This is a genomic window from Myxococcota bacterium (assembly GCA_035498015.1).
GTDB lineage: Bacteria > Myxococcota_A > UBA9160 > SZUA-336 > SZUA-336 > VGRW01.
Map to the genome: position 1 here is coordinate 1 of DATKAO010000141.1, position 56,957 is coordinate 56,957.

Genomic DNA, 56,957 nt, shown 5'->3' on the forward strand with positions numbered 1-56,957 from the left:
GCCGGCTCGACGACATCGGCGGCCCCAACAGTCACAGCAACATTCCCTGGGGCTGGGCTCAGGCGGGGAACACGCCGCTCAAGTGGTACAAGCAGAACACTCACGGCGGCGGCGTGCGCGATCCGCTGATCGTGCACCATCCCGCGCGGCTGCGGCAGCCGGGTGGCTTCCGCCGGCAGTTCTGCCACGTGATCGACCTGGCGCCGACCATCCTCGAGGTCGCGGGCGCGCGCGCGCCCGAGGTGTTCGCGGGCGTGCCGCAGATGCCCGTTCACGGCAAGAGTCTCGTGCCGGCGCTGCACGACGAGCATGCGCCCGCCGCGCGAGACACGCAGTATTTCGAGATGCTCGGTCACCGCGGCCTGTGGCACGCGGGCTGGAAGGCGGTCACCAAGCACCGTCCCGGCGCCCCGTTCGACGAAGACCGCTGGGAGCTCTACCACCTGGAGAGCGACTTCTCCGAGTCGGTCGACCATTCCGCCGATCAGCCCGACCGGGTGAAGCAGCTCGTCGACCTGTGGTGGCACGAGGCGGAGCGCAACGGGGTGCTGCCGCTCGACGACCGCGGCGCGGCGCTGCTGTTCCGGGCGGCTCCGCGCCCCGGGCTGCCCACGTCGCGCTCGCGCTTCGTGTACTACCCGCCGGTCTCTCACATCGTGTCCGACGCGTGCCCCTCCGCGGCGCGCAGCTTCGCGATCACGGTCGAGCTCGAGCATCCGGCGGGCGGCGGCGACGGCGCGCTGATCGCGCGCGGCAACGGCAACAGCGGCTTCGCGCTGTACGTGAAGGACGGCCGGGTCGAGTTCGACTACAACGCCTTCCACGAGCACACGCGCGTCGTTGCGGCGCGCGCGCTCCCGCCCGGCCGCCGCCGGATCGAGCTGCGCGTGAAGCGCGCCGAGGACAAGAGCGCCGAGGTCGACCTGTCCTGCGACGGCGAGACACTGGCGTCGGGGCGCATTCCGCGGCTGCTGGTGATCCTGTCCAGCACCGGCATGGACTTCGGCCGCAGCCCGGCGCCCGTGAACGGCGCGTACGCCGCGCCGTTCGCGTACCCGGGGCGGCTCGAGCGCGTGGTCTTCGACCTGGCGGAGAAGGACACGGCCGGGGACCGCACGGCCGAGGCCGAAGCCAAGGCGCGCGCCGCGATGAGTCGGCAGTGACTGAGGCCGCGAACTGAGCCACAGGCGAACGAACGCTAAGTCCGACGGAAGTCGGGCCTTCTCTTCTCGTTGAATGCGGCGACCGCCTCGCGGTTGTCGGCGCTGCCGAAGCACGCGGACTCGAGCGCGAGTGAGTGGGGGAGCACGCTCGCGGAGATCGAGCGCATCCACTGGTTGATCGCGCCCTTCGAGGCCGCGATCGCCTGAGCGGGGCCTTGCGCCAGCCGGGTGGCGATGGCGAGCGCGCGCGGCATGAGCTCGGCGTCGTCGACCACGAAGCTCACCAGGCCGATGCGCTCGGCCTCCTCGGCGTTCACGCGCTCGCCGGTCATCAGGTAGTACTTCGCGCGGTTCACGCCGACCAGGAGCGGCCAGATCAGCTGCCCGCCGTCGCCCGCGCCGATGCCCATCACCACGTGTGTGTCCGCGAAGACCGCCGAGCGCGCCGCCACGACCACGTCGCACAAGAGCGCGACGGTGGCGCCCAGTCCCATCGCGTAGCCGTTCACCGCCGAGATCACCGGCTTGCTGCACTCGAGCAAGTGGTCGACCACGCGGCGGCCCTCCTCGAACGCCGGCGTGCCGCGGCTGCCCAGCGGCACGCTGCCGGGCGAGAAGTCACCGCCCGCGCAGAACGCGCGGCCCGCGCCGGTGATCACCAGCGCACGCACGTCGCGGTCGGAGTCGGCGTCGCGCGGCAGGGTGGTGAGCTCGTGGTGGAGGTCGCCGTTCACCGCGTTCAGCTTCTCGGGCCGGTTCAGGGTGGCGAGCGCGACGCCGTCCGGCCGCTTCTCGATCCGGATCGTCGAGTAGTTCTTCTGGTCGAGCATGATGGTCCTCCTACGCCGGCTCGCCGGCGCTCGCGAAGATGATCCCGATCAGCCACAGGAAGCTCGCGATCTGCACGAAGAAGAACGCGAAGCGCACCGACACGGCCGTGTCGGTCTGGGCGAAGGCCACGTGCACGAGTGACTGGCAGATGCGGGCGACGAGCACGCAGGTGGCCAGTGTGTCGACCAGCGGCCCGCTGGTCTTGGTGACGTAGAGCCCGAACACGATCGCCCCGAACACCGGCAGGTTCTCGACGCAGTTCGCATGGGCCCGCATCGCGCGCGCGTACCACTCGGACCCTTCGATCCGGTCGGCGCGGAAGCTGCCGATCGGCGCGCGGCCGGAGAGGATCCGGCTCCAGCGGTACACGCCGACGGTCGCCAACAAGAGCACGAGCGTCCAGGCGGCGAAGCCCAGCAACATGACCAGCGGCACGGGCAACGGGTGCGTCATGACCCCATTCTAGACGGGAGCTAGTGCAGGGCGTTGCGCAGTCGCTCGAGCGCCTCGGCCAGGTCCGCGTCCGAGGCCGTGCACGAGAAACGCAGCCAGCCTTCGCCGGCCTCGCCGAAGTCGACGCCGGGAGTCACCGCCACGTGCGCGCGCTCGAGCAGGTCGCTCGCCAGGCGCCGGGAGTCGAGGTCGAAGCGGCGCGCGTCGGCGAACACGTAGAACGCGCCGCGCGGAGTCACCGGCACCTCGAAGCCCAGCTCCTGCAGGCCGCGCATCAGCACGCCCCGGCGCGCGGCGTAGGTGCGGCGCAGCTCGGCGACCGTGGCCGCGCCCTCGGACAGCGCCGCGATGCCCGCGCGCTGCACGAAGCTCGCCACCGAGGTGAACAGGTTCTGCGCCAGGCTGCGCAGCGTGCGCGCCGCGCTCGCGGGCGCGATCAGGTGGCCGAGCCGGAAGCCCGTCATGGCGTAGCGCTTCGAGAAGCCGTCGAGCACGAACGCGTCGTCGCCGAGCTCGAGCGGCGAGGTGACTCGCGCGCCGTCGTACACCAGGCCGTCGTAGATCTCGTCCGAGACCAGCGGCAGACCCAGGCCGTGCAGCGCCTCGAGGTCGGCGCGCGCCTGGACCGCCCCGGTCGGGTTGGCGGGCGAGGCGACCAGGATCGCGCGCGTGCGCGGAGTGAGTCGCGCGCGCACGCGCTCGGGGTCGAGCCGGTAGCCGTCGCGCGCCTCGGTGGGCACGAGCACGGGCACCCCGCCCACGGCGCGGATCAGGTTCGGATAGCAGGCGTAGTGCGGCGTGCCGAGCACGACCTCGTCGCCCGGGTCGAGCAGATACGTGAAGGCCAGAAGGATCGCCGGCGAGGTGCCGGCGGTGACCAGCACGCGCTCGGGGTCGAGCGTGACACCGCTGCGTGTCGCTCGCTCGGCGGCGATCGCCTCGCGCAGCTCGACGAGCCCCCGGCTGTCGGTGTAGCGCGCGGGCTCGTCGCGCAGCGAGCGCGCGGCCGCAGCCTGCGCGGCGGCCGGCGGGGCCGCCTCGGGCTCGCCGATCTCGAGGTGGATCACGCGCGCGCCCGCGCGCTCCAGCGCGAACGCGCGTTCCATGACCTCCATGGCGAGAAACGGGACCACGCTCTCGGCGCGCTTCGAGGCGGGCGGCGGCATGCGCTGGATTTACTCGCGCGCCGCGCGGGCGTCAAACGCCAGGAAGCCGTCGCGCGCCAAGAGCTCCGCGAACGGCACGCCGCCCACCTCGTTCAGGTGCAGCCGGTCGGCGAAGTGCGCGTGGTCGGTGACCGCGTGCCCGTAGTCCCAGATCCGCTCGCCGCCCGCCGCGGCCTGGATGCGCTGGATCCAGCCGTCCCAGTTGCGCGCGTGCGCGACGAACTCCGGGAGATACGGCACCACCACCAGCCGCAGCGCGATCCCGCGCTCGCGCGCCAGCGTGGTCATGCGGCCCAGCGCCGCCAGGTTCTCGTCGCGCGTGGCGAATTCGAAGTCGCTGGCCTGGCGCGCGTCCTCGATCACTGCGGGCGAGATGCGGTAGCGGTTGATCCAGTCCTGGTCGGAGCGGTTGCGGTAGAACAGCACGCGCATGGGGATCTCGCCGTTGTAGGCGTACAGGTGGAACGCGCTCACGGCGCGCGCGTTCAGCGGCGACCACTCGCGCGCGAGCGCCGCGAGCGCCGGCCCCTGGCGCCAGTAACACATCAGCCCGTTCAGCAGCGTGTGCGCGTCCTGGACGTTGGTCACTTCCAGGAGCACCGCGCGCGGCGTCTCGTTGCGCTGCAGGTAGTCGCGCAGCACCGCCTCGGCGACCAGCGTCGACATGCCGTTGTAGGCCAGGTTCAGCACGTGCATGCCGGTGAGTCGCTCGAGCTCGGGCGCGTACAGGCCGTTCACGCCGCGCGAGTCACCGAGCACCAGCAGGTTCGCGGGCTGGCCGCCGCGTGCCGCCACCGAGAAGCGGAACTGACTGCGCAGGAGCTGTGAGTCGAAGAGCGCCGAGAGCGCGCGGTCGCCCGCCAGCACGCAGGCCGCCAGGACGGCGAGGCGGAACAGGGCGGTGCGCAGGGCGTCTCGCATGGGGCCTCAGAACTGGAAGTAGATGAAGTTCGCGCCCGAGAACGTGGCCAGCACCGCGATCCCCCAGACCACCAGCGCCGCGCTGGCCAGCCGTGCCACGGGCCGCGCGCGCAGCCGCGCGACCCATGCGGTCTGGAACGAAGCCAGCTCGACCGCGAACAAGACGCCGCACAGGAGCAGCGCCTTCGCGACCAGGAACTTGTCGGGCACCTGCGCGAACGAGAGCTGGGTGCGCGTCGCGATGCCCTCGATCACCTGCCAGGCGATGCCGAACGTCTGCGCGCGGAAGAAGATCCAGGCGAAGCACACGCCGTGGAACACGAGCAGCCCCGAGGCCAGGCGCACGGCGAAGTCCGGCACGCGCGCCGCCGCGAACGCGCGCGCGAGCGCCGGCCGCAGCGCGCGCTCGACCACGAGATACAAGCCGTGCAGCCCGCCCCAGGCCACGAAGGTCCAGTTCGCGCCGTGCCACAGCCCGCCGATCAGCATCGTGAGCATCAGGTTCACGTAGGTGCGCGCGCTGCCGCGCCGGTTGCCGCCCAGCGAGATGTACAGATAGTCGCGCAGCCAGCTCGAGAGCGAGATGTGCCAGCGGCGCCAGAACTCCGAGAAGCTGGTCGAGAAGTAGGGCCGGTCGAAGTTCACGCCGAGGTCGTAGCCCAGGATCTTCGCCAGACCGAGGGCGATGTCGGTATAGCCCGAGAAGTCGCAGTAGATCTGCACCGCGTAGAAGTAGACGCCGAGCAGGAGCGACATGCCGTCGTGCAGCGGCGGCGCCGCGAACTGTGCGTCGACCAGCGGCGCCAGTGAGTCGGCGATCGCCATCTTCTTGAAGAAGCCCCACAGCGCCTGTTCGAAGCCCGCGGTCGCGATCTCGGCGTCGAACGGCCGGTCGCCGTGCAGCTGCGGCAACAAGTGGCGGGCGCGCACGATCGGGCCCGCCACCAGGTGCACGAACAGCGCGACCGCGGTGGCGAAGCGCAGCAGGCTCGGCTCGGGCTCGATCTCGCCGCGGTACACGTCGAGCACGTAGCTCATGCTCTGGAACGTGTAGAACGAGATTCCGACCGGCAGCAGGATCTGCAGCGTGACTTCGGGCACCTCGAAGCCCAGCCAATGCGCCAGTCCGCGCGCCGAGGCCACCCCGAAGTGGAAGTACTTGAAGAAGGCGAGCAGGGCCAGGTTGGTGGTGAGCGAGACCGCCAGCAGCCGGCGCCGGCGCCGCGGGTCGGGCATGCGGTACACCGCGCGCCCCACGAAGAAGTCGAGCGCGGTCTGGAACCAGAGCAGGGGCAGGAGCCTCCAGTCCCACCAGGCGTAGAAGAAGTAGCTCGCCAAAAGCGTGAGCCACAGGCGCACGACGCCCCGTGTCGCGAGATAGGCGACGAAGAAGGCGGGGAAGAAGACGAGGAAGGCGAGGCTATTGAACAGCAATCACGGCCCCGCCTCGCGACCTCAGTTGTCCTGCTTCTTCAGCTTGATCTTGAGCTCGTGTGTGAGGGAGTCCGTGCCCATCACGCCCGTCAAGGTGATCGACGTGCCCTTGCCGTTGACCGAGCCCGAGAGCGCGAACGCCGGTGAGGTGTTCGCCAGGTTCAAGTGGAAGTTTCCCACGAATCCCGACAGAGCGTTCACCGTGGTGGTGGTCGACGACGAGGTCGGGAGCGGATCGTCATAGCTGAAGGTCACCGCCAGCGCGTCGTCCTCTGCGCCCTGGGCGATCACCACCGACAGCTTGGTGCTGAATTTCTTCTTGGGCTTGAGCGAGCCCGCGACGGACTGGTCCCAGTACGACGACTTCAGGCTGCCGCGCCAGGTTCCGGCCAGGAACGGCACACCCGTGGAGTCGGCGATCGTCAGTGATGGCACGGCCAACACGGAGGCCAGGGTCACGACACCAATCAACAGAGCCGCGATTTTGCGCACAGAGGTCTTCCTCCCACATTCCCCACAAGATCGCGAGGATAGCCCCGGACTTTCGCGTCGCCAGCATCCGCCAGCGCCACGTGGGATATCCTGCGCGCGGATGCAGCTCGATCCCAAGGTCGCGTACTGGACCGGTGCGTTCGTGAACATGGTCGCGGCGCTGGCGATCGCTGCATTCGGCGCCAGCCGGATTCGCCGCGCCGAGATCCCGAGCCACGCGCGCTCGATGAAGATCGCAGTCACCCTGGTGGTGCTCTTCGTGGTGTCCTACGCGGTGAAGCTGCGCGTCTTGGGACGCGAGGCGCTCGAGCTGTGGGAGCCGCGCTTCGTGCACGTGCTGCGCTTCCACGAGACGTGCATCGCGGTGATGGTGCTGGCCGGCGGCACGGCGCTGTATCTCGCCACGACCCGGCGCCTGGCCGACACGCCCGCGCCCGAGCGCATGGCCGAGCGCGCCCGGATCGCGCGCATCCACCGTGCCTGCGGCTGGACGGCCCTGGTGGCGTGCGGTCTGGGCGCGCTGAGCGCGGGCTACGTGCTCTACGGCATGTACGCGCGCCTGTCCTAGGCCGCGCTGCGCAGTATCTCGACCATCTCGCGGCGCGTCGGACCTTGGGCCAGCGGCGGCTTGCTGTGGCGCTCGTTCCAGGCCTTCAGCACGGCCTGGAAGACTTCGGGCCGTTTCATCAGGTCCTGCGGTGCGTCGAGCAGGGTCAGGACGCGCATGAACGCGCGCAGCACCATCATGTTCTCGCGCAGCGCGTGACCGAGGCCCTCGCGCATGAGCGAGCGCATGAAGGCCTTCGGGTCCTGCGAGCCGTCGGGGCGCTCCAACTGGAAGGGATTGCCGCCCGCGCGCTGGATCGCGTCGACCTCGATCGCGTCGCGGTCCTGCTGGAGCTGGATCTCGTACCAGGGCACGATCTCGCGCTCCACGAGTGAGTCGAGCAGGAGCGAGAGAGCGCGCGGGTCATCGGGCTCCTTGCGCAGCGCCTCGGCCAGCAGGAAGGCAGACACCCAGCCGAGCGAGCAGCCGCGGCCGGCGATCGGGTTGGTGTGGATCAGCGCGTCGCCGAGCGCGACCACGCCGGTCGCCAGCGGCTGGCCGTCGCGCACGAGATAGCGCCGCGTGTTGCGCAGGCCGGCCATGCCGTGCACGTCGGAAATCGGGTCCGCGACCGCGGGGTCGATCCAGCCGCGCAGGATCGGCAGCGCGGCGGCGGAGCGGTCGAAGCCGTGCGGGCGCAAGAGACTGCGCAGCACGTCGTCGTCGGGCGAGGCCGCGAGCGTGACCGAGAAGATGCGCGCGTCGCCCGGGAAGATGCCGACCTTCATGTAGCCCAGGTCCTGGCCCATGCCGTTGGTGAGTGGCGGTGGCGAGGCGCCTTCGCGCAGCTTGTAGAAGCGCGAGCTGTAGAAGATGCCGCAGGGCTCGGAGTCCTCGCGCGGCCGCTCGGCGCCGATCGCCTCGAGCCAGTCGGCGAGCTTCGAGCGCCGGCCGGTGGCGTCGACCACCAGGTCGGCGCCCAACAGCTCCTGCTCGCCGTCGCCGCGGTTCACGTGCACGCCGATCACGTGCGGCGGCCCTCCGCGCGAGTCACTGGCTTTCGCCAGGCCGATCACGTCGTCGCCGTCGCGGAAGTCGACGCGGCCGGAGTCGATCACGTGGCGGCGCAGCACGTACTCGAAGGTGATGCGCCGGCAGGCCAGCAGCACGATGTTCTCGTCGCCGGGCTCGGCCACCGCGTCGGGAATGGTGCGCCGCGCCATCTGCATGAGCGGCAGCTCCTCGGCGCCGCAGGCCACCAGCTTGTCGAGCAGGTCGGGCGCGTGGTCGCGGATGAGACAGTAGAGCCGCGCCAGCAGCGCGTGCGAGTGGCGCACCTGCGGCGAGCCGCGCCGGTCCCAGCGCTCGAAGGCCTCGACGTGCGACGCGGGCATGGGCGTGGCGTCGCGCTCGAGCACGGTGACGCGATGCCCCTCGTTCGAGAGCGCGAGGGCCGCACCCAGGCCCGTGACCGAGCCGCCGACCACGACGATGTGTTTCGGAGTCACGGCGCTCGCTCAGCTCTGCGTCTTCGCGCTCTGCTCGGCGGCGTGCTTCTGGATTTCCTTCATCACCGCGCCGCCCGCCTCGGCCATGATGCGCGAGCGGTTCTCGATCGCGTAGTTCAGGCTCTTCTCGCGCAGGTCGTTGGTCTGCTGGAAGCGGGGCATCACGTGGCGCGCGATCAGCTCGTAGCTCTTGTGAGTCGCCTTCTGGTTCGCCCACTCGTGCGCGAGCTGCAGGAAGCAGCCGTAGCCGCCCGACTGCTTCTCGAGTCTCTCGAGCTGCGCGATCGCGTCTTCCGGCGTGCCGATCACCGCCATGCCGATCTCGATCAGCCTGTCGATCGCCTGGTCGACGGGCACGCCCGCGTCGACCAGCGGCAGGGGCGAGATCTCGCGGAAGTAGCGGGCCCAGTTCAACAGGCCGAACTTCACGTCCTCGCGCGCCTGTTCGCGCGTCTCGGCCACGTGCATGGGCGCGACCAGGCGCCAGCCGCGGCGCGAGACGGTCTTGCCGAACTGCCGCGCGCGCTCCTCGCAGATGCCCCAGGTGTTGGCGAGCGCGTTGAAGCCGCCGGTGGTCGTGGCGCCGATCGACAAGAGCGACAGGCCGAACTCACCCGCGGCGCGCGCGCCCGCGGGAGACACCTGGTTCGCGACCGCGATCTCGACGCCTTCCTCGGCGTAGGAGCGGAGCTGCAGGTGCGCTTCGCGCAGCTCGAACCACTCGGTCTTCATGCTGACCGTCTCGCCGTTGAGCAGCGGCACGAGCGCGCGCAGTGACTCGAGCATGCGGTCCCGCTGGGTCGAGGGGTCGATACCCATCATGAACGCGTCGGTCGGCAGCGCGCCGGGCCCGACGCCGAACATGGTGCGGCCGCGCGTCTGCAGGTCGAGCTGGCGGATGCGGTCGGCCAGGATGAACGGGTGGTGGTAGGGCAGCGAGGCCACGCCCGTGCCGAGCTTGATGCGCCGCGTGCGCTCGGCGGCCGCGGCGATGAACACCTCGGGCGAGCCGATGATCTCGTAGCCGGCCGAATGGTGCTCGCCGATCCAGGCCTCGTCGTAGCCGAGCGAGTCCAGGTGCTCGACCAGCTCGAGGTCGCGCGCCAGCGCGAGCGCAGGGTTCTCGTGCTCGGGGTGGAACGGAGCCATGAAGATGCCGAAGCGCAGTCGCGATTGAGTCACTTTCGATCTCCTGTGAGTCCGTGGAATACGACTTCGAAGAACTGGGCGCGCGCCTTCTCGGGAGTCACCTGGCCTTCCTGCCACACGCTGCCGGAGAGGATCGCCGCGGCGGTCGACATCACGACCGCCACGCACAGCCGCGGGTCGATGCCGCGCCGCAGCTCGCCGCGCTTCTGGCCCCGGCGCACCAGCTCCTCGAACAGGGCGTGCAGGTGGCGCTGCTCGGGCGGCGAGGTCGAGGCCTGCGGCGTGGCGAAGAACTCGCGCAAGAGCGCGGTCATGACGTCGGCCTGCGAGATCAGCCGCTCGGAGATGTGCTCGACCAGCGCGCGGATCTCGCTGACCGCGCTCTTGCGCGGCTCGTGCAGCCCGGCGCGGAAGTCGTCGGCGACCTGGCGGTTCCACTCCCAGAGCAGCGCCGACTTCGCGGGGAAGTGCAGGAAGAACGTGGCGCGCGCCACGTCGGCGGCGGCGCAGATCTGCTCCAGCGTGACGGCGTGGAAGCCGCGCCGGCCGAACAGCTCCATCGCCGCGGCGAAGATCTCCTGGCGCGTGCGCTCCTTCTTGCGCGCGCGGCGGGTCACCAGCGGGGCGGTGGCGGGGGCCGTCACGAGCTGAATCCTATTCCATAACTAGACTCGAGTCCATTCGTGGTTCATGATGCATCCTCCCCAGGGAGGAGCCGTCATGCACGCCGCCGTCTTCCACGGCATCGGAAAGCCACTCACGATCGAGGAACGCCCGGACCCCAAGCCCGGACCGGGCGAGCTGGTGCTGCGGGTGAAGAGCTGCGGGATCTGCGGCTCCGACCTGCACGCCGCTTCGCTTCCGCCGGGGCTCCCGGCCGGCACGGTCATGGGCCACGAGTTCTCCGGTGAGGTGGTCGAGGTCGGCTCCGAGCTGCGCGGGCTGTGGAAGCCTGGCGACCGCGCGTGCGCGCTGCCCTGCATCGGCTGCGGCAAGTGCCGCGCCTGCCTCGACGGCGACGTCGTCGCGTGCCCGGCGCTGCGCGCGACCGGTCTGGGTCAGATCCCGGGCGCCTACTCCGAGTACGTGCTCACGGGCGGGCCCGAGTCACTCAAGCTCCCGGCCGGCGTCTCCTTCCGCGAGGGCGCGCTGGTCGAGCCGCTGGCCGTCGGCCTGCACGCGGTGAACCTGTCGAAGCTCGTGCCGGGCGAGCGCGTGATGGTGATCGGCGCGGGGCCGATCGGCCTGGCCGTGACCGCCTGGGCGCGCTTCTTCGGCGCGCGCGCCGTGGTGGTGAACGAGAAGGCGCCCGGGCGGATCGCGCTGGCGGAGCGCTTCGGCGCGACGGCGGTGGCCGACGTCTCGAAGGAGGACCCGGTCAGCGTGTTCCAGCGCGAGACCGGCGGCCCGCCCGACGTCGTCTTCGAGTGTGTCGGCATCCCCGGTCTCCTGCAGCAGTGCATCGGCATGACGCGCTCGCGCGGGCGCGTGGTGGTGGTGGGGGTGTGCATGCAGCCCGACATGATCTTCCCGGCGATGGCGGTGATCAAAGAGGTCGAGGTCAAGTTCGTGGTCGCCTACCACCGCCGTGACTTCGAGCTCGCGATCGAGATGCTCGATCGCGGGCGCATCGTGGCGCACGACATGATCACCGACGTGGTCGGCCTCGACGCGTTCCCCAGCGCCTTCGAGGCGCTGAAGATGCCCACCCACCAGTGCAAGGTGATCCTCGAGCCATGACCGACTTCCCGCAGCCGCGCTTCGTGCGCGCCAACGGCGTCCGCCTCGCGGTCTACGAGCAGGGCCGCGGCTTCCCCGTGGTGTTATCGCACGGCTTCCCGGAGCTCGCGTACTCGTGGCGCCACCAGCTGCCGGCGCTCGCCGCCGCCGGCTTCCGCGCGATCGCGCTCGACCAGCGCGGCTACGGCGCGAGTGACTCGCCGGAGGCGGTCGAGGCCTACGACATCGCGCAGCTCACCGGCGACCTCGCCGGGCTGCTCGACGCACTCGACCTCGAGCGCGCGGTGTTCTGCGGCCACGACTGGGGCGGTATGGTGATCTGGACCATGGGCCAGCTGCACCCCTTGCGCGTCGCGGGGCTGATCGGCGTGAACACGCCCTTCCTGCCGCGGCCGCCGGTCCCGCCCCTGCAGATGCTCGAGCAGACCATGGGCCCCGACCACTACATCGTGCAATTCCAGAAGCGCGGCGACGCCGACGCGCGGCTCGCGAAGGACGTGCGCCGTGTGTTCGACGTGCTCATGCGCTGCGGCATCAAGCTCGGCGACCTGGATCTCACCGGCGGCATCCGCAACCTCGCGGCCGTGGTGGAAGAGGGCGTGGTGCGCGGCCGCCCGCTGCTCACGGACGCCGAGCGCGACGTGTTCGTGCGCGCGTTCGAGCGCACGGGCTTCAGCGGCGGAATCAACTGGTACCGCAACATCGACCGCAACTGGCGACTCACCGAGCACGCGCCGCAGACACTCGACTGCCCCGCGCTCATGGTCACGGCCGAGGACGACTTCGCGCTCCCGCCGGCGCTCGCCGAGGGCATGGAAGCGCGCGTGCCCAGGGTCGAGAAGGTGATGATCCGCGACTGCGGTCACTGGACGCAGCAGGAGCACCCCGCCGAGCTCAACCGGATCCTCGTCGACTGGCTGCGCCGGACTTACTGACGTTCGTCCGCCTGCGGCTCAGGCCGTGCGGACGGACTGCGGCAGGATCGCCAGCGCGGCGCGCGTCACGGAGTCGACGAACTGCTTCGAGTCCGCGGGATCCGAGCACAGCCACATCTCGACGTGACCGTGCACGGTCATGATCAGCGCGCGCGAGATCGCGCGCGCCTCCTCGGCGCCGAAGTACTTGTCGAGCGCGCGCGTCGGCCGTTCGAGCACTTCCTCGAGTGACTTGCGCATCAGCTCCGCGACCTGCGCGTCGCGCATGCTGAGCCCGATCAGCTCGTGGATGCAGCCCAGGAGCGTGCGGCGTTCCGGCGCGAAGATCGCCGCAATGGCGGCCTCCGTGCGCGAACGCGGCGAGGGGCCCTTTTCCGCCGGCTCGACGATCTCCCGGTACAGCCCGAGCGCGAGCTGCGCGACTTCGTGCAGCAAGTGCTCTCGCGACCCGAAGTGATACAGCACCGCGGGCTTGCTCGTGTTGGCCTCTTTCGCGACCGCCGCCAGCGACGCGCCACTCAGCCCCTCGCGACCGATCACGCGCACCGCTGCCTGGAGGATCGCCTCCCGAGAAGCCGCGCCGCGGCGAGAGGTCCCAGCGACTCCCTGCTTCATCGCTCGATCCTCCAGAATCATTGCCACCCCGGCATCATACTCCCCCGCGCGAAACGAAGTGAAAGGGGGGTGCCGAACGGGTGTCAGACCGGAGGATCGATCTCCCCGGCGCGACTCAGCTCGGCCTCGACCGCGCCCGCGATCTCTTCCAGCTGCTCGAGCGTCAGCGCGCGGCGCAGACGGGCCACCAGCGCGCTGAACGCTTGGGCGTCTTCCGTGAACGCCGAGTCAGTCACTCGGGTCTCGGTCTTGGGCGACTCGAGCATGGGCACGATGCGGATCACGTCGCCGTGGAGCTCGATGATGGCCGGCAGGGCCCGGCCGGTGGAGGGGTCTGCGACCTCGATCTCGCCGCGCCGGAGCAGCCGGCGCAGGTAGCCGGCCTGCTGTCGCGGGGTGGGGGTGGACATCGCCGCAGGCCGGGTGCAAGCGACAGGCCAGTCACGCCGCGCGCGCCGCTGCCGCGCGGCGGTTCCCGACCGGCAACTCGTGCGCAACTCGGGGAAGCTCGCTTCCCTCGCAGTGGAAGCGCGAGTCAGCCCGGCTCGCCCGTGGCCTGCGCGAGCGCGCGCCGTGCCGCGCGCGCGACCAGGAACACCACCCCCGCCGTGACGGGCAGCCCGACCGCCAGCCGCCAGCCCCAGCCCGCCGTGGCCACGGCCGAGCCGAGATACACGTAGACGAACGTCCAGGGCAGCATGCCCGCGCACGCGAACGCGTAGTCGAGGAAGCGCACGCGCGTGAGCCCGAGCAGGTAGTTCCCGGCCGCGAACGGGAACAGCGGCGAGAGCCGGAGCAGGAAGACGATCCAGAAGCCCTGCTCGCCGATCGCGCGATCGACCGCGCGGAAGCGCGGGTCGCCGGCCAGCCGGCGCTCGACCCAGCCGCGCAGGAAGGTGCGCGCCAGCAGGAACGCCGCGCATGCGGCGAGGCTCGCGCCCACGAACACGTACACCGTGCCGGCCGCGAGCCCGAAGACCGCGCCCGCGCTGAGCGTGAGCACGACGCCGGGCACCAGGGCCAGCGCCGCCGCCACGTAGCCCGCGATGAACACGACCGGTCCCCAGGGCCCGAGCGTGGCGACCCAGCCCGACAGATCGTTGATCGCGCGCGCGATCTCGGCGTGGTACCAGACCGCAGCGGCGACGAGACACAGCGGGATGAGAATGCGCAGGACCGACATCGGGAGAGATCCTCTCACAGGGTGATAGGATGCGCGCGTGGCCTGGCGCGCGTGGGGTTCGATCGCCGTCGCGGCGGCGCTGTGCGCCGCGCCCGCGCGCGCGAACGGGCCGATCGGCGACGCGCCGGTCTTCGCGCGCATCGAGGCGCTGCGTCCGGTCGCGGCGGCGCTCAGCGTCGACGGCGACGGCTCGGACTGGGGCGCGATCCCCAACTTCACCGACCCCGCCGGCGACGCGGGCGGCGACCCGTCGCGCGACATCGTGGGCTTCGCGATCGCGCCGCTCGCCGACTCACTGGTGGTGCGCATCCAGACGGCCGGGCCGCCTTCGAGCTACGACCTGTCGTTCTGGCTCGACATCGACTTCATGGGCCAGGAGCCGCTCGATCTCGAGATCGGCCTGTATGCCGGCTTCCCCGACATTCTGTGGACCTACCCCGAAGGGGGTACGCCGTTCTTCCAGACCTTCAATGATTCGCAGCTCGCGATCGGCAACGTGGTCGAGGCGCGCATTCCCTACGCGGTGATCGCGCCGCTCCTGCCCGCCGACATGGCGGCGGCGCTCACCGGGCCGAACGCCCGCAGCTGGGTGCGAGTCACTCCGTTCACGATGGACTACTCGCAGGCCTCGGTGCCGCGCGTGGACACCGGACCCGCGGTGGCGTCGTTCCGGCTCGTGCCCACGCCCTACGCGCTCGACCCGCCGCTGCCTGCGCCCGGTACGCCCGTGCCGGTGCCGCCCGCGCTCGCCGACCAGATCTACGTGGGGCAGGGGGCGTTCGGCCTGGGGAGTCACGCCGGCTACTGGGCGTACGACCTGAACCAGGTCGACGCGTTGCTCCACCCCGACGCGAACTCGCCGAGCCCCAACCTCGCCGACTACTACAGCTTCGGGAAGCCCGTGTACGCGCCGCTCGCCGGCGTCGTGACTTCGCTCGACAGCCACAATCCCGACCTGCCGCCGCGCAGCGCGGCCACGGGCAACCCCAACTTCGTGACGCTCGACATCGGCGGCGGCAACTCGCTGTTCTTCGATCACCTGAAGCAGGACAGCATCACCGTCGGGCTGAATCAGTCGGTCGCGGCGGGACAGCAGATCGGCAACGTGGGTCACTCGGGCTCGAACACCTGGCCGCACCTGCACCTGGGCGGCGTGCTCACGGCCGACAACTCACAGAGCTATCCGCTGGCGCACACCGAGGTCGAGGTCGGGTTGAACCCCACGCCCTCCGACCCGTGGCTGCGCTGGCTCCCGGTCTGGGCGCTGCGCGAGGGCATGTTCGAGAAGCCGGCGGGCGCGCTGTGCGGCGACGTCCTGGTCGACCAGGTGCTGAACGCGGGCGACGTGTCCGCGCTGCGCGCGCGCCTCGCCAACCCGACCGGCGCCCCGCTCTCGGCCGACGGCGAGCACCGCTGCACCGTGATCGGCGCTCCGCACGCCTGCGGCGTCATCGACGCCACCATCGTGCGCCGCAAGCTCGCGACGCTCGCCCCCGGCATCTCCCAAGTCTGCCCCGCTGCACTGGGCACCTGAGCGCGCCATCCGCGCCCGGGGCCGGGCTCGAGCGCCGGCGCGCGGCGCGCCCGAAAGCCCTTTTCTTTCCGAAGCCTTACACGGCTGCGCAAAAAATGACTAAAGGAGTTGGCGACCCTGACGAAACGTTTTCATAGAGGGCGGGGCTGACCGGGGTTGATCGGTGGTGAAGGTCAAAAGACCCGCACAGACAAAGGCGGCCGCAAGGGCCGAACAATGGGGGGAGAATTCACAATGGCGGAGAATCTGATCACGGTGCGCGAGGCGGCGAACTTCCTGCGCATCTCGGCGCGCACGGTCTATCGCCTGATCGAGTCAGGCCAGATCGGCGCGGTCCGGATCGGCAAGCAGTGGCGCATTCCGGCGAACGATCTTCCGGGAGTCACGATCGTCGACGGTCCCAACGGGCCGCAGCTGCAGACGCACGCAGCCTCGAACGCCTGATCCAAGCAGGCGACTGAAACTCGCGCCGGCTCTCGAAGAGAGGGCCGGCGCGAACTGTTTCAGGCGTCGTCCAGCCTGCGCAGCGGCCGGCCGGGGAACAGCTGCGACGCATCGCTCGCCTGCTTCGCCACGTCTTCGAGCTCCTCGCGCAGCTCTAAGCCGATCCCGTGCAGCGCGCGGCGCTCGTCTTCGGGCTCGAGCATGTCCTGCGCGCGCAGTCGCGACAGCGACGCCGCGCACTCGAGCATGGCCTGGACCAGACGGCTGCGCGCGCTGTGGTAGAGCGCGCGACTCTCCATGAGTCCGGGCGGCGGCTCGTTGCGGCGCTCGCCGTGGAGCTGCAGCGCGTCGAGCACGCCGTCCTGGCGCGCCAGCTCACTCGCGGCGTCACAGCCGCACAACAGAACGGCCGTGAGCTCCGAGCGGGCGCCATCGGAGACCTCGCCCGCGCACAGGCGCACCCACAGGTCGCGGCCGATGCGCAGGAGCTCGATCAGGAGCTTGCGGCCCTGGCCGACCTGCAGGCGCGGCATGGCATCGGAGACCGCGCGCACCAGCGCGGCGGGCGGCGGCGCGTCGCTCTTGTCGCCGAGCAACGTCTCGCGCTGGATCCACGCCCAGCCAGCGATCAGCGCCGCCACGGCCGGAACGATCGAAGCCAGGAGCAGGAGCGGGAAGCCCGCGTACGCGGCGCTCGCGCCGGCCAGCACGGTGGCGGCCGAGAGCGCCATGCTCCAGTAGGGCAGCGCCAGCCAGGCGCGGTCGAGGGGCAGCGCGCGTGACTCGACGCCCCGCCCGCGCAGCCGCATCACGAGCACTTCGGCGTGCGCGGCCGAGACACGCACCAGCGCGCGCTGGGCGTTGGCCGCGCTGCGCAGCGCGAGCTGAGTCGCGGGAATGCTGGTGAGCTCCGACAGCAGGCGTCGCTGCGCGTCGCGCGCCTCGCTGCCCTTCGCGGGCACGACCAGCACCAGGGTGTCGGCGGCGCCGCCTTCCACGTCCTCGCAGTGCGGGCACACGGCGCGGCCCAGGGTTCCCGGCCGGCGGCACAGCACGCACACGCGCAGCGCGCGGCCCTCGCCCGAGTCCTCGCCGCGGCTCTCGAGCGAGCGCTGCGACAGCGCGCGGCCCAGGCGCTCCGCGGTCTCGAGCCGGTGACTCGGCTCGGCGCGCGTCGCGCGCGCCACGATCTCGTCGAGCCACTCGGGCACGTCGTCGCGTTTCTCGCGCGGGTGGTAGCCGCCCGCCAGCGGCGGCGGCGGCAGGTTCGGGCGCTGGCCCTTGGGCACGTGCCCCACGAGCGCGAAATACAGCACGAGCCCGAGCGAGTACACGTCGGAACGCGGGTCGGCGAGCTGGCCCTCGATCACCTCGGGCGGCAGGAACGCCGCCAGCGTGACCGGGTCCTCGGGCAGAGTGAGCAGCGCCTGGCCTTCGAGCCGCGCGCAGCCGAAGTCGGTGAGTCGCGCGCGGCCGCCCGCGTCGAGCAGGATGTTCTCGGGCTTCAGGTCGTGGTGCACGACCCCGCAGCGGTGCGCGGCGGACAGCGCCTCGGAGACCTCGATGCCCAGCCGCGCGACCGCGTCGGGATGCATCGGGCCGTCGGCCGCGATGGCCGCGGCGAGTGACCGCCCCGCGACCAGCTCCATCGCGATCAGGCTCCACGAGCCGTGGTCGACGAGCTCGATCGGGCGGATGATCCCGGGGTGCGCGAGCGCGCGCACGATCTCGGACTCGCGGCGCAGGCGCTGGCGCGCGAAGTGAGCGGTCTCGGGCGCGAGCGCGAGCAGCTTCAGCGCGACGTCGCCGCCCGAGCGGCGGTCGCGCGCGCAGTACACGATCGAGCGTTCCCCGCGGCCGAGCTCACCGGTGAGCTCGTAGCGGTCGGCGACGATGGAGCCCGACGGCAGGCCGAGCGGCGCTTGCATCTCGAGATTTTCGGCGCGCCGCTGTGTGAGCTTGACACCGTTTTGCGCACGGCTGCGCCAGCGCGCAGACCTGGCGCAGCTGACACGCAGCTAGCCGCCCGAGGTCGGGTCCTCGGCCTCCGCACCGGGCGGTGTCTCGTCGTCGGGATGCTCGAGCCAGCCCTCGGGCAGGGCCACGCGCTGGGTGCCGCCGCTCTTGCCGCGCGGCGCGCGCACGGCGACCGGCGAGAACGGCTCGTCGCGGTCGATCCCCGCCAGGATCCCGCCCAGCTCGGCCAGGCTGCGCACCTCGCACAGCCGCACGCGCAGCGCCTTGCTGTCGCGGAAGCCCTTCGTGTACCAGGTGGCGTGCTTGCGGAAGCCTCTCAGGCCGAAAGACTCGCCGAACCAGGCCGCCAGTAACTCCGCGTGCGCGGCCATCAGGTCGGCGACCTCGCCGAAGCGCGGCGGGTCCTGGGGCGCGCGGCCGTCGAACACGTCGGACAGGTCGCGGAACAGCCAGGGCCGGCCGAGACACCCGCGCCCCACCACGACGCCGTCGCAGCCCGTGGTGCGCATCATGCGCAGCGCGTCCTCGGCCTCCCAGACGTCGCCGTTGCCCAGCACGGGAATGCCGCGCACGGCGTCCTTCAGGCGGGCGATCTCGTCCCAGCGCGCCGCGCCGTCGTAGAGCTGCGCGGCGGTGCGCGCGTGCAGGGCGATCGCGGCGCAGCCCTCGTCCCGGGCGATGCGGCCGCAGTCGAGATGGGTGGTGTGTTCGTCGTCGACGCCGATCCGGAACTTCAGCGTGACCGGCACGCCGCGCGCGCGAGTCACTGCGGCGCGCACGATGTTGCGCAACAGCCGCGGGCGCAGCGGCAGCGCGGCCCCGCCGCCGCGGCGAGTCACCTTGCGCACGGGGCAGCCGAAGTTCATGTCGATGTGGTCGACGCGCGCCTCGCCCACCAGCCATTCGACCGCCCGGCCCACGTACTCCGGGTCGACGCCGTAGAGCTGCAGGCTGCGCGGCTTCTCCTCGGGCGCGAAGCCCGCGAGCCGCAGTGTCTTCTCGTTGCCCTCGACCAGCGCGCGCGCGGTGATCATCTCGGACACGTAGAGGCCGGCGCCGAAGCGCTTGCACAGCGTGCGGAAGGGCGCGTTCGTGACCCCGGCCATGGGCGCGAGCACGACCGGCGGCCAGACCTGGAGCGGACCGATCTCGAGCGCGCCGAACTCGCCGCGCCGGGCGGGCGGGACGTCGCGATTCAGCGCGCTGCGGTACTTCTCGTCCATGCGGGCACGAAGCGTAGCGGTGCGCGATTCCCTATGCTGCGCGGCCCCGGCCGGAGACACGGATTGCGCAAGCTCGGGCTTCTCCTCGCGCTGGGACTCCTGCCGCTCGCGGGGCTGGGCGCTACGGGCCTGCTCGACTACGACGAGGCGGCCTACGGAGACATCGCGCGCGCGATGCTGGCCCGCGGCGACTGGCTCGTGCCGGTGATGTGCGGCGAGCCGTGGTTCGAGAAGCCGCCGCTCTTGTACTGGACTTCGGCGCTGGGCATGAAGCTCGTCGGGATCGGCCCCGCGGGCGCGCGGCTGGGGACGCTTTTGGCCGGCGCCGCCGCGCCCATGGCGCTGTTCGCGCTCTCGCGCCGGCCCCTGGGCGAGCGTGCGGCGTTCGCGGCGGCGGTCGCGCTCGCGAGCGCGCTCGAGTTCGCGGTGCTGGCGCGCGTCGCGCTCACCGACATGCTGCTGCTCCTGTGGCTCACCGTGTGTGTCGGCGCGCTGCACCATGCCTTCGAGGACCGCGCCCGAGACACACGCTGGTTCGCGCTGGCGTGTCTGGCCTGCGCGCTCGCGGTGCTGACCAAGGGACCGATCGGGCTCGCGCTGCCGGCGGCGGCGGGGCTCTTGGAGCTGCTCCTGCGCCGACGGCCGGGCGCGCTGCTGCGGCCGAGCTGGCTCCTGCTCGGCGTGGCGATCGTGGGCGGTCTCGGCGGCTCGTGGTATCTCGCGCTCGGGGCCGCCCACGGCTTCGGCTTCCTGCGCTCGCTCTTCGTCGAGCACAACGTGGGGCGCTTCGCCGAGCCCATGCAGGGCCACGGCGGTCCCCTCTGGTACTACGTGCCGGTGCTCCTGGGCGCGCTCTTCCCCTGGGCGCCGCTCCTGCCGCTGGCGGCGGCGCGCGCCGGCCTGGGCGCCGGCGACGAGCGCGCGAGACACTTGCGCCTGTTCGCGCTCTTTTCCGCGCTCGTGTTCGCGTTCTTCAGCCTCGCCGGTACGAAGCTGCCGAGCTACGTGGCGCCGGTGCTGCCGGGCTGCGCGCTCCTGGTCGGCGCGCTGGTGGCCCGGCCGAGTGACTCCGCCCGCGACCGCGCGTTCGCTGTCTCGCTCTGGGCGGTGTTCGCGCTGATGGCGCTGGTCTCGGTGGCGGTGACCCTGCTGCCGCTCGCGGCGCGCTTTCCGCCCTCGATGCTGTCGGACAAGACGGCGCTCCACCCCGGTCTAGACCAGCGGCTCGATCCGGGCCCGATGTGCGCGGCCGCGGGCTTCGCGCTGGCCGCCGGGGCGATCGCCGCGGCGCTGTGGTGGCAGGAGCGGCGCGAACGCGCCTGGCTCGCGCTGTGCGGCGGCGCGCTGGCCGGCTACACGCTGCTCTCGGCCTTCGTGCTGCCGCGCGTCGACGCGCAGGTGAACGCGCCGCTGCGCCGGCTCGCCGCGCGCGCCGGAGCGCTCACCGGTCCCGACGAGCGGCTGCTCGTGCTGGGCCTGCGCCACGCCGCGAGCATCTGCTTCTACTCCGGCCGGCCCACCGAGTACGTGAGTGACTCGGGCGGGAAATACTCCGAGGCCGTGGTGTTCGGCGAACAGCACCCGCGCATCGGCATCAGCGGCGGGCCGCAGCTCTCGCGCTTCGAGCACAGCGAACGGCTCGAGCTGCTCGAGCGCGACGGCGGCTACGTGCTGTTCCGGATCCCGGACACGAGCTCGGGCGTGCCGCCGCCCTGAGGCGCGCGGACCAGCAGGCGCCACACGAGCCAGGCGAACACGGCCAGCATGGCCGCACCGGCCATGCGCACGCCCCAGGTCGGCGCCGCGAGAAAGCGCGCCTCGGGCCGCGGCAGCGCCACGCCGTCCCAGCGCAGCACCGGGTTGAGATACACCACGGCGCCGTGCGCGAGCACCTCGACGCGCACGTAGGGATCGTCGTCGCGCGGCGTGTAGCTGGCCTCTGCGCGGCCGAGCTCCTGGTAGCGCAGCACGCCGTGCGCGCCGTAGAAGCGGATCGCGTTGGCGCGCTCGCCCACGCGCACGTGCAGCGCGCCGTCCTCGAATTCGCAGCGCTCGAGCGCCAGCGGCGCCTCGTTCTGGCGCGTGTACAGGGCATGGAAGTGGCCTTCCTTCAGCGCCCGCAGAACCGCTTCGGGCGTACGCGCGTCGGCGTGGATCACGAGCGCGCCGATCCCGATGTGACTGCCGGCGTCCTGGTCGGTCTGCGCGTGGCCGTCGTCGGCGGCGAGCCCCCAGACCGGCCGGCCCGCGGACAGCGCCGCGTCCCAGAAGTCGTCCCACACGCCGTACTTCGTGGCGACCTCGATCGCGTCGTAGCCGGAGAGCTTCTCCAGGTCGGCGATCGTGTACGAGCCCGCCTTCGTGGGGTGATTGATCGCGACGAACGGCGCGTCCGCGCGCAGCAGGTCGATCACGGACTGCTTCTGGCGGGTCGAGCCGCCGGCTGGATAGTCGAACCAGCTCACGTGACTGGCGCCGAGCACCGTCTGGTGGTGGCGACCCGGGGTGAAGCCGTGCTCGTAGCTCGACACGTACAGGTCGCCTGGCGCGTCGGGCGGAGACAGCGACATGTAGTCACTGATTCCGACCACGTCGTAGCCCTTGGCCTTGTACATGGCGTAGAGCTCGTGGCGCGGCGTGCTGCCGAAAGTGAGTCCGCCCCACGCTTCCGAGTGCGCGTGGAAGTTCGCGAGCAGCCCCCCTCCCGCGTAGCCGGCGTAGGGGTTGTACCAGTGGTCGCCGTGGAACGGCTCCGGGGGCGCGAAGGCGTAGAAGGGCGGCCAGGCGAACTCGAGATAGACGAGCGCCGCCGCTGCCACGAGCAGCACACCGGCCAGTCTGCGCGCCAGACGGGTCACGCGCCGGAGTCTTGCAAACGCCGGCCCGGGCCGCCGCGCCAGAACGCCGCCAGCTCGCGCGCGGGGTCCTCGCTGAGCACGATCTCATCGCGCCACCAGCCGGGCAGCCGGTCGAAATACTCGGGCTCGGCGAAGCGGCGGTCGAGCAGGACGATCGCGCCCACGTCGTCGGGCCCTCGCAGCACGCGCCCGCCCGCCTGCACCGCGCGCGCCAGACCGGGGACGAGATACGCGTACTCGAAGCCGGCTCCCGTCTCGCGCTCGAAGTGGGCGCGCACCAGCTCGCGCTCGAGCTCGACCTTGGGCAGGCCCGGTCCGACGACGAACACGCCGATCGCCAGCTCGCCGGGATAGTCCACGCCTTCGGCCAACACACCCCCGTGTACCCCGCACACGAGCAGGGTCTGCGCGCCGCGGTTGGCGCGCAGGCGCGCGAAGATCGGCTCGACCGGCGCACCCGGGAGCTGCAAGAGCACGCGCGGGCCGCCCGGCGGCAGGTGGGCCACGACTTCGTCCCGGAAGGCGAAGCTCGGGAAGAAGGCGAGCCAGTTGCCGCGCCGGGTGGCGGCGCAGCGCGCGATCGTGCGCGCGAGCTCCGCGGCGTGCTCCGAGCGCACGCGGAAGCGCGTGTCGACCGCGGTCGAGGCCAGAAGCAGCCGATTCGCGCGCGGGAACGGGCAGGGCAGCTCGAGCGACAGGCTGCGCGGGCCTTCGACGCCGAGCAGGCGCGCGTGGTGCTCGAGCGGCGCCAGCGTGGCGCTCATCAGCACCGCCGCGTGGAAGCTCTTGATGCGCGTGCCCAGCCACGGAGCGGGGTCGAGACACAGGAGCGATGCGCGGTCGGGAGACCAGAGCGCGGCGAACTGGTCCGGGTCCGCCTCGGCCGCGGCCGCGAAGTCACGCACGTCGGCCAGCGCCGACTGCACCGGATCGCGCAGCCGGGCGTCGCGGCCCTCGCGCCGCGGGGCGAGGCGCGAGTCGAGCGGCGCCGCGTGGGCCACGAGCGCCTGGGTCTCCATCTGCGACACGGCCGCGCGCAGGGCGACCGGCTCCCAGAAGCCGCGCGCCGGCGGCTCGACCCACGGCGCCACGGACTCCCGCTCCTGTGCCAGCCGCTCGGCCCCGCCGCGACAGTGACTCGCCACCTCGCGCAGGAGCTCCCCGGCACGCTGATACGCGGGCTCGATCTGCAGCTCGAGACAGGTGCCCAGCGACTCGAGCCGGTCCAGATCGAGCGCGGGCGAGAGCGCGCCGCGCGCGCGCTCGGGCAGGTCGTGGGCTTCGTCGACCACCAGGAGGTCGCGCCCCGACGCCTCGTTCAACAGGTGCCGCAGGGCGACCCGCGGGTCGAACACGTAGTTGAAGTCGCACACCACGGCCGTGGCGCGCTGCGCCAGCCGCAGCGTGACTTCGAACGGACACAGCTCGTGCGCGCGCGCCTCGACCGCCACCTCCTCGGCCGACATCACGCCGCGCGTCTCGAGTGAGTCGAGCAGACCCGTGCGGGTCAGCCGCTCGACGAAGCGCCGGCCCCAGGGACAGCGGCGCTCGACGCAGCCCAGCCGCTCCTGCGGGCACACGCGCTCCTTGGCCGAGATCTGCAAGCCGAGCGCGGGCCCGCCCGCCGGCAGCATGCGCCGCAGTGTCTCGAGCGCGAGCTCCTGCTGCGAGCCGCGCGAAGTCACGAAGAACACGCGGCGGTCGTGCGCGAGCGCGTCGCACAGGAAAGGGTGGAGCGCGGCGGCGGTCTTGCCCACGCCTGTCGGCGCGGCGCACAAGAGCACCAGCCCCGAGGCCGCGGCCCCGGCGACCTCGCGCAGCATGGCTTCCTGCACCGGGCGCGGCTCGCCGAACGGGAACGGCACCTCGAGCGTGCGGCGTCGGCGCGCCCGGCCGAGCTCGAGCTCCGCGCGCTGCGCCAGCTCGTCGAGCCGCCCGCGCAGCAGGTCTTCCCACGCCTCGCGCTTGAACACCAGGTCGGCGCGCGAGGCGCTGCCGTCGAGAGCGAGCTCGAGCACCGCTACCCGCGCGACCGACTCACCCGCGTACGAGAGCAGGAGCGCCGTGAAGCCCGCGCGCTCGAGCGCGCGCCCGGCGCCGTCGGGACCGCCGTCGGGCACCACGCGCAGCTGCTCGAGAGACGAGCCGTGCGCGCCCGGCCGCAGCACGTCGGCGGTACCGGACACGTGGAGCGTCCACTCACGCCAGGTGAGCGGCACCTCGAGCGCGACCTGGCAGCGCGCGCCCGAGGCCGCCGCCTGCGCGAGCGCCTCGGCGCGCAGCGGCGCGGCTTCGGGCGCCTCGTCGCGCGCGAAGCCGGCACCGTGCTCGCCGGCGTCGAGCAGGTCCTCGACGCCGAGCGAGAGCGTGCGCGCGCTCTCGTCGGCGACGATCACGCGCGCGCGCGAATCACTTCGTGGCGGGGCCGGTCGGGATGTCGCGGAATGCGGTCTCCTTGTCGAGCCGCGGCTCGGGCGGCAGCCGCAGCACGCGCTCCGCCAGGATGTTCCGCATGATCTCGTCGGTGCCGCCCGCGATGCGCAGGCCTGGCGAGCCGAGATAGCCCTCCTGCGCCGGACCCATCGCACCACCCGCGAGGCCCTGGAGCTCCATCGCGAAGGCAGACACGTCCTGGCCCAGCGGCGCGCCGACCAGCTTGCCGATCGAGCTCTCCGGTCCCGGCGTGGTGCCGCGCGAGAGCGCGGTCAGGGTGCGGTAGCCGGTGTACTTCAGGCCCGAAGAGCGGATGTAGAAGTCCGCGATCTTCTGGCGCACCGCGCTGTCTTCCAGCGCCGGCCGGCCGTTCCAGTCGGCTTCGCGCGCCTGGCGGATCAGGTCCTCGGTGCGCATGCCGCCGCCGCCGCCGCCGATCGACGCGCGCTCGTTCATGAGCGTGGTCAGCGCCACGCGCCAGCCGTCGCCCACGCGCCCCAGGCGGTTGGAGTCGGGCACCTTCACGTCGCTGAAGAACACCTCGTTGAAGCCCGAGCCGCCGTTGATCTGCTTGATCTGGCGGATCTCGATGCCCGGTGACTCCATGTCGACGATGAAGTAGGTCAGGCCGGCGTGCTTCGCGACCGTCGGATCGGTGCGAGTCACGATCATGCCCCACTTGCTGAAGTGAGCGCCGGTGGTCCAGATCTTCTGGCCGTTGACGATCCAGTCGTTGCCCTTCTTCACGGCCGACGTGCGCAGACCGGCGAGGTCCGAGCCCGCGGCCGGCTCGCTGAAGAGCTGGCACCAGATCTCTTCGCCGCGCGCCATCTTCTTGATGTACTTGTCCTTCTGCTCCTGCGTGCCGTGCGCCATGATGGTGGGGCCCAGCATGCCCAGGCCGATGCCGAACACCGCCGGCGGCGTGCGGTACTTGGCCTCTTCCTGGTTCCAGATCACCGACTGGATGGGCGTGGCCTCGCGGCCCCCGAACTCCTTCGGCCAGGTCAGGACCGCCCAGCCGTTGTCGTACTTGGTGGCCTGCCACTGCTTCGCGCGCTTGAGCGAATCGGGATCGTCGCGCTCGGACAGCATGTTGTTCGCCTCGCCCTTGGCGAGCGGCTTGAGATGCTGGTCCAGGAAGGCCTTCGCCTGTGCGCGGAAGTCAGCCTCTGCCTTGGTGTCGTTGAAGTCCACGAGTCAGTCTCCTAGGCCGCGCTCTTGGCGGCGAGTCTCTGAACCAGTTTCTCGCGCCAGTGCGACGCGGTGCCGATCACCAGGCCCTGCTGCTTGGCCCGGCGATAGAACAGGTGGCAGTCGTACTCCCACGTGTAGCCGACGCCGCCGTGCATCTGCACCATCTCGACCGAGGTCAGGTCGAAGGCCTGCGTGGCCGACACGCGCGCCGCCGGCGCCGCGAAGGCCAGCTCGGGGTCGTTCTCGCTGAGCGCCCACGCGCCCCAGTAGCAGTTCGACTTGGCGAGCTCGAGCGCCACGTACTCGTCGGCCATGCGGTGCTTCAGCGCCTGGAACGACGCGATCGGCCGGCCGAACGCGTAGCGGCCCATGGTGAAGTCGCGCGTCATCTCGAACGCGCGCTCGGCCGAGCCGAGCTGCTCCCAGGCCAGGAGCACGGCCGCGCGGTCGAGCAGCTTCTCGAGCAGCTCGTGGCCCTTGCCCTCGGCGCCGAGCACCTCCGCGGGGGCGCCCGCGAAGTCGAGCTGCGCCACGGCCTGGGTCGGATCGATCGAGTCGGTGGCCTGGCGAGTCACTCCACCGGCCGCCAGGTCGACCAGCGCCAGCGTGACGCCCGAGCCCGACTTCGCGGCCACCACCGCGACGCTGGCGATGTTGCCGGCCGGGACGCCGACCTTCTTGCCGGTCACCTTGCCGCCCGAGTAGCTGGTCTTCAGGCTGGCAGGCGAGGGGAAGCCCGGGCCTTCGGCCAGCGCCAGCGTGCCGACCGCGCCGCCCGCGGCCAGCGCCGTGAGCCACTTCTTCTTCTGCGCGTCGCTGCCCGCGAGCAGGAGCGCCTCGGTGGCGAGATACACCGAGGGCGCGAACGGGATCGGCGCCAGCGCGCGCCCGATCTCGGTCGCGATCAGCGACAGCTCGAGATACCCGAAGCCGGCGCCGCCGTAGCTCTCCGGGATGGCCGCGCCCTGCCAGCCCATCTGGGCGGTCTCCTTCCAGAGCTCGGGGTTCCAGTCCTTGCGGGACTCGAGCACCGCACGGTTCACGGACAGCGGCGAGTGCTCGGCCAGGAAGTCGCGCGCGGTCTTCTGAAGCAGCTTTTGGTCTTCCGAGAAATCGAAGTTCATGGCGGCGATGATATCCAGCCGGTCCAAGCTAATTCAAACGCGCCTCCGGATGTGTATTCTCGGCCCGTGAAGCTAGAGGGGCGGGTCGCGGTGGTGACCGGAGCGGCCAGCGGCATCGGCCGGGCCGTCGCGCTCGAGCTGGCCAGGCGCGGCTGCTCGCTCGCGCTGGTGGACGTGAACGAGGCCGGCTTGCAGGAGACGGCCGACCGCGTGCGGGCGCTGGGGCGGAAGGTCTCGCTGCACGGGGCCGACGTCTCGGACCGCACGCGCATGGAGCGCCTGCCGGCCGAGGTGCTGGCCGAGCACGGGCACGTGCACGTGCTGGTGAACAACGCGGGCGTCTCGGTCTCGGGTGAGCTCGCCGACCAGTCACTCGACGACTTCCACTGGATCGTCGGCATCAACTTCTGGGGCGTGGTGTACGGCTGCAAGCTGTTCCTGCCGCAGCTCCTGCGCGAGGACGAGGGTCAGATCGTGAACATCTCCTCGCTCTTCGGGCTGGTGGGCGTGCCCACGCAGGTGTCCTACAACGCCACCAAGTACGCGGTGCGCGGCATCTCCGAAGCGCTGATCTCGGAGCTGTCGGGCACGCGCGTGGGAGTCACCTGCGTTCACCCGGGCGGGATCCGCACCAACATCGTGCGCGCCTCGCGCGGCTCGACGCCCCGGGACGTGGAAGACAACCGCAACACCGCCGAGCTGTTCGAGCGCTTCGCCATGCCGCCCGAGAAGGCGGCGCGCAAGATCGTGCGCGCGATCGAGCGCAACCGGGCGCGCGTGCGGATCGGCGTCGAGACCTACCTGGCTGACTGGCTGAAGCGGCTGGCGCCGGTGACCAGCCAGCGCCTGCTGGGCTGGGGCTGGAGGCGCTCCCGTCAGGGGTGAGCCTTCTCCCAGGCGCGCACCTTGTGGCGCGCGGCGTCGAAGAGTCTCTCGTAGTTGCCTTTGCGCACCTTCTGGCGCGCGTCCGCGCGGAGGAGCGCCCACAGCGGGTCGTACTGGCGGTAGACGTGGAGATACGCGTCGGGGTCGGTGGGCCCGACCTCGTCGGTGCCGAACAGGAAGCGATCCGGGAACTCGTTGATCACCTCGGCGGTGCGCCTCGTGGTCTCCGGGCTGGCCACGACCCACTTCGCGACCTCGTCCCAGGAGATGTCGAAGTAGACGTGCTTGAACTTGGGGTCGGAGAGGATCGACGAGACGATCTCGAGCTGGCCGGGGTTGCGCTCGGTCACTCCGGCCTGACTCGCCTGAACGGGATGGATCACGCGACCCAGCCCCATGTGCGCCCAGATGGTGGTGGCCTGTGGATGGCGCGCGAGCAGCGCCTTCATCTGCTCCAGGTACTCGGGCTTGCTGCCCTCCTTCGCGAACGGCACGTCGATGTCCTCGTGGATCAGCACGAGCAAGCCGGACTCGCCCGCGAAGCTGAAGATGCGGTCGAGCGCGGGGTCGGTCAGGCTCGCGGTGTCGCCCGCGACCTTCGAAGACACGAACTCCTTGTGGATCGTGAACTCGCCGATGCCCTCGAACACGCCCGGGAACACCTTCAGCACGCGCTGGATGTGCTCCACCGCGTACATGTCGGCCGGGTTGGAGCCGGTGATCATCGGGTCGAAGCGGGCGCGCTCCGCGGGTGTGAGTGACAGCCACTGCGAGGCGATCCACGCGTCGGTGAACGAGTAGTAGTAGAGCGGTGCGTCGGTGTGCAGATAGTAGGTCGGCTGGAAGTCGCCCGAGTTCTCGTACGACCAGGTCTGCTGCAGCGGAATGCCGAACAGAGTGGCACGCCCGACCTTCGTGCCCATGGTCTTCAGGAACGCGCGCGCGTCCGGGCCCTGCTGCACGTAGTTCGTGAGGTGCACGTGTGAGTCGTCGAGCTCGTAGCTCGACGAGTCGGCAGCCGGTGCGCGAGCGGCCAGGATCAGCAGCATTGCGACAGAAAGTCCCGTGGTCCAGGTCATGCGGCCTTCCCCCTGTTCGTCGATTCCAAGCCGTCGATTGTACTTTACGGAACGCGAGCTCCGACCCCAAGATGGCAACGCTTCACCAACATTCCACCGGGGGAGGGCGAACCGTGAGGTCCAATCGCCTCAAGTGTCTCGCGGCGACGACGTGCGTGGCCGCGCTGATATCGAGTCACTCGGGCCGGGCCGGCGCCGACGAGGCAGCCGACCTGCGCCAGCTCAAGGCAGAGATCGCCGCGGAGCGGCAGGCACTCTCCGACGAGCGCGCCGCGCTCGCGGAGCAGCGCAAGCGCATCGACCAGGCGCTGATCAGTCTCGAGGACCAGAAGGCAGGCGTCGAGAAGGTGAGCTACGGCGCCGGAGCAGTGCTGCCCGCCGTGGGCGCGGCCCAGCCGGCGCCCGGCAAGCCCAGCGCTTATCTCGACGTGTACGGCTTCCTGCAGCTCGACGGGATCTACGACTTCAACCGGGTGGACCCGGCCTGGAACGCCACGCTGCGGCCTTCCAAGATCCCCGTGATCTGCCCGCAAGATCCGGGCTGCGGTCAGGACGGCGAGACGATCCTGAGCGTGCGCCAGTCACGGCTCGGCTTCAACGGCTTCATCCCGACCGCGGCGGGCGACATCAAGACCAAGTTCGAGTTCGACCTGTACGGCGTGGGCGTCGACGCGGGCAACACCACCATGCGCGTGCGCCACATGTGGGGCGAGCTGGGCGAGTGGGGCGCGGGCCAGACCAACAGTCTGTTCATGGACGGCGATCTCTTCCCGAACACGATCGACTACTGGGGGCCGCCGGGCATGGTGTTCCTGCGCAACCCGCAGATCCGCTGGACGCCGATCTCCGACGAGAACTGGAAGCTCGCCGTCGCCCTCGAAGCGCCGGGCGCCGGCATCGACTCCGGCAAGGCCGGGCTCGTCGACCCGGCGCTCACGGCCACGCCGTGGAACAAGTATCCCGATCTCACCGGCATGGTGCGCTACAACGACCGCTGGGGTCACTTGCAGCTCTCCGCGCTGCTGCGCTCGATCGGCATCGAGGGCACGCTCGGTACCGGGGACCAGTTCCACCGCCGCGTCGTCGGGTGGGGCCTGGACGTCGGCAACGTATTCGAGATGGGCTCGCTCGTCGAGTCACTGACCGGAGACCAGCTCATCTCGGGCGTGGTCTACGGCTATGGCATCGCGAACTACATGAACGACGGGGGCACCGACGTGGCGCCGGACGCCGGCCTGAGCGTGACCGCGGTGCCCACGCTGGGCTGGCTCCTGTACTACAACCGCACCTGGGACGAGCACTGGACGAGCTCGCTCGGCTACAGCGCCCATCGGCAGTTCAACGTCGGGGGACAGCACTCGACGGCCATGAAGCAGATCGACTACATGAGCATCAACGTGCTCTGGCACCCGGTGCCGCAGGTGTTCATCGGTCCGGAGATCCTCTGGGGCAAACGCAAGAACGAAGACAGCAACGACAAGTCGGATACCCGCGTCCAGGTGTCCTTCCACTACAACTTCGATGGCCGCATCGGCGGTCGCTGAGAGGAAACGAGCATGAGCAAGTCACTGTCACTCCTGGCCGCGGTGATCTTCGCCGCTGCGACGGCCGGGGCCGCGCGCGCCGCCGAGGACGCCGCTGCCATCCAGAAGGCCCTGAACGACGCCCACGCCAAGTTCCAGGGCGTGACCGAGGGCAAGAACGCCGACTACATCCCGGCGCTCGCGAAGGTCGACTCCAAGCTGTTCGGCATCGCGCTCGTGACCACCGACGGCAAGTCGTATTCGGTCGGCGATGCCGACTCACTCTTCTCGATCCAGTCGATCTCAAAGGTGTTCACCATGGCGCGCGTGATCCAGGACGCGGGCGAAAAGAAGATCGAGGACTCGGTCGGCGTCGACGCCACCGGCCAGGTCTTCAACTCGATCGTCGCGATCGAGCAGTACAAGGGCCACCAGATGAACCCACTGGTGAATCCCGGCGCGATCGCGACCACGGGCATGGTCGGCGGCAAGACCGATGCCGAGAAGTGGTCGAAGATCTTGTCGACCTACAGCGACTTCGCGGGCCGCTCGCTCGACGTCAACCAGGAGGTCTACAAATCCGAGGCCGAGACGAACCAGCGCAATCAGGCGATCGGCGCCCTGATGTACGCCTACGGTCTGATCACCGACGACTCGAAGATGGTGACCGACGTGTACACGCGTCAGTGCTCGGTGAACGTGTCGGCGAAGGACCTGGCGCAGATGGCCGCCACGCTCGCGAACGGCGGCAAGAACCCGATCACCAAGAAGCAGGTGATCGACCCGAAGCACGTGCCGGGCATCCTCGCGGTCATGGCGACGGCGGGTCTGTACGACGACGCGGGCATCTGGCTGTATCACGTCGGCCTGCCGGCGAAGAGTGGCGTGGGTGGCGGCATCATCGCGGTGGCGCCGGGCCGCTTCGGCATCGCCGCGTTCTCGCCGCCGCTCGACGCCGCGGGCAACAGCGTGCGCGCGCAACGGGCGATCGGATGGGTCTCGGACCAGCTCCACGGCAACCTGTTCGCCTCGACGCCGCAGTGACTCGTGGCCTCCTCCTCGCCGCGCTCTGGGTGCTCCCGGGCGCGGCGAGGGGGGAGGAGCCGGCGCCCGCGCCCGCGCCCGTACAGGAGCCGGCCGAGGAGAGCTGGCACCTCGAGCACCGCTTCGCCTGGGACGGGGCGCCGACCTACGAGGTCTGGGCGCTGACTCCGGACCAGATCACGCAGGAGCTCAAGCTCGTTCAGGACTTCGGCATCGTGGGCCGGGTCGGAGCCAGCCTGTTCGTCGACTACGGCTACGACTGGTCCGCCAATCCCGACGACCGCAACGGCTGGGACGCCCAGCTCCGCCGGCTGCGCATCGAGACGCTCGGGCGCGTCTCGTACGGGATCGACACCTACTACAAGGTGTCTCTCGGTGCCGAAGAGGGGCGCTTCTATCTCAACGACTTCTGGCTCGGCTGGTACCCCACCGCGTGGTTCGAGCGGGTCCGCTTCGGGTACATCGACCCGCCGTTCTCGCTCGAGCAGCTCACCTCGAGCACGGAGCGCTCGTTCATGGAGGCCGCGGCGCCGGTCTCCGCGTTCGCGCCCGGCTATCGGCTCGGGCTCGAAGGCCGGAACCGCTGGCTCGACCCCGACGTGGCGCTGATCGGCAGTCTCTCGTCCGTCGGCCAGTCACAGCAGTTCAGCGACGCCTCGGACTCGCCCTTTCGCGCCTCGCTGCGCGCCGCCTGGCGGCCGGGTGGGGTGCCGGACGACCCCAACGCGGCGCTCTTGCACCTGGGGCTCTCGTTCGGATACTCGTTCTCGGGCTCGGGCGACATCCACTACCGCGCGCGTCCCGAGAGCTCGATCTCGCCCTATCTCGTCGACACCGGCGACATCCAAGGCGACGCGGCGCAGGTGGGCGTGGAGTTCGCGCGCCGCGCCGGCCCGCTCACCCTGCAGGGCGAGTGGATCGGGTCGTTCGTGAGCTCCAGTGACTTCGGATCGCGCTTCTTCCACGGCGGCTACTTCGAGACGGCCTACATGATGACCGGGGAGATCCGCCCCTACGACGCGCGCTCCGGCTTGTTCACTCCCATCCAGCCGAAGGTCCCCTTCGATTGGGACGAGCGCAGCTTCGGGAGCCTCGAGCTCGCCGCGCGTATCTCCTACATCAATCTGAGCGACGGCCCCGTGCACGGCGGCTCGATGACCACGCTCAACGGCGGCGTGGTCTGGGGCCTGAACCGCTGGGCACGCATCCACTTCGACGCGATCTGGGCCACCGTGCACGACCGGCCCGGCCCGGGCTCGAACCTGATCGGGCAGATGCGGATCGAGCTGAGTCTCAACTGACGACGTTCGCCTGCGGCTCGCGGGCCGGCCTAGCGAGCGACTGACTTGGCGGTCTGTCCGAACAGGATCTTCTTCGCCTGCTCGTCCATGGTGCCCGGGGTGCGCAGCTCCTTGCCCACGTCGATGCCGCGGCGCACGGACGGGCGCTCCTTCACCGCGTCGTACCAGCGGCGCAGGTTCGGGAACTCGGCCAGGGTCTGGCCCAGGCGTTCGTGAGAGAGCAGCCAGGGCCAGCTCGCGCAGTCGGCGATCGAGAAATCGCCGCAGATGAAGTCACGGCCCGCGAGGCGCTTGTCGAGCACGCCGTACAGACGGTTCACCTCGTTCGTGTAGCGGTCGATGCCGTAGGCGATCTTCTCGGGCGCGTAGTTGCGGAAGTGATTCGCCTGGCCCGACATCGGGCCCAGCCCGCCCATCTGCCACATCAGCCACTCCTGCACCTCGGTGCGGCCGCGCAGGTCGCGCGGGCACAGCCTTCCGGTCTTGTCGGCGAGATACAAGAGGATCGCGCCCGACTCGAACACCGAGATCGGCTTGCCGCCGTCGGCCGGCGCGCGATCGACGATCGCCGGCATGCGGTTGTTCGGGCTGATCGCGAGAAACTCGGGCTGGAACTGCTCGCCGCGGCCGATGTTCACCGGCACGACCCGGTAGGGCAGGCCGAGCTCCTCGAGCGCGATCGAGATCTTCCAGCCGTTCGGCGTGGGCCAGTAGTGGAGATCGATCATCGGGCCAGGGTAGCCGAGCGCAGCTCTAGAGTCTGATCCAGAGCTCGCGCAGCCCGCGCAGCACGATGCCCGGCTTCCACTCGGGTGACTCGTCGGCGAGCTTCATGTTCGGGAAGCGCGCGACCGCGGAGCCGAGCGCGATCTGGGCTTCGAGCCGCGCGAGCGCCGCGCCCAGGCAGAAGTGCGCGCCGAAGCCGAACGCCAGGTGGCGCGCGTCGCCGCGCGCGAGGTCGAGCCGGTCCGGGTGCGTCCACACGGCGGGGTCACGGTTGGCCCCGGCCAGCATCAGCGAGACCTCCTGGCCCGGCTCGATGCGTTCGCCGAGCAGCTCGCGCGCCACGGCGCCCGGGCGCCGCGAGGTGACCGTGACCGGTCCTTCGAAGCGCAGCAGCTCCTCGATCGCGGGCCCGATCAGCTCGGGCCGCGCGACCAGCTTCGCGAGCTCGCCGGGGTGGCGCAGCAGGGCGTGGAGCCCGTTCCCGATCAGGTTGGTGGTGGTTTCGTGACCTGCGCCGAGCACGAGCACGACGGTCGAGAACAGCTCGTCGTCGGAGAGCTGGTCGCCCACCTCGCGCGCCGCGATCAGTCGACTCAAGAGGTCGGTGCGCGGCTGCGCGCGGCGCTGCGCGATCAGGCCGTCGAGATACTCGCGCATCTCGAGACAGGCGCCGGCCGCGCCGGCCAGGCCGCCCGCGCGGATCGTGCCGTCGAGGAAGGTGGCGATCGCGTCCGACCAGCGCTTCAGGTCGGCGTGGCGCTCGAGCGGGACGCCGAACAGCTCGGCGATCACGATGATCGGCAGGGGCATGCCCAGGTCCTCGATCGCGTCGAACTCGCCGCGGCCCGCCGCGGCGTCGAGCAGCTCGTCGGCGATCGCCTGCACGCGCGGCCGCAGCTCGGCCACGACGCGCGGCGTGAACGCCTTGTTCACGAGCGTGCGCAGGCGCGCGTGATCGGCGCCGTCCTTCAGCAGCATCATGTGCAGGGCCGTGCGCGCCACCACGCTGAACGGCGCCTGCGGGTCCGCAGCCACGGTGGCGAGCACCGACGCGGGGAATTTCGCGGCCGACCAGCTCGGGTCGCGCAGCAGCGCCGCGCAGTCGACGTGGCGGGTCAGGATCCACGCCACGTTCCCGTCGGCTTCCAAGTGGCGGTGGATCGGCCCCGCGTCGCGCAAGCGCGCGAGGTGAGGATGCGGGTTGGCCTGGACTTCGGGCGAAGCGGGGTCCCAGCGGGGCTCGCGGCGGGCGCTCATGTCACTCCTCCATTGCACCGGAAACGTCCCGGTGCAATGGCCGCGCCAGCGCCGCGCATGCGTCCGCGGCGTGCGTGGGCCCGCGGGCCGCAATCACTTCGCTGCTAGCTGGAGCGCTCGGACTGCGCCTGGGCGTTCTTCTCGTGCAGCGTCTGGATCAGGTTCGCGACGCCCTTCTGGGTCACGATCTCCTGGACCTGCGAGCGGAAGTTCCCGATCAGGCTCACGCCTTCGGGAATCACGTCGATCACCAGCCAGCGTTCACCGTTCTGGCGCAGGCGGTAGTCGATGCGCACGCCGTCGGGTGGCGCGCTGCCGCCGGACAGGTTCATGCGGATCGTCACGTCCTTGTTGGTCTCGAGCCGCGCGTCGCTGACGGCGATCTTCTCGCCCCCGGTGTAGCGGTCGAAGGTGCGCCCGTAGGTGAGCGTCAGGTGCTGCTTGAACTCTTCCAGGAACTGAGCCTGCTGCTCGGGCGTGAGCTGCGAGCGGTTCTTGCCGAGAACGAACTGCGCCATCTTCGGGAAGTCGAAGCGGTCGTTGGCGATCGCCTCGAGCTTCCGCACGCGCGCGTCGTGACTCAGTGACTTGTCGTTCAGGATCGCGAGCGTGTCGTCGACGGTCTGCTGGAACGATGCCTTGGCTGCCGCCAGATCGTCGGCTGCGAACGCGCGCGGCGCCGCGGCGAGGCACAGCAGCACGAGCAGCGCCGCGGCGCTACTCCGGCAGGCTCTCGCTGTCGTCGCTCTCGTACAGGTCATTGTCGGGTTTCTCCACGGGCTCCGCGCCGTTTCGGATGTCGCGCTCGCGCGCCTGGAAATACAGGTCGCGCGCGGAGCTGTACCAGTCCACCGCCGCATCGCGCGCCGCCTTGAGGTCGGCGTCGACCAGCGCGCGCCGGTTGATGTCGCGCAGCATGGTCTCGCCGTAGGGCGCGAACAGCGGCCAGAAGTAGCCGTCGCCCACGTTCAAGAGCCAGTCGAACGGCATGCCCACGAGATCGCGCGCGCAGCTGCGCGGCGCCAGCACCGGCAGCACGAGGTACGGCCCGGGCGTCATGCCCCAGACGCCGAGTGTCTGACCCATGTCCTCGCGCCGTGCGCGCAGGTGGAGATAGTGGTCGGCCGGGTCGAAGATGCCCGCGATGCCGACGGTCGTGTTGATGCCGAAGCGGGCCAGCGCGATGCCCGACTGCTTCGGGTCGAGCTGCAGCAGCGGATACACCACGTACCCGGGTGAGTTCAGGTTGTCGACGAACTGCTCCAGGTGGATGCGCACGGTGAGTGGCGTGATGAACATCCAGCCGTGCGCGAGCGGCCCGTAGATGTAGGCGTCGAGCACGTCGTTGTTGACCCAGAACATGGCCCGGTTGAAGGGCTGGAACGGGTCGTAGACGGCGTCGGGCGAATCGGTGGAGACCATCGCGTGCCCGGCCAGCTCCGGCTGCGCGGGACCGTTCGCCTCCGCGCACGCGAAGCACGCGCTGGCGGCGCCCGCGATCAGCAGCCGCGACAGGCGAAAGCTCACGAGCCCTTTCCTCCGCTCGGGGCTTTGCCGCCGTCGCCGCTTCCGCCCCCGCCGCTGCTGTTGCTGCTGCCGCCCAGGCTCTGGATCACCTTTCCGATCAGACGCTCGATCACGACCGCACTCTGCGTGTAGGCGATCTCTCCGCCCTGGGCCAGGAAGGTGTCGGATCCGCCCGGAGAGAGCCCGACGTACTGGTTGCCGAGCACGCCCTGGGTCAGCACGGCCGCCTGGGTGTCGTCGGGGAGCTTCAGGTTCTTGTCCACGTCCATCTTGACGCGCGCGCGGAAGCTCCCGTCCTTCGCCAGCTCGATGCCCGTGACCTGGCCGACCTTCACGCCGCCGATCACCACCGGGGAGCGCTTGGCCAGCCCGCCGATCTCGTCGAAGTTGGCGTAGAGCGTGAGCCCGCCCGGGCCCGAGTACGCGGCCCCGCCCAGCTCGATCGAGAGATAGGCGAGCGCAGCCAGCCCGGAGAGCACGAACACCCCCACGAGTAAGTCGCGAATCGGCGAGCGACTCATACCCCAACCCCCCAGAGTGCGGTGATCACGTAGTCGAACATCAGTGTGGCCACCGAAGCTTGCACCACTGCGCCCGTGGTCGCACGGCTGACCCCCGCGGAGTTCGGCGCCGACGTGTAGCCGCGCCAGGTGGCCACCAGGCCGACCAGCGCGCCGAACACCACCGACTTCAGCAGGCTGCCCAGCACGTCGTTGCGGAAGTCGATGTTGTTCTCGAGGCTCGAGAGATACGTGCCCGCGTCGACGCCCAGCAGGCCCACGCCCACGAGATACCCGCCGAACAGGCCGAACACGATGAACAGCGCGGAGAGCAGCGGCATGGCGAGCGCGAGCGCCAGCGCCTTGGGCTGGGTCACGAAGTCCAGCGGGTCGACCGACATCATGCGCAGCCCGTCGAGCTGCTCGGTCGCGACCATGGCGCCGATCTCCGCAGCCACCGCCGAGCCGGCGCGGCCGGTCACGAGCAGCGCGGTGAGCACCGGGCCGAGCTCGCGCACGAGCGAGAGACCCACCACCGCGCCCACGCTCTGCTCGGCGCCGAAGCGCACCAGCGTGTTGTAGCCCTGCAGCCCGAGCACCAGCCCCACCGCCAGGCCCGACGTGCACACGATCGCGAGTGACAGCACGCCCGTGTTGTAGAGCTCGTCGATCACACGGCGCAGCCGGTACGGCGGCACCAAGGTCTCGTAGACCAGCCGTGAGCCGAACAGCGTGATTCCGCCCAGGCCGTGGACGTTCTCGATCGTGCGCCAGCCGACGTCGCGAACCAGCTCGAACATCAGCTCGCGTCCTCGAGCGCGGGGCCGGTCCCGGCGGCCACGAGAAAGCGCTGGAGGCGCGGGTCGGGACTCTCCTTGATCTCCTTCACGGTGCCGGAGATCGCCGCGCCATCGACCAGGAAGACCACCTCGTCGGCCATGCGCATGGTGGACCCGATGTGGTGATTGGTGAGGATCATCGTGAGTCCCTTCGTGTGGTTCACCTCGACGAGCAGCGCTTCGATCAGGCGCACCGCGAGCGGGTCGAGACCCGAGAATGGCTCGTCGATCAAGAGGATCTCGGGCTCGGTGACCATGGCGCGCGCGAGCGCGGCGCGCTTCTTCATGCCGCCGGACAGCTCTCCGGGCAAGAGCGAGTCGACGCGCTTCAGGCCCACCGCCTCGAACTGGGCGTGCACGCGCTCGGCGATCTCCTTCTCGCGCAGGCGCGTGCGCTCGCGCAGCGGCAGGGCCACGTTGTCGAACACGGTCATCGAGTCGAGCAGCGCGCCGCCCTGGAACATCATGCCCAGGCGCTTGCGCACGCGGCGCATCTGGCGCTCGGGCAGACGCGAGATCTCCTCTTCGCCGATCCAGATGTCGCCGTAGTTGGGCCGCTGCAGGCCCGCCATGAGTCGCAGGAGCGTGCTCTTGCCGACGCCGCTCGCGCCCAGGATCACCGAGATCTTCGCCTGCGAGAAGCGGCACGACAGGCCGTCGAACACGCGGCGGTCGCCGAATGCGAGCCGCACCGACACCACGTCGACCCGCGAATTTCCCCGGTCGGGCATCTCTACCGTCGTGGGCAAGCCGCGCGTATATCGCGGACTTCGCGCATCGCCGCTAGGCCGAGATCCCGACGAGCTTCTCGCTCGCCTCCCACAGGCGGCGCGCCGCCGCGTCGTCCCGCGCGTTGGCGTGCGGCGCAGTCTCGCGCCGGTCGCCGAAGTAGCGGCCAGTGACTCCCTCGAGCTCGGGCGCGCTGCAGGCCCAGATCGAGGTCTCCGCGCCCTGCTCGGGCGAGCGAAAGAGCGGGCGCGCCAGCTTGGTCAGGAACTTGAGCACCGGGGCGTGGTTGTTCTGGCCGAGGCCCGTGCGCACCATCCCCGGATGGAGCGCGTTCACGGTGACTCCCGAGCCCGCCAGGCGCCGCGCCAGCTCGCGCGTGAACAAGAGGTTCGCGAGCTTCGAGCGGCCGTAGACGCCCCACGCCGAGTAGCGCTTCGACGCGCCCAGGTCGTCGAAGTCGAGCGGGCCGCCCATCTTGTGCGCGTCGGAGGCCACGTTCACGATGCGCGCGGGCGCGCTCTCGCGGATGCGCTCCAAGAGCAGGAGCGTGAGCAGGAAGTAGGCGAGGTGATTCACCGCGAAGGTGGTCTCGATCCCGTCGCGCGTCTCGCTGCGCGCGAGCTCCATCACGCCCGCGTTGTTCAGCAGGATGTGCAGCGGCTCGCCGTGAGACAGGAACTCGGCCGCGGCGCGGCGCACCTCGGCCTGTGAGCCGAGGTCCGCCAGCAGCACGTTCACCTCCGCGCGCGGCGACTCATTCTCGATCTCCGCACGCGTGTCCTCGGCGCGGCCCGCGTCGCGCGCCACCAGCCACAGGCGCGCGCCCATGCGCGCGAGCGCGCGCGCCGACGCGCGGCCGATGCCGTTGGTCGCGCCGGTCACGAGCGCCGTCTTGCCGCGCAGGTCGGTCACGGCACGAGCACCACCTTCCCGATGTTCTTGCGGTCTTGGATGTAGTGGTGCGCCTCGGCGGCACGGTCGAGCGGGAAGCTCGCGCTGATCAGCGGCGCGATCTCGCGCCGGTTCCAGCAGCCCAGGAGCGCGTCGAGCCAGCCGTTCACCCGGTCGATCTCCTCCCACAGGTGGGCCAGGTTCACGCCGAACACGCCCTTGTTCTCGCTGATGAGGCGGGCGGGGCCGAAGGCCAGCCAGGGCATGCGCGCCGCGGTCCACGCCACCTTGAACAGGTTCCGGCGCTTGCCGGTGGCGGCCGCCGAGAGCCCGAACATGGCCATGCGGCCGGTCGGCGAGAGCGAGCGGTAGCTCTGGCGGAACGACTTCCCGCCGACCGCGTCGAGCGCCAGGTCGACGCCCCGGCCGCGCGTGTACTCGCGCACGCGCTGCTCGAAGTCGTCGTGGTACGGATCGATCGCGAAGTCGAGGCCGAGGCGCTTCAGCGCGTCGTGCTTGCCCGACGAGGCCGTGCCGATCGTGGTCGCGCCGATGCGCTTGGCGAGCTGCAGCGCGGCGATCCCGACGCCGCCGCCCGCGGAGTGGATCAGCACGGTCATGCCCGCGCGCAGGCCGCCCATGACCTCGAGGATCTGCCAGGCCGTCAGGTAGTTCACGGGCAGCGCGGCGCCCTGCGGGGCGCTCATGTCCGCGGGCCGCGTCGCGAGCTGGACCTCCGGCACGCACACGGTGTCGGCGTAGCCGCCAAAGCGGGTCAGGGCGAGGATGTCGCGCCCGATCCAATCGGGCTCGACCTCGGCGCCCACCGCGTCGACACGCCCCGCGATCTCGTAGCCAGGCACCACCGGGCGCTTGGGCAGATCGGGGTAGAGCCCGAGCCGGCCCATCACGTCGGCGAAGTTCACGCCGATCGCCTCGACGCGGACCCGGACCTGGCGCGGCCCCGGCATCGGGTCGGGCGCCTCGCGCAGTCGGAGCACCTCGGGCCGGCCGAAGCGCTCGATCCACACCTGTCTCACGTCCACCCCTCCGGAGCGTCCGATTCTAGAGGTCGGAGACGGAGGGCGCCGGGTTCAGTCGGCCTCGGCGTCCTCGATGTCCTCGGGCTCGACCGGGCCGAACTGGCTCGAGAGCTCCTGGTAGCGCGCCAACACCGACAACAGGTACGGCGGCCGCGGCGTCCGCCCGCGCGCGACCATGCGCTGCACGCGGTAGGGACCCAGGTTGTAGGCCGAGATCGCGAGCGCCGGGTCGGTGTACATGTCGAACATCTCGCCCAGGTAGCAGGCGCCGATCGCCACGTTGGCCGCCGGGTCGAGCAGCGTGCGCTTGCCCGTGAAGGGGATGCCGTGGCGCTTCGCGACGTCGCGCGCCACGAACGGACGCACCTGCATGAGGCCGATCGAGCCACCCCGACCGTGCGCATGCGGGTCGAAGCCACTCTCCTGCTCGATGATCGCCAGCACGAGCGACGGGTCGAGCTGATGCGCCTGCACGGCGTCTTCGATCGCGGCCGCGACGCGTGCGCGGTCGACCGGAGTCAGGTCGGGCGCTCGCACCACCAAGAGCCCGGCGATGCGCTCGGAGAGCCGCGGGCGCTGGAGCGCCGGCGCGGGCCGAGCCTGCGGCTGCGGGGAGGGGCGAGTGAGTTCCGCGGGTGCCGGGGCCAGGGCGACCTGGCTCGAGGCCGGCGCGGCCTGCTCGCGCAATACCGCCGCTGCGAACGGCGTCTGACATGCAGACGCGATCAGCCCGAAAGCGGCGACCGTGATGGCCAGCAGCGCTCGCTGCACAGGTGCTCCCTGATTTCCCCCGCCGGAATTGAAGGCTCCGGCCGCCTGCCCGGATCGAGTCCACCAAACGGGTGCCATGCGAGCTGTGATCGGAGTCACCCGGGCCGGGCCGTGTGATCGGCCTCACGCAAGCAGGGCGAGCAAGTCCTCGCGGGAGATGGCGTTGGCCCGGTCGGCGCCAGCCAGCGCCGCCTGTGCCAGCTCGCGCTTCCGCTCCTGGAGCGCCAGGATGCGCTCCTCGACGGTGTCGCGCGCCACCAGGCGATATACGGAGACAGGGCGGTCCTGACCGATCCGGTGGGCGCGATCGGCGGCCTGGTCTTCGACGGCGGGATTCCACCACGGGTCGAGCAGGAAGACGTGGTCCGCGGCGGTCAGGTTGAGGCCGACGCCACCGGCGCGCAGCGAGAGCAAGAGGACGGGCGGACCGGCCGGCGACTGGAAGGTCTCGACCACGCCCGCGCGGTCGACGGTGCTGCCGTCCAGGCGCGTGAAGCCGATCGCGCGCTCGCGCAGCTCGGGCTCGACGAGGTCGAGGAGCGACGTCCACTGCGAGAACACGAGCGCCTTGTGGCCCTCGGCCACGGCCTCCTCGAGTGACTCGCACAGGACCGCGAGCTTGGTGGAGCCGGTCGCGTGCTGCCCCGGCACCAGCGCCCGGTGGCAGGCGGCCTGGCGCAGCCGCAGCAAGAGCTCGAGCGCCTCGAGCACGTTGCCGCCGGCCGACAGCCGCTCGACCACCTCGCGCTGCGACGCGGCGCGCACGGCGTCGTAGACGGCGCGCTCGTCGGCGTCGAGCTCGCAGTGCAGCACCGCCTCGGTGCGCGGCGGGAGCTCGCGCGCGACCTCGCTCTTCAGGCGGCGCAGCACGAAGGGCGCGATGCGCGCGCGCAGGTGGGCCGCCGCGCCTGGCTCGCCGGCCGCGACCGGCCGCGCGTAGCGCTCGCGGAAGTCGCGCAGCGAGCCGAGCAGGCCCGGGTTCGAGAAGTGCAGCTGGCTCCACAGCTCGTCGAGGCGGTTCTCCACGGGCGTGCCGGTCAGGGTGACTCGGAACGCGCCGGGCAGCGCGAACGCCGCGCGCGCGACCTGGCTGTCGGGATTCTTGATCGCCTGGGCCTCGTCGAGCACGACCGTGTCCCAGTCGACCGCGGCGAGCAGCTCGGCGTCGAGCCGCAACAGCGCATAGCTCGTGAGCGTCAGGTCGGCCGCGGGATCGAGCGCCCGCTTCGCGCCGTGGTACACCGAAGTGCGCAGGGCGGGCCGGAAGCGCTGCGCCTGCTCGGCCCAGCCGAACAAGACGCTGGTGGGCGCCACGACCAGCGTGCGGCCCGAGACGGCGCACAGCGCCTGCAGCGTCTTGCCCAGGCCCATGTCGTCGGCGAGCAGACCGCCGAGTCCGGCCGCGCGCAGGAAGGCGAGCCAGCGCACGCCGTCGCGCTGATAGCCGCGCAGCTCGGCGTGCAGGTCGGCGGGCAGGGCTGGATCGGGCAGGGACTCGAAGTCGTCGACCAGCGCGCGCAGGCGGGCGAAGCCCGGCGGTGGCGGCTCGCCGAGCTCGGCGTAGAGCCGGGCCAGGTCGGGCAGGGCGGCGGCGGGCAGGGCGCCGTTCGTGCTGCGCGCAGCCAAGAGGTCGGCCACGCGCCGCCCGTGCTGCGCGAGCCAGGCCAGCGGCAAGGGCGCGAAGCCGCCGCCGCTGAGCGGCACGAGTGACTCGCCCTCGCTCCACGCGCGCAGCACGCGCGCGGGGTCGACGCGCGCGCCGCCGGGCGTGCGGAACGAGAGCTCCAGCCGGTCCGTGCCGCCGCGCAGCTCGGCCGCGAGCTCGGGCGTGACATGGAACGCCTCGTGGGCGCGACCCACGAGCTCGCCCGAGAAGCGCTCGAGACGTGTGCGGTACTCGATCGCGTCCTTCGCCGCGAGCGCGAGCTCGGCGCCCGGCGCGAGGCCGAGCTCCCGGTCGAGCCGCGCCACGAGCGCGGACTCGGCCGACTCGTTGCGCCGCGGCACGGCGTCGCCCAGCGCGACCAGGCGGCCGTCCTCCACGCGCGCCACCGGCGGGTCCCCGTACACGAGCTCCGCCGCCACGCGCAGCCGGTCGCCCTCGCGCGTGACTCGCGCGCGCAGGCGGGGCCTGGCCAGCTCCTCGCGGGGCAGGCGCGTGGTGAGGATCTCGACCGGGATGCGCGCGCGCAGCTCGGGAATCACTTCCGCGACCAGCCGGCCCGCGGCGTCGGGCGGATAGAGCCGGCCTGCACCCAGCTCGCTGCGCTCGCGCAGCGAGAGGTGCGGATCGCCGACCGGCCGCAGCGCGCCGCCGCACAGCACGACGCCGTTGGCGAAGGCCTCGCTGAGCCGCGGGTCCTGCGCGAGCTGCACCGCGAAGCCGTCGCCGCGATCCTCGACGCGCGCGATCGGCAGCACCGGGTCGAGCGACACGGCGACCGGCGCACCGTCGAGGCGCACGTCCTCGCAGCCGACCAGCGCCGCGAGCAGGCGCTGCATCGACTCGGCCGGCGGTGGCCCGCTGCGGCGCGCGTCGACGAGTCTCTCGACCGCGAGGTCCTCGGCGCTGACCAACGGCGCCGGCCCGGGTCCGCGGCCCGCCGCGTAGGCCGACAGCGAGGCCGCGAGCGGCTCCTCGCGCCCGTCGCGCACGATCACGCGCGCCAGCGCGAGCCCGCCGGACTGCCGGGTGAGTCGGTAGCCCAGCCTGCCCGGCGCCGCCGCGGGTGCCGGGGCGGCCTCGCCCGACTCACTCGCGCGCCGCAGCGCGATCAGCGCCGCGCAGGTGTGCTCGCAGGGATCGTCGGCGCCGTCGCAGTCGCACTCCCAGCTCGCGTGGCGCGGGTGCAGCCGCACCGCCGGCGCGGCGTGGCCGGCGCGCACCAGCACGCGCAGCACGATCTCGTCAGCGGAGCGCGACTCGACGCTGACCGCGCCGCGCCGCACGAGCTCGACGCCGCGCGACCACACGGCGCTCTCCGCCTCGGCGCGCACCGCCTCGAACAGCTCCTTCATTCGCGGCGAAACCTAGCAGTGACGTGCCCGGCGGTCTCGGGCATCCTCCTGTGGTGACACCCCGTGGTGACGCTCGCGTTCCGGCGCTCGTGGTTTCGGGCTTCCTCGGCTCGGGCAAGACCACGCTCGTGCGCCGCCTGCTAGAGGACGCACACGAGCGGGGCCTGCGGCTCGCGATCGTGTCGAACGAGTTCGGCGAGGTCGGCATCGACCGCGCCCTGCTCGGCGGCGGCGACGAGACTTTCGTCGAGCTGGGCGGCGGCTGTGTCTGCTGCCGGCTCTCGGACGAGCTGGTCACCACGCTCGAGCGGCTGCGCGAGAAAGTGAGTCCCGACCGCGTGCTGATCGAGACCTCGGGCGTGGCGCTGCCCTACGACGTGCAGGTGCACTTCTACCGCGAGCCTCTGGTGCGCTGGATCGGCGAGGACCTGACCGCGGTGCTGGTGAACGCCGAGCAGCTCGCCGCCGGGCGCGACCTCGACGACACCTTCGAGGACCAGGTGACTTCCGCGGACCTCCTGGTGCTGAACAAGACCGACCTGGTCGCGCCCGCGGATCTGCCCGGTCTGGAGGCGCGGCTGCGCGCGCTCGAGCCCGACGCCCCGATCGTGCGCGCGCGACACGGCGACGTGTCACCCGACCTGCTGTTTCCGCCGGGCGCGGCCGAGGTGGCGCGCCGCGCCGACCGCGTGGCCCAGGCGCGCGCGCCGCACTCGCACGAGCAGTTCAGCGCCGAGGTGCGCGAGATCGCTCCCGGGCTGGCTCCGGCCGCGCTCGTCGAGTCACTGCGCGCCGAGAAAGCCCTGCGCGCCAAGGGCTTCGTCGAGACTTCCGAAGGCCTGCGCCTGGTGCAGGGCGTAGGGCCGCGCATCGAGCTTGTGGTGCCCGACGCGCCGCCGCCGCGCGAGCTCGTGGGCCGCGTGGTGCTGATCCGGCGCGGGGCGGCGCATTGAGCGAGCCGGCGCGGCTCGACTCACTGGCGCAGCCGCGCGGCCTGCCGCCCGCCGAGGTCCTGGCGCGCTTCGTGGGCTGGTGCGAGGGCCGCGGCTTGCGCCCGTACCCGGCGCAGGAGGAGGCGTTCCTCGAGCTGCTCGAAGGCAAACACGTGGTGCTGGCCACGCCCACGGGCTCGGGCAAGTCACTCGTGGCGCAGCTCCTGCACTTCAAGGCGCTGTGCGAGGGCGCGCGCTCCTTCTACAGCTCGCCGATCAAGGCGCTGGTCTCGCAGAAGTTCTTCGCGCTGTGCGCCGATTTCGGCGCCGAGAACGTGGGCATGCTCACCGGCGACGCCAGCATCAACCCCGCGGCGCCGATCGTGTGCTGCACCGCCGAGGTGCTGGCCAACATGGCGCTGCGCCGCGGCGACGAGATGGACCTGCCTTACGCGGTGCTCGACGAGTTCCACTTCTACGCCGATCCCGCGCGCGGCTGGGCCTGGCAGGTGCCACTGCTCATGCTGTCGAAGACCACGTTCCTGCTCATGTCGGCTACGCTCGGAGACACGAAGGAGATCCGTGCCGACCTGGCGCGGCGCACCGAGCGCCCGGTCGCGCTGGTGACTTCCGACGAGCGCCCCGTGCCGCTCGACTTCTCCTACCGCGAGACACCGCTGCACGAGACCGTCTCCGATCTGCTCGAAGAGGGCAAGGCGCCGGTCTACGTGGTGAGCTTCACGCAGCGCGAGACCGCGGAGCTGGCGCAGAGCCTGACGAGCCTGTCGGTCGCGACGCGCGCCGAGCGCGACGCGATCGCGCGGGCGCTGGCCGACTTCGACTTCGACAGCCCCTACGGCAAGGAGCTGGCGCGGCTGGTGCGCGCCGGCATCGGCATCCACCACGCGGGGCTCCTGCCGAAGTACCGGCTGCTGGTCGAGCAGCTGTCGCAGAAGAGTCTGCTCAAGGTCATCTCGGGCACCGACACGCTCGGCGTGGGCGTGAACATCCCGATCCGCACGGTGCTGTTCACCAAGCTCGCGAAGTTCGACGGCACGCGCGTGGGCCCGCTGCGCGTGCGTGAGTTCCGGCAGATCGCGGGCCGCGCCGGGCGCAAGGGCTTCGACGACCGCGGCAGCGTGGTGTGCCAGGCGCCGGAGCACGTGATCGAGAACAAGCGCATGAGGAACCGCGCCGGTCAGGGCGGCAGGAAGAAACGCGAGGTCACCAAGAAGCCGCCGCCGGGCTTCGTGGGCTGGAACGAGGACACGTTCCACAAGCTGATCGAGCGCCCGCCCGAGCCGCTGCAGTCGCGCTTCCGTGTGACTCACGGCATGCTGATCCTGCTGCTGCGCCACGGCGAGGAGCTCCCCGACCCGCGCCGCAGCTGGCGGCTGGTCGCGGAGCTGATCGCGACCAGTCACGAAGACGAGCGCCGCAAGCGGCGCCTGCTGCGCGACGCCGCGAAGCTGTTCCGCGGGCTGCGCGCGGCCGACATCGTGCGCATCGAGCGCGACTCGGCGAGCGGCCTGCGGCGCGTGCGCGTGGCCGACGACTTGCAGTGGGACTTCTCGCTCCACCACGCGCTCTCGCTGTATCTGGTCGAGGCGATCTCCTACGTCGAGGCGCGCGACGAGGCGTTCGCGCTCGAGCTGCTCTCGCTGGTCGAGGCGGTGCTGGAAGACCCGCGCGCGATCCTGATGCGCCAGGTCGACCGGCTGAAGAGCGACTTGATGGCGCGCCTCAAGGCCGAGGGCGTGCCGTTCGAGGAGCGCATCCGCCGGCTCGACGAGGTCGAGCCGCCCGCGCCCAGCCGCGCCTTCATCGAGCAGACCTTCGACTACTTCTGCCGCCGCCACCCCTGGGTGCAGCGCGAGGACGTGCGCCCGAAGTCGATCGCGCGCGAGCTGGTCGAGGGTTACTGGGACTTCGACCACTACGTGCGCTTCTACGGCTTGCAGCGCGTCGAGGGCCTCTTGCTGCGCTATCTCGGCGAAGTCTACGGATCACTCGTGCAGACCGTGCCCGCCGCCGCCAAGACCGACGCCGTCCACGACGTGATCGCCTACCTGCGCGCGCTGATCGAGCGCGTCGACTCGAGCCTGGTCGCGGAGTGGGAGAGTCTCTTGCACCCCGACCCGGTTGCACAGCCCGCCGCGCCCGTGCTGCGCGCGTACGACCTGGCCGCCGACCCGCGCGAGCTGCGCGCGCGCGTGCGCGCCGAGCTGCATCGACTCACCCGCGCGCTCGCGCAGCGCGACTTCGAGGAGGCGGCGCGCTGCGTGCACCAGGACCCCGACGATCGCTGGACGCCCGAGCGCTTCGCGCGCGCGCTCGAGCCGTTCCGCACTGACTACGGCGAGATCGTGTTCACGCCCCGCGCGCGGGAGAACCAGTGGACCCGGCTCGAGCCCGACGGCGCGCGGCGCTGGCGCGCCAGCCAGGTGCTGCTGGACCGCGAGAACGACAACCTGTGGCACATCGCGGCCGTGGTCGACCTCGGCGGCGAGCGCGACCCGGTCGGCCCGCTCCTGCGAGTCACTCGGATCGGTACCTGAGCGGGCTCGGCAGTCAGCCCGCGCTCGCGCCCACCAGCCGCTTCAGGGCCTCGGCGCTCGCGAAGTACAGAGCGACCAGCCCCAGCATGGCGCCCAGCAGCGCGGGCGGCAACGGCGCGAAGCCGAGCGGGCCGGCGAGCGGCGAGTACGGCAGCGCGAGCGCGATCGCGCCCACGGCGACGCTCGACGCGACCAGCGCCCGGCTGGGCCGGCTGCGCCCCAGCGGCAACGCAGTCCGCAGCGCGAACACGACGCTCACTTCGGAGAGCACCGACTCGACGAACCAGCCGCTGCGGAACAGCGTGGCGTCGGCCTTCAGCGCCAGCAGCAGCAGCGCAAAGCAACACAGGTCGAAGACGGAGCTCTGCGCGCCGAACAGCAGCATGAAGCGGCGGATGAAGCGCACGTTCCAGCGGCGCGGCGCGGCGAGTGTCTCGTCCTCGACCCGGTCGCCCGCGATCGTGAGCTGGGCGAGGTCACCCAGGAAGTTCAGCAGCAGGATCTGCTTGGGCAGCATCGGCAGGAAGGGGATGAACAGCGATGCGGCCGCGACCGAGAGCATGTTGCCGAAGTTCGAGCTCGTGGCCATGAACACGTACTTCTGCGTGTTCGCGAACGTGCGCCGGCCTTCGAGGATCCCGTCGCGCAGCGCAGACAACTCGCGGTCGAGCAGCACGATCTCGGCCGCCTCCTTCGCGACGTCGGTCGCCGAGTCCACCGAGATCCCGACGTCGGCGACGTGGAGCGCACCCGCGTCGTTGATGCCGTCGCCGAGAAAGCCCGCGACCCGGCCGGCGCGCTTGAGCGCCAGAATCACGCGCTCCTTCTGCGCCGGCTCGACCTCCGCGATCACGTCCGCTTGCACGGCGCGCGCGGCGAGCGCGTCCGCGGTGAGCTCGCGCAGCTCCTCGCCGGTGAGCACGCGCGGCTCCTTCAGCCCGACCTGACGCGCCACGTGACTGGCGACCCAGCGATTGTCACCCGTCAGGATCTTCAGCTCCACGCCGAGCTCGCGAAGCGAGGCGACGACGGCGGCGCTGTCCTCTTTCAGCCGGTCCGCGAACACCAGGAGGCCGATGAAGACCAGGTCGCGCTCGTCGCCGCGCTCGGCGCGCGTCTGCGCGCCCAGGTCGCGCACGGCCACCGCCAGGGCGCGCGCGCCGCGTTCGGACAGCGCGCGGAAGCGCGCCTCGATCGCCTCGCGGTGCGCCGCGATCGGCTCGCGGCCGCCGTCCGGCCGCTCGAGCTCGGTCGCGACCTCGAGCACCTTCGGGATCGGCCCCTTGGTGACCAGCAGGTTCCGGCCATCGAGCCGCACGAGCACGCTCTCGCGCTTGCGCACGAAGTCCCAGGGCACCTCGTCGAGCTTTGCCGCGGGGTCGGGCGCCGGGACGCCGGTGCACAGCGCGTCGTCGAGCGGGTTGCTGAAGCTGGTCGCGAACGCCGCGTTCAGGCGCGCGAGCGCGAGCACGCGCGCGCTCTCGCCGCCGAACGGGTCGCACGCCGCTTCCAGGCGCACGATGCCCTCGGTCAACGTGCCGGTCTTGTCGGAGCACAGGACGTCCATGCTGCCCAGGTTCTCGATCGCGGAGAGCCGTTTCACGATCACGCGCCTCTGGGCCATGGCCCGGGCTCCTCGCGCGAGACACAGCGCGAGGATGGCCGGCAAGAGCTGCGGCGCCAGCCCGATCGCGAGCGCGAGCGAGAACAGGAGTGAGTCGAGCACGGGGCGCGCGAGCGCGACGTTGGCCGCGAAGATCAGCATCGTGAGCGCCAGAGTGACCTCGACGAGCAAGAGGCCGAAGCGGAACAGCCCGTGCTCGAACTCCGGCTCCGGCGCCGCGCGCGCCAGGCGCGCGGAGATGTCGCCGAGCGCGGTGCGGCGCCCCACCGCGACCACGAGCGCGCGCGCAGCGCCGCTGGCCACGTGGGTGCCGAGGAAGACCGAGTTCGCCCGGCCCGGCAGCGGCGTGTCCGGCGCGAGCGGCGCGTGGTGCTTCTCGACGGGGAATGACTCGCCGGTGAGCGCCGCCTCGACGCAGAACAAGTCGTGCGCGTCGAGCAGCCGGCAGTCCGCGGGCACGAGCGAGCCCGCGCTCAGCACCACCACGTCGCCGGGCACCAGCTCGTCCGGCGGCAGCTCGAGCTCGACGCCGTCGCGCAGCACGCGGCACTTCGCGCGGACGGTCTCGAGCAGCGCCTCGACGGCGCGCTCCGCGCCGCTCTCCTGCCAGGCGCCGACCACTACGCTCGCCGCCAGGATCCCGACGATGATCGCGGCGTCGGTCCGCTCCGCGAACACGAAGGAGAGGGTCGCCGCGAACACCAGCAAGAGCAGGATCGGGCTCCCGAGCTGGCGCAGCACCACGCGCGCGAGGCCGTGGCGCCGCGCGGCGGGCAGCGCATCGCCTGCGAGCAGCGCGCGCCGGCGCGCCGCCTCCACGCTCGACAGGCCCGCGTGACTCGTGTCGAGCCGCAGACAGGCGGCGTCGCAGTCCTCGCTCCAGAACGCCCCTGGGTCGTTCACGCGTTCTGGGGACGCCGCGCGGCTCGCCCTCGCTCGCGCGTGGCCCGGGCCCGGCTCGCGGCCCAGCTGCAGATCGGACAGCGCGAGAAGTCGTGTGACCGGGCGGGGCAATGACTGCGGCCGAAGTAGATGATCTGCAGGTGGCGCCGGATCCACTCGTTCTCGGGAAACAGCGCCTTCAGGTCGCGCTCGGTCTGGACCACGTTGCGCCCGCTCGAGAGACCCCAGCGCGCCGCGAGCCGGTGGATGTGCGTGTCGACCGGGAAGGCCGGCACGCCGAACGCGTGCGCCATGACCACGCTCGCCGTCTTGTGACCCACGCCGGGCAGCGCCTCGAGCTCTTCGAAGCTCTTGGGCACGCGCCCGCCGTGCTCGGCCACGAGCTTCTTCGAGAGCGCGTGGATGTGGGCCGACTTCGCGGGCGAGAGACCGCAGGGCTTGATGATCTCGCGGATCGCCGGCACCGGGAGACGGCTCATGGCGGCCGGGTTGTTGGCCCGGGCGAACAGCGCGGGCGTCGTGCGATTCACGCGCTCGTCGGTGCACTGCGCGGACAGCACCACCGCGATCAAGAGCGTGTACGGGTCTTCGTGGGCGAGCGGGATGTCGGGCATGGGGTAGAGCTCGTCGAGGATCTTCCCGATGCGGTCGGCCTTCTCCTGGCGGGTCATCGGATCCTTTCTGCGAGGAAGCGCACGAACGCGGGGTGGGCGTTCGCGCAGGGCACGAGCTCGAGCGCCTCGCCGCCCGCCGCCTGCCACTGCGCGCGGCCGCGCACGCCGATCTCCTCGAGCGTCTCGAGACAGTCGGCCGCGAACGAGGGGCACAGCACGGCCAGGCGCTTCACGCCCGCGCGCGCGAGCTCGGGCAGACGCACGTCGGTGTGGGGCTGGATCCAGGGCTCCCGGCCGAGCCGCGACTGGAAGGCGAACGAGTGACTCCCCGGCGCGAGCCCGAGCGCGTTCACCAGCGCGCGCGTGGTCGCGACGCACTGCGCGCGGTAGCAGCGCGCATTGGCGAAGCCGATCGCGTTGCAGCAGTCGGCGGAGCGCAGACAGTGTGTCCCGCTGCGGTCGCCGGCGCGCATGTGGCGCTCGGGCAGGCCGTGGTAGGAGAACAGCACGTGGTCGGGGCGGAAGGCCGCGAGCCGCGGGCGCGCGATCTCGGCCAGCGCGCCGATGAAGCCCGCTGCGTCGTAGAACTCGCCCAGCGCCTCGAGCGGCGGCACGTTGTTCTGCGCGCCCGCGAGCTCGAACAGCTTGGCGAGCCCCGAGCCCAGCGACGACGACGCGTACTGCGGAAACAGCGGCACGGCGACGATGCGCGCCGCGCCGGCCGCGATCAGCGACCCCAGCGCGTTCCCGAGCGACGGCTGGCCGTAGCGCATGCCGAGCCGCACCGAGTGACTCGGGCCGAGCTCGGCTTCGAGCGCCGCGGCGAGCGCCTCGCCGTGCACGAGCTGCGGGGAGCCTTCGGGTCCCCAGATCTTGCGGTAGAGCTCCGCGGAGCGCGGCGCGCGGAACGGCGCGATCACCAGGTTCACCAGCGGCCAGCGCAGGACGGCCGGCATGTCGAGCACGCGCGGGTCCATGAGAAACTCGCGCAGATAGGCGCGCACGTGGGCTGGCCGCGCCGAGCGCGGCGTGCCCAGGTTGAGCAGCAGCACGCCGGTCTTCTCGCCCGTCCGGGTCACGCGCGAAGCAAACCGGAAATCCGCCGTCCTGTCGACCCCTTCGGCTTGACTCGCGCGCGGCTTCCTGGCCTGCTCTCGGAGAACTCGAGGAGGCACCCGATGGCGGAGCTCGATCTCGCGATTCGCGGCGGAACGATCGTCGACGGCACGGGGGCGCCGGCTCGCCGGGGCGACGTGGGGATCCGAGCCGGGCGGATCGCCGAGCTCGGCACGCTCTCGGGCCGCGCTGCGCGCGAGCTCGACGCCAGCGGCTGCGTGGTCGCGCCCGGCTTCGTCGACATCCACACGCACTACGACGCCCAGGTCTTCTGGGACCGCATGCTCACGATCTCGCCCTGGCACGGAGTGACTTCCGTGGTGATGGGCAACTGCGGCTTCGGCGTGGCGCCGACCCGGCCCGCGCACCGCGAGCTGATCATGCGCACGCTCGAGAACGTGGAGGGCATGTCGCTCGAGGCGCTGCGCGCGGGCATCGGGCCCGACTGGCCGTTCGAGACCTTCCCGCAGTATCTCGACGCGCTCGAGGCGCGCGGCACGGCGATCAACGTGGGGGCGCTCGTGGGTCACACGCCCGTGCGGCTGTACGTGATGGGCGAGGAGGCGACCGAGCGCGAGGCGACCGAGGACGAGATCGCGCAGATGGAGCGCATCGTGGCCGAAGCCGTGCGCGCCGGCGCGGTGGGCTTCGCGACCAGCAAGTCGGCCACGCACGTGGGCTACGCGGGCCGGCCGGTGCCGAGCCGCGCGGCCTCGCTCGCGGAGATCGAGAGACTCGCCTCGACGCTCGGCGCGCAGGGCCGCGGCATCGTGCAGGCCACGATCGGCCGCGGCTTCTTCACCGCCGAGCTCGCGGAGCTGGCGCGCAAGACCGGTCGTCCGGTGTCGTGGACGGCGCTGCTGGCGGGCGCGCTCGGTCCCGACGGACACCGGAAAGTGTTGGAGGACCACGAGAGGCTCCAGCGCCAGGGCGTGCCGGTCTACCCGCAGGTGGCGTGTCGGCCGCTCAACTTCGAGTTCCAGTGGAAGGCGCCGTTCCCGTACGAGAGCATGCAGATCTTCCAGCCGGTGTCTCGCGCCGACCACGCGGGCAAGAAGAAGATCTACGCCGACCCGGAGTTCCGCGCCGCGTTCCGCGAGCGCGGCAGCAAGGGCGGGATCGCCGGCCGCTGGGAAGACACCGTGGTCTCGAGCTATGCGCCCGACCCGAGTCTCGAGGAGCGCAACGTGGCGCAGCTGGCGGCCGAGCGCGGCGTGCACCCGGTCGACCTGGTGCTCGACATGGGTCTCGAGACCAACCTCGAGGCGCGCTTCCGCATCGCCGTCATGAACACCGACGAAGGCGCGGTGCGCGAGCTGCTCGCGCACCCGTCGGTGGTGCTCGGCCTGTCCGACGCGGGCGCCCACGCGAGTCAGCTGTGCGACGGCTGCTTCTCGACGCACCTGCTCGCGCACTGGGTGCGCGAGCAGGGCGCGCTGTCCATGGAGCAGGGCGTGCGGCTGCTCAGCTCGCGCTCGGCCGAGGTCTTCGGCATCACCGACCGCGGCCGGCTCGCGCCGGGCCTCGCCGGCGACGTGGCCGTGTTCGACCCCGACACCGTCGGGTGTAGCCCGCTGCGCCGCGTCTACGATCTGCCCGCGGGTCAGGACCGGCTGGTGGCCGATGCCGAAGGCATGCGCGCGGTGGTCGTGAACGGCGTGCTGCTGCGCGAGAACGGGCGCGACGCGGTGGATCCGGCCGGAAAGCTGCCGGGGCGCGTGCTGCGCGGCGGCGTCGCCGTCTGACGGCCCTGTCGCTCGTCGACGGCCGCACGCTCGCGTGGGCGGAGTTCGGCGAGCCCACCGGGCGCCCGCTCCTCTTCTTCCACGGCACGCCGGGCTCACGCCTCGGCGCCAGCGCCCTCGACGACGTGGCACGGACACGCGGCGTGCGTGTCATTGCGCCGGACCGGCCGGGTTGCGGCAAATCGCAGCCGAAGCCCGGTCGCGCGCTGGTCGACTGGCCGGACGACGTGCGCGCGCTCGCCGACTCACTCGCCATCGATCGTTTCTCGATCGCGGGCATCTCTGGCGGCGGTCCGTATGCCGCGGTGTGTGCCTGGGCTCTTCCCGAGCGGGTGAGCGGCGCGGCGATCCTCTCGGGGATCGGACCCACCGATCACCCGGGAGCCACCCGCGACATGCTGTGGACGAATCGACTCTCGCTCTGGCTCGCGCGGCACGCGCCCCCGCTCGCGCGGGCGCTCCTCGGACTGACGCGCAGCCAGCTGCGCAACCCCGAGCGCGCGCTGACGCGCATGGCGAGCACGCTTCCCGCGCCCGATCGCGCGATCCTCGCGCAGCCGCTCCACCGCGACCGCCTGATCGCGGAGTTCCGAGAGGCCATCTCGTCCACTACCGAGGGCGCGATCGCCGACTTGCGGATCTTCGCTTCGCCTTGGGGCTTCGCGCCGGAGGAGATCCGAGTCCCTGTCCACATGTGGCACGGCGAGCTCGATCGCAACAGCCCGATCGCGCTCGCGCGCCGGCTGGCGGCGGCGATTCCCGGCTGCCGGACGACGTTCGCTCCGGACGGCGGTCACCTGTTCCCACTGCTGCACCTGGACGAGGTGCTGAAGTCACTCGGGCTCTAGCTCTTCACGAGGTCCCGGCAGAAGGAGCGGATCGCCCCGTTCAGCACGTCGGCGGCCTCCCACTGCAGGAAGTGACCCGCGTCGCGCACCAGGAACGGGCCGACGTGGTCGGGGAAGACGGCTGCGGCCATGCGGTCGAACTCCGGGTAGATCACGTGGTCCGAAGTGCCGAACAGGATCAGCGCGTGCGTCGGGTTGGGACCCAGCATCGGCGGCTCGCTGCGCTTCTCGGGCTTGAACACCGACTCGTAGCCGCCGAAGCCGGAGCGCAGCTTCGCGGCGTCGGCGAAGGGCTCGGTCATGAAGTCGACGGCCTCGCGCGCGAAGTGACCCGGGTGCGCCCAGAAGCGCGAGCCGTAGAAGCTCGCGATGTAGCGCCGGCGCTCTTCGGGCGTGCCGAGCTCGCTCGCCAGCGCGTCGGCGTCGGTGCCCTGGCGCAGGAAGTAGTCGGCCGCTTCGGCGGCCGGGCGCGAGCGCAAGCCCGCCATCTTGTCCTTCAGATAGGGCAGGGGCGAGTTGAAGATCACCAGCCGCTCGACCCGCTCGGGGAAACGCAGCGAGAAGTCCTGGATCACCGCGCCGCCCAGGTCGCCGCCCACCAGCACCACCCGCCGCACGCCCAGGGCGTCGAGCAGGGCGGCCAGGTCGCGGCTGTGACTCGGCGTGTCGGCGAAGCCGTCGGGCGCGACGTCGCTCTCGCCGAAGCCCCGCAGGTCGGGCGCGATCACGCGGAAGCCCGCGGCCGCGAGCGGCGCGACGTTGCGCCACCAGATGCGCTTGGTCTCGGGCCAGCCGTGCACGAGCAGGAGCGGGAAGCCCTGGCCCTCGTCGACGGTCACCTGCCCGAAGCCGCGCGGCGACTCGCGACGAATCCGGAACCGTGCCGGATCGAGCTCGCCCTCGCTCAAGGCGCGCGCGTCTCGAGCACGTCGATCGCGTGCACCGGCGCGCCCTCGCCCTTCATCAGGTGCGCGATCGCGCCCAGCACGAGCCTCTGCTTGGCCAGCGTGTTCTTGCCCGCGAACGCGGCCGAGCTGACGCGGATCTCGAAGTGACCGCCGCTGCCGCGCACGTCGAGCGAGTCACAAAGCAGCGCCGCCTCGATGGCGGCGCGGATCTGGCCGATCACCTCGGAAGGCGGCGGGTGGATCTGCAGGGCCAAGGCGGGGGTCAGTAGCGGGGCACCGACGGGTCGATCTCACGCGACCACGCGTCGATCCCGCCGGCCAGGTTGTGGACGTTCGAGAAGCCCTGCGCCGCGAAGTGCTCGGCCGCCGCCTGGCTGCGTCCGCCGTGGTGGCAGTGGAACACGATGCGCGTGTCGCGCGGCAGCTTCTCGATCTCGGCCGCGACCTGCGGGTCGACCAGCGTCGCGCCCGCGATGCACGCCTTGCGCTGCTCTTCGGGCGTGCGCACGTCGTAGAGCCGCAGCGGCGCGCCGGAGTCGAGCAGTGCCTTCAGCTCGCGCACGGAGAGCTGATTCACTGGGGCGGCCTTGGGGGCGTTGGGGTTGTCGACCGCCAGCGCCTTGCGGCCGCCGCCCGAGTCGACCGCGTCGATCGTGAGCCCGTCGGCGCGCTGCGCCGAGTCGTGGTCGAAGAGCAGGGTGAGTCCGTTGCTCTCGGCCGCGACCTCGTGACCCGCGCGCGGCCCGAGCGAGAGCGAGTGCTTGAAGCCGGCGTCGATCGCCACGTGCAGGTCCCCCGGCTGGCGCGCCTGCGCCTCGCGCAGGAGCTGCGCCGCGGCATCGGTCACGGTGACACGGGGCGGTGTCACCTGCGCGAGCTCGAGCCCGAGCGCCTGGTGCAGCTCGCCGCTCGCGTACATCTCCTTCACGATGTCGCAGCCGCCCTGGAACTCGCCCCCGATGTAGAGCTGGGGGATGGTCGGCCAGTTCGAGAACTCCTTGATGCCCTCGCGCACCTCGCGATCCGAAAGCACGTCGAAGCTGCCGTAGCCGGGCAGCAGCCGGTTCAGGATCGAGACGACCTGTGCGGAGAAGCCGCACTGGGGCGCGTCCGGGTTGCCCTTCATGAACAGGACCACCCGGTCCGAGGCCACGATCGACTGGATGCGCTCGCGGAGCTGGGGAGACAGCGACATCGGGAATTCCCTTCCTTGCCGGCCCGTTCGATGCCGGCCCGCGCAGTCTAATTTCGCTAACGTGCGCCGGCCAGCCGACCCCATCGTCTAGCCTGGCCCAGGACGTCGGCCTTTCACGCCGAGAACGCGGGTTCGAATCCCGCTGGGGTCACCACTTCTCCCGCCCCGGCGCCCTCGCCGGGGTCCGGGGCCAGAGGTGAGAAGTTTCTCAGCCCCTGAGTCGATCCGCCCCCCAGGGTCACTCATGGCCGGCAATGCTTCGCTCGTGTCCGTGATCGCCGCCGCAGTCACTGCGAGCCCGTGTGCCGGCTCGGGCGGCGGGAGGATCTCGCCGACTCGGCGGACCTGCGGGTCGAGGTGCCCGCGGGCTGGAGCGTGACTGCGAAGCCCGTGGACGCGCGCGGCGTGCACACCTACGAGCTCCGGCCCTCCGACGGCACCAGGGAGATCGTGC

At 71.4% G+C, this 56,957-nt stretch carries 52 protein-coding genes and 1 tRNA gene (1 of these 53 running past the window's edge); 17 read left to right on the forward strand and 36 right to left on the reverse strand.

What is annotated here, in order from left to right:
- Positions 1–1,163, forward strand: a 1,163-nt coding sequence (locus tag VMR86_12605) for a sulfatase/phosphatase domain-containing protein (GenBank protein HTO07884.1), incomplete at its 5' end; no start/stop codon positions are given.
- A 35-nt stretch (positions 1,164–1,198) separates the two neighbouring features.
- Here the strand turns inward: VMR86_12605 and VMR86_12610 are convergent.
- The 6 genes from VMR86_12610 to VMR86_12635 are packed head-to-tail and all read right to left on the reverse strand — an operon-like array spanning position 1,199 to position 6,427.
- A complete protein-coding gene (locus VMR86_12610; protein HTO07885.1) occupies positions 1,199–1,993 on the reverse strand; it encodes an enoyl-CoA hydratase-related protein in 795 nt (264 codons plus the stop codon).
- Between the two features lie 10 nt (positions 1,994–2,003).
- Positions 2,004–2,435 (reverse strand): MAPEG family protein, encoded by a 432-nt coding sequence (locus VMR86_12615; protein HTO07886.1) that lies wholly within the window; start codon positions 2,433–2,435, stop codon positions 2,004–2,006.
- Between the two features lie 32 nt (positions 2,436–2,467).
- Positions 2,468–3,613 (reverse strand): aminotransferase class I/II-fold pyridoxal phosphate-dependent enzyme, encoded by a 1,146-nt coding sequence (locus tag VMR86_12620; GenBank protein ID HTO07887.1) that lies wholly within the window; start codon positions 3,611–3,613, stop codon positions 2,468–2,470.
- Between the two features lie 9 nt (positions 3,614–3,622).
- A complete protein-coding gene (locus VMR86_12625; GenBank protein HTO07888.1) occupies positions 3,623–4,534 on the reverse strand; it encodes a hypothetical protein in 912 nt (303 codons plus the stop codon).
- Positions 4,535–4,540: 6 nt separating this feature from the next.
- Positions 4,541–5,968, reverse strand: coding sequence for an MBOAT family O-acyltransferase (locus VMR86_12630; GenBank protein HTO07889.1), 1,428 nt, complete (start codon positions 5,966–5,968; stop codon positions 4,541–4,543).
- Between the two features lie 21 nt (positions 5,969–5,989).
- Positions 5,990–6,427 (reverse strand): hypothetical protein, encoded by a 438-nt coding sequence (locus VMR86_12635; protein HTO07890.1) that lies wholly within the window; start codon positions 6,425–6,427, stop codon positions 5,990–5,992.
- 133 nt (positions 6,428–6,560) lie between these two features.
- Between VMR86_12635 and VMR86_12640 the strand changes: the two genes are divergently transcribed.
- Positions 6,561–7,028: a DUF420 domain-containing protein gene (locus tag VMR86_12640; GenBank protein ID HTO07891.1), complete on the forward strand. Its 468-nt coding sequence runs from the start codon at positions 6,561–6,563 to the stop codon at positions 7,026–7,028.
- Here the strand turns inward: VMR86_12640 and VMR86_12645 are convergent.
- Genes VMR86_12645 through VMR86_12655 form a run of 3 tightly spaced genes read right to left on the reverse strand, consistent with a single transcriptional unit; the run spans position 7,025 to position 10,308 of the window.
- On the reverse strand, positions 7,025–8,515 hold the full coding sequence (locus VMR86_12645) for an NAD-binding protein (GenBank protein ID HTO07892.1): 1,491 nt from the start codon (positions 8,513–8,515) through the stop codon (positions 7,025–7,027). The genes VMR86_12640 and VMR86_12645 overlap by 4 nt on opposite strands.
- 9 nt (positions 8,516–8,524) lie before the next feature.
- Complete coding sequence (locus tag VMR86_12650) at positions 8,525–9,697, reverse strand: LLM class flavin-dependent oxidoreductase (GenBank protein ID HTO07893.1); 1,173 nt, start codon at positions 9,695–9,697, stop codon at positions 8,525–8,527.
- Complete coding sequence (locus tag VMR86_12655; protein HTO07894.1) at positions 9,694–10,308, reverse strand: TetR/AcrR family transcriptional regulator; 615 nt, start codon at positions 10,306–10,308, stop codon at positions 9,694–9,696. The genes VMR86_12650 and VMR86_12655 overlap by 4 nt, the downstream gene beginning before the upstream one ends.
- A gap of 76 nt (positions 10,309–10,384) precedes the next feature.
- Here VMR86_12655 and VMR86_12660 point away from each other — a divergent pair, with 76 nt between their 5' ends.
- Both VMR86_12660 and VMR86_12665 read left to right on the forward strand, forming a co-directional pair.
- The gene (locus tag VMR86_12660; GenBank protein ID HTO07895.1) at positions 10,385–11,404 is read left to right on the forward strand and encodes an alcohol dehydrogenase catalytic domain-containing protein; all 1,020 of its coding nucleotides are present in this window, start codon (positions 10,385–10,387) and stop codon (positions 11,402–11,404) included.
- Positions 11,401–12,339: an alpha/beta hydrolase gene (locus VMR86_12665; GenBank protein HTO07896.1), complete on the forward strand. Its 939-nt coding sequence runs from the start codon at positions 11,401–11,403 to the stop codon at positions 12,337–12,339. The genes VMR86_12660 and VMR86_12665 overlap by 4 nt, the downstream gene beginning before the upstream one ends.
- An 18-nt stretch (positions 12,340–12,357) precedes the next feature.
- On the opposite strand, the gene VMR86_12670 is transcribed toward VMR86_12665, so the two are convergent.
- The 3 genes from VMR86_12670 to VMR86_12680 form a co-directional block, all read right to left on the reverse strand.
- On the reverse strand, positions 12,358–12,954 hold the full coding sequence (locus tag VMR86_12670; protein ID HTO07897.1) for a TetR/AcrR family transcriptional regulator: 597 nt from the start codon (positions 12,952–12,954) through the stop codon (positions 12,358–12,360).
- Positions 12,955–13,037: 83 nt separating this feature from the next.
- Positions 13,038–13,364 carry a hypothetical protein gene (locus VMR86_12675; protein ID HTO07898.1) on the reverse strand — a complete coding sequence of 109 codons (327 nt, stop codon included), beginning with the start codon at positions 13,362–13,364 and terminating at the stop codon, positions 13,038–13,040.
- Positions 13,365–13,489: 125 nt separating this feature from the next.
- Positions 13,490–14,137, reverse strand: coding sequence for a TVP38/TMEM64 family protein (locus VMR86_12680; protein ID HTO07899.1), 648 nt, complete (start codon positions 14,135–14,137; stop codon positions 13,490–13,492).
- A gap of 37 nt (positions 14,138–14,174) precedes the next feature.
- On the opposite strand from VMR86_12680, the gene VMR86_12685 reads away from it, so the two are divergent.
- Positions 14,175–15,671: a M23 family metallopeptidase gene (locus tag VMR86_12685; GenBank protein ID HTO07900.1), complete on the forward strand. Its 1,497-nt coding sequence runs from the start codon at positions 14,175–14,177 to the stop codon at positions 15,669–15,671.
- A 234-nt stretch (positions 15,672–15,905) separates the two neighbouring features.
- Positions 15,906–16,115, forward strand: a complete 210-nt coding sequence (locus VMR86_12690) for a helix-turn-helix domain-containing protein (protein ID HTO07901.1) — start codon at positions 15,906–15,908, stop codon at positions 16,113–16,115.
- 59 nt (positions 16,116–16,174) lie between these two features.
- Here the strand turns inward: VMR86_12690 and VMR86_12695 are convergent, their stop codons facing one another.
- Together VMR86_12695 and dusB are read right to left on the reverse strand one after the other, a co-directional pair.
- Positions 16,175–18,043 (reverse strand): serine/threonine-protein kinase, encoded by a 1,869-nt coding sequence (locus VMR86_12695; protein ID HTO07902.1) that lies wholly within the window; start codon positions 18,041–18,043, stop codon positions 16,175–16,177.
- Positions 18,044–18,133: 90 nt separating this feature from the next.
- Positions 18,134–19,315, reverse strand: a complete 1,182-nt coding sequence (dusB, locus tag VMR86_12700; protein ID HTO07903.1) for a tRNA dihydrouridine synthase DusB — start codon at positions 19,313–19,315, stop codon at positions 18,134–18,136.
- Positions 19,316–19,378: 63 nt separating this feature from the next.
- Here dusB and VMR86_12705 point away from each other — a divergent pair, with 63 nt between their 5' ends.
- A complete protein-coding gene (locus tag VMR86_12705; protein ID HTO07904.1) occupies positions 19,379–21,031 on the forward strand; it encodes a glycosyltransferase family 39 protein in 1,653 nt (550 codons plus the stop codon).
- Here the strand turns inward: VMR86_12705 and VMR86_12710 are convergent.
- The 4 genes from VMR86_12710 to VMR86_12725 are packed head-to-tail and all read right to left on the reverse strand — an operon-like array spanning position 20,980 to position 26,927.
- On the reverse strand, positions 20,980–22,173 hold the full coding sequence (locus tag VMR86_12710; GenBank protein HTO07905.1) for a hypothetical protein: 1,194 nt from the start codon (positions 22,171–22,173) through the stop codon (positions 20,980–20,982). The two genes, VMR86_12705 and VMR86_12710, sit on opposite strands and share 52 nt — an antisense overlap.
- Positions 22,170–24,569, reverse strand: a complete 2,400-nt coding sequence (locus VMR86_12715) for an ATP-dependent DNA helicase (GenBank protein HTO07906.1) — start codon at positions 24,567–24,569, stop codon at positions 22,170–22,172. Before VMR86_12715 ends, VMR86_12710 begins: the two co-directional genes overlap by 4 nt.
- A 13-nt stretch (positions 24,570–24,582) precedes the next feature.
- Positions 24,583–25,803, reverse strand: a complete 1,221-nt coding sequence (locus VMR86_12720; GenBank protein HTO07907.1) for an acyl-CoA dehydrogenase family protein — start codon at positions 25,801–25,803, stop codon at positions 24,583–24,585.
- Between the two features lie 11 nt (positions 25,804–25,814).
- Positions 25,815–26,927 (reverse strand): acyl-CoA dehydrogenase family protein, encoded by a 1,113-nt coding sequence (locus VMR86_12725; GenBank protein ID HTO07908.1) that lies wholly within the window; start codon positions 26,925–26,927, stop codon positions 25,815–25,817.
- 66 nt (positions 26,928–26,993) lie between these two features.
- Here VMR86_12725 and VMR86_12730 point away from each other — a divergent pair, with 66 nt between their 5' ends.
- Entirely contained in the window at positions 26,994–27,812 is an 819-nt protein-coding gene (locus tag VMR86_12730; protein HTO07909.1) for an SDR family NAD(P)-dependent oxidoreductase, read from the forward strand.
- Here VMR86_12730 and VMR86_12735 read toward each other — a convergent pair.
- Complete coding sequence (locus VMR86_12735; protein HTO07910.1) at positions 27,803–28,861, reverse strand: amidohydrolase family protein; 1,059 nt, start codon at positions 28,859–28,861, stop codon at positions 27,803–27,805. The two genes, VMR86_12730 and VMR86_12735, sit on opposite strands and share 10 nt — an antisense overlap.
- Positions 28,862–29,004: 143 nt before the next feature.
- Here VMR86_12735 and VMR86_12740 point away from each other — a divergent pair, with 143 nt between their 5' ends.
- Genes VMR86_12740 through VMR86_12750 form a run of 3 tightly spaced genes read left to right on the forward strand, consistent with a single transcriptional unit; the run spans position 29,005 to position 32,759 of the window.
- Positions 29,005–30,435 (forward strand): DcaP family trimeric outer membrane transporter, encoded by a 1,431-nt coding sequence (locus tag VMR86_12740; protein HTO07911.1) that lies wholly within the window; start codon positions 29,005–29,007, stop codon positions 30,433–30,435.
- 12 nt (positions 30,436–30,447) lie between these two features.
- Positions 30,448–31,458: a glutaminase A gene (glsA, locus tag VMR86_12745; protein HTO07912.1), complete on the forward strand. Its 1,011-nt coding sequence runs from the start codon at positions 30,448–30,450 to the stop codon at positions 31,456–31,458.
- The gene (locus tag VMR86_12750; GenBank protein ID HTO07913.1) at positions 31,455–32,759 is read left to right on the forward strand and encodes a porin; all 1,305 of its coding nucleotides are present in this window, start codon (positions 31,455–31,457) and stop codon (positions 32,757–32,759) included. The genes glsA and VMR86_12750 overlap by 4 nt, the downstream gene beginning before the upstream one ends.
- 29 nt (positions 32,760–32,788) lie before the next feature.
- Here VMR86_12750 and VMR86_12755 read toward each other — a convergent pair whose 3' ends face one another.
- From VMR86_12755 to VMR86_12805, 11 genes are all read right to left on the reverse strand, one after another.
- Positions 32,789–33,487, reverse strand: coding sequence for a glutathione S-transferase N-terminal domain-containing protein (locus VMR86_12755; protein HTO07914.1), 699 nt, complete (start codon positions 33,485–33,487; stop codon positions 32,789–32,791).
- A gap of 25 nt (positions 33,488–33,512) precedes the next feature.
- A complete protein-coding gene (locus tag VMR86_12760; protein HTO07915.1) occupies positions 33,513–34,742 on the reverse strand; it encodes a cytochrome P450 in 1,230 nt (409 codons plus the stop codon).
- A 104-nt stretch (positions 34,743–34,846) separates the two neighbouring features.
- Entirely contained in the window at positions 34,847–35,443 is a 597-nt protein-coding gene (locus tag VMR86_12765) for an ABC transporter substrate-binding protein (GenBank protein ID HTO07916.1), read from the reverse strand.
- 16 nt (positions 35,444–35,459) lie between these two features.
- A complete protein-coding gene (locus VMR86_12770; GenBank protein ID HTO07917.1) occupies positions 35,460–36,269 on the reverse strand; it encodes a VacJ family lipoprotein in 810 nt (269 codons plus the stop codon).
- Positions 36,266–36,790: an outer membrane lipid asymmetry maintenance protein MlaD gene (mlaD, locus tag VMR86_12775; GenBank protein HTO07918.1), complete on the reverse strand. Its 525-nt coding sequence runs from the start codon at positions 36,788–36,790 to the stop codon at positions 36,266–36,268. The genes VMR86_12770 and mlaD overlap by 4 nt, the downstream gene beginning before the upstream one ends.
- Entirely contained in the window at positions 36,787–37,569 is a 783-nt protein-coding gene (locus tag VMR86_12780; GenBank protein HTO07919.1) for an MlaE family lipid ABC transporter permease subunit, read from the reverse strand. The genes mlaD and VMR86_12780 overlap by 4 nt, the downstream gene beginning before the upstream one ends.
- Entirely contained in the window at positions 37,569–38,357 is a 789-nt protein-coding gene (locus VMR86_12785) for an ATP-binding cassette domain-containing protein (protein ID HTO07920.1), read from the reverse strand. Before VMR86_12785 ends, VMR86_12780 begins: the two co-directional genes overlap by 1 nt.
- A gap of 34 nt (positions 38,358–38,391) precedes the next feature.
- Entirely contained in the window at positions 38,392–39,249 is an 858-nt protein-coding gene (locus tag VMR86_12790) for an SDR family oxidoreductase (GenBank protein ID HTO07921.1), read from the reverse strand.
- Positions 39,246–40,268, reverse strand: coding sequence for a medium chain dehydrogenase/reductase family protein (locus VMR86_12795; protein ID HTO07922.1), 1,023 nt, complete (start codon positions 40,266–40,268; stop codon positions 39,246–39,248). The genes VMR86_12790 and VMR86_12795 overlap by 4 nt, the downstream gene beginning before the upstream one ends.
- A 54-nt stretch (positions 40,269–40,322) precedes the next feature.
- Positions 40,323–41,042, reverse strand: a complete 720-nt coding sequence (locus VMR86_12800; protein HTO07923.1) for a transglycosylase SLT domain-containing protein — start codon at positions 41,040–41,042, stop codon at positions 40,323–40,325.
- A gap of 123 nt (positions 41,043–41,165) precedes the next feature.
- Positions 41,166–44,060, reverse strand: coding sequence for a DEAD/DEAH box helicase (locus tag VMR86_12805; protein HTO07924.1), 2,895 nt, complete (start codon positions 44,058–44,060; stop codon positions 41,166–41,168).
- A gap of 89 nt (positions 44,061–44,149) precedes the next feature.
- Here VMR86_12805 and VMR86_12810 point away from each other — a divergent pair, with 89 nt between their 5' ends.
- Positions 44,150–45,013, forward strand: a complete 864-nt coding sequence (locus tag VMR86_12810; GenBank protein ID HTO07925.1) for a GTP-binding protein — start codon at positions 44,150–44,152, stop codon at positions 45,011–45,013.
- On the forward strand, positions 45,010–47,550 hold the full coding sequence (locus tag VMR86_12815) for a DUF3516 domain-containing protein (GenBank protein HTO07926.1): 2,541 nt from the start codon (positions 45,010–45,012) through the stop codon (positions 47,548–47,550). The genes VMR86_12810 and VMR86_12815 overlap by 4 nt, the downstream gene beginning before the upstream one ends.
- Positions 47,551–47,563: 13 nt before the next feature.
- On the opposite strand, the gene mgtA is transcribed toward VMR86_12815, so the two are convergent.
- The 3 genes from mgtA to hemH are packed head-to-tail and all read right to left on the reverse strand — an operon-like array spanning position 47,564 to position 51,770.
- The gene (gene mgtA / locus VMR86_12820) at positions 47,564–50,077 is read right to left on the reverse strand and encodes a magnesium-translocating P-type ATPase (GenBank protein ID HTO07927.1); all 2,514 of its coding nucleotides are present in this window, start codon (positions 50,075–50,077) and stop codon (positions 47,564–47,566) included.
- A complete protein-coding gene (gene nth / locus VMR86_12825) occupies positions 50,074–50,748 on the reverse strand; it encodes an endonuclease III (protein ID HTO07928.1) in 675 nt (224 codons plus the stop codon). Before nth ends, mgtA begins: the two co-directional genes overlap by 4 nt.
- Positions 50,745–51,770, reverse strand: a complete 1,026-nt coding sequence (gene hemH / locus VMR86_12830; protein ID HTO07929.1) for a ferrochelatase — start codon at positions 51,768–51,770, stop codon at positions 50,745–50,747. The genes nth and hemH overlap by 4 nt, the downstream gene beginning before the upstream one ends.
- Positions 51,771–51,869: 99 nt before the next feature.
- Here hemH and VMR86_12835 point away from each other — a divergent pair, with 99 nt between their 5' ends.
- Positions 51,870–53,552, forward strand: coding sequence for an amidohydrolase family protein (locus VMR86_12835; GenBank protein ID HTO07930.1), 1,683 nt, complete (start codon positions 51,870–51,872; stop codon positions 53,550–53,552).
- A 5-nt stretch (positions 53,553–53,557) separates the two neighbouring features.
- Positions 53,558–54,400, forward strand: a complete 843-nt coding sequence (locus VMR86_12840) for an alpha/beta hydrolase (protein ID HTO07931.1) — start codon at positions 53,558–53,560, stop codon at positions 54,398–54,400.
- On the opposite strand, the gene VMR86_12845 is transcribed toward VMR86_12840, so the two are convergent.
- Genes VMR86_12845 through grxD form a run of 3 tightly spaced genes read right to left on the reverse strand, consistent with a single transcriptional unit; the run spans position 54,397 to position 56,503 of the window.
- A complete protein-coding gene (locus VMR86_12845) occupies positions 54,397–55,308 on the reverse strand; it encodes an alpha/beta hydrolase (protein HTO07932.1) in 912 nt (303 codons plus the stop codon). The genes VMR86_12840 and VMR86_12845 overlap by 4 nt on opposite strands.
- The gene (locus VMR86_12850; GenBank protein HTO07933.1) at positions 55,305–55,562 is read right to left on the reverse strand and encodes a BolA/IbaG family iron-sulfur metabolism protein; all 258 of its coding nucleotides are present in this window, start codon (positions 55,560–55,562) and stop codon (positions 55,305–55,307) included. Before VMR86_12850 ends, VMR86_12845 begins: the two co-directional genes overlap by 4 nt.
- Positions 55,563–55,570: 8 nt before the next feature.
- Positions 55,571–56,503 carry a Grx4 family monothiol glutaredoxin gene (gene grxD / locus VMR86_12855; protein ID HTO07934.1) on the reverse strand — a complete coding sequence of 311 codons (933 nt, stop codon included), beginning with the start codon at positions 56,501–56,503 and terminating at the stop codon, positions 55,571–55,573.
- A 76-nt stretch (positions 56,504–56,579) separates the two neighbouring features.
- Here grxD and VMR86_12860 point away from each other — a divergent pair.
- Both VMR86_12860 and VMR86_12865 read left to right on the forward strand, forming a co-directional pair.
- A tRNA-Glu gene (locus VMR86_12860) sits at positions 56,580–56,657 on the forward strand.
- A gap of 146 nt (positions 56,658–56,803) precedes the next feature.
- A protein-coding gene (locus VMR86_12865) for a hypothetical protein (GenBank protein HTO07935.1) crosses the window boundary here: on the forward strand, positions 56,804–56,957 show its 5' portion. The gene runs 263 nt beyond the window's last position; only the first 154 of its 417 coding nucleotides appear in the window; its start codon is at positions 56,804–56,806; the stop codon falls past the right edge of the window.

Coding starts and splice junctions, on each gene's coding strand:
- nth (HTO07928.1), bottom strand. CDS start 50,748: ATGACCCGCCAGGAGAAGGCCGACCGCATCGGGAAGATCCTCGACGAG.
- mlaD (HTO07918.1), bottom strand. CDS start 36,790: ATGAGTCGCTCGCCGATTCGCGACTTACTCGTGGGGGTGTTCGTGCTC.
- VMR86_12640 (HTO07891.1), top strand. CDS start 6,561: ATGCAGCTCGATCCCAAGGTCGCGTACTGGACCGGTGCGTTCGTGAAC.
- VMR86_12690 (HTO07901.1), top strand. CDS start 15,906: ATGGCGGAGAATCTGATCACGGTGCGCGAGGCGGCGAACTTCCTGCGC.
- grxD (HTO07934.1), bottom strand. CDS start 56,503: ATGTCGCTGTCTCCCCAGCTCCGCGAGCGCATCCAGTCGATCGTGGCC.
- VMR86_12735 (HTO07910.1), bottom strand. CDS start 28,861: ATGCTGCTGATCCTGGCCGCTCGCGCACCGGCTGCCGACTCGTCGAGC.
- VMR86_12680 (HTO07899.1), bottom strand. CDS start 14,137: ATGTCGGTCCTGCGCATTCTCATCCCGCTGTGTCTCGTCGCCGCTGCG.
- VMR86_12835 (HTO07930.1), top strand. CDS start 51,870: ATGGCGGAGCTCGATCTCGCGATTCGCGGCGGAACGATCGTCGACGGC.
- VMR86_12625 (HTO07888.1), bottom strand. CDS start 4,534: ATGCGAGACGCCCTGCGCACCGCCCTGTTCCGCCTCGCCGTCCTGGCG.
- VMR86_12675 (HTO07898.1), bottom strand. CDS start 13,364: ATGTCCACCCCCACCCCGCGACAGCAGGCCGGCTACCTGCGCCGGCTG.
- VMR86_12660 (HTO07895.1), top strand. CDS start 10,385: ATGCACGCCGCCGTCTTCCACGGCATCGGAAAGCCACTCACGATCGAG.
- dusB (HTO07903.1), bottom strand. CDS start 19,315: ATGGACGAGAAGTACCGCAGCGCGCTGAATCGCGACGTCCCGCCCGCC.
- VMR86_12805 (HTO07924.1), bottom strand. CDS start 44,060: ATGAAGGAGCTGTTCGAGGCGGTGCGCGCCGAGGCGGAGAGCGCCGTG.
- VMR86_12695 (HTO07902.1), bottom strand. CDS start 18,043: ATGCAAGCGCCGCTCGGCCTGCCGTCGGGCTCCATCGTCGCCGACCGC.
- VMR86_12610 (HTO07885.1), bottom strand. CDS start 1,993: ATGCTCGACCAGAAGAACTACTCGACGATCCGGATCGAGAAGCGGCCG.
- VMR86_12760 (HTO07915.1), bottom strand. CDS start 34,742: ATGAGCGCCCGCCGCGAGCCCCGCTGGGACCCCGCTTCGCCCGAAGTC.
- VMR86_12665 (HTO07896.1), top strand. CDS start 11,401: ATGACCGACTTCCCGCAGCCGCGCTTCGTGCGCGCCAACGGCGTCCGC.
- VMR86_12780 (HTO07919.1), bottom strand. CDS start 37,569: ATGTTCGAGCTGGTTCGCGACGTCGGCTGGCGCACGATCGAGAACGTC.
- glsA (HTO07912.1), top strand. CDS start 30,448: ATGAGCAAGTCACTGTCACTCCTGGCCGCGGTGATCTTCGCCGCTGCG.
- VMR86_12620 (HTO07887.1), bottom strand. CDS start 3,613: ATGCCGCCGCCCGCCTCGAAGCGCGCCGAGAGCGTGGTCCCGTTTCTC.
- VMR86_12725 (HTO07908.1), bottom strand. CDS start 26,927: ATGAACTTCGATTTCTCGGAAGACCAAAAGCTGCTTCAGAAGACCGCG.
- VMR86_12670 (HTO07897.1), bottom strand. CDS start 12,954: ATGAAGCAGGGAGTCGCTGGGACCTCTCGCCGCGGCGCGGCTTCTCGG.
- VMR86_12755 (HTO07914.1), bottom strand. CDS start 33,487: ATGATCGATCTCCACTACTGGCCCACGCCGAACGGCTGGAAGATCTCG.